This is a genomic window from Acinetobacter sp. SH024, assembly GCF_000163635.1.
Lineage (GTDB): Bacteria > Pseudomonadota > Gammaproteobacteria > Pseudomonadales > Moraxellaceae > Acinetobacter > Acinetobacter pittii.
Genome location: NZ_GG753600.1, coordinates 207740 through 265410 on the forward strand (window position 1 = coordinate 207740; position 57671 = coordinate 265410).

The following is a 57671-nucleotide window of genomic DNA, read 5'->3' on the forward strand; positions in this document are numbered from 1 at the left end:
TCTAGCAAAAGTGTTATCAGAAGCATATCGAGCTTGATAAACGTCATTGATGCTATTTCTTTTAAGCTCACGATAGATCGTACTAGGATGTCTTTTAATAAGTTCAGCAAATTTTCTGGCTGAAAAGCCTTCTTTTCTTGACTCAAGCATTAATGCAGTACGATCTTCAAAGTTAAGATGATGGTATGACAATTTTATATACTCCATAAACCCTTTAAATTAATTAGGTGGTTTATGTCGCACTTCAAGTTTTACTCTGCCAGGTATATAAAATGAAAAATAATATATTTAAACTTCTTGTTTTGATGGTGCTTTCCTCTTACACACTATTTTGTTATGCAAGTAACACAATAATGATAAGAGGAAATATTGTTGAAGATACATGTTCAAGAGAACATAGCGAGATAGAATGTGTTGAGGTAAATAATTTAAATATTAAACTTGATAGTGAATATTTAAATAAAGATAGTCTTTTTAAATTAGCTCAACATACTGAGAAAATGGACACAAGCATTGAGAGCATAAGTTCTAACCACAAAGTCGTGCTTATTAATTACCATTAATATCCAAACTTATTTCTGCAGTAAGTTTGATGAAAGAGTGATTTGTCGAATTCGTCGCATGTTTTGATGAATTGATTGATGAGTCACTCTTTTTTTATAAAAAATGACTATTTGTATATTTTTTCTGTATACATATGCATAATTTATTCTATATAATTGTATTCTATGAATTTAAGCTTATTTTTCACATAATTTGTTTAATTCTTTTTTATTTACATCGTGTTCTTATGTAACTTGCTTCTCTTCATAGCTTTTCTTTTATAAAATAAAAAAACTTTCATAAACAATGATATAGGCCATTGATGGTCGGCCTGAACTTCAAATACGAAATGTGATTTAATTAAAATTATGAAAAAATAATGTGATCTAGTTTGCATTTTGTTTAAGAAGTGTTAAGATTACCGCATTACTTTTCAAGATGTCAAACACTGGAAAAGTAAGGAAATAAACTTTTATCCAGACTTTTGAGAAAACACTATGAAAAAACTTGCTTTGATCGCTGCTCTTTCGGTTGTAGGGATTGCTAATGCTCAAGCTGCTGATGGTACAATTACAATTAATGGTTTAGTTACAGACAAAACTTGTGACATCGTTACCCCTGCTGGTAAAGACTTCACAGTTACTCTTCCAACTGTTTCTAAACAAACTTTAGCTGTTGCTGGGGATGTTGCTGGTCGTACTCCTTTCCAAATCAACTTAGCTAACTGTTCACAAGGTAAAGTAGCTACTTACTTCGAACCAGGTGCAACTGTTGACTTTAATACTGGTCGTTTACTTAACCAAGACGCTACTGGTGCTAAAAACGTTAACGTTCAACTTTTAGGTAGCAATAACAACTTCATCCCAGTACTTGCTGCGGGTGCAAACGGTGCTCAAGCTAACTCTCAATGGGTTGACGTAGCTGATGGCGCAGGTGCTGACCTTAACTACTACGCTGAATACTATGCAACTGGCGCTTCTACTGCTGGTAAAGTAACTACTTCTGTTCAATACACAATTATCTATCAATAATTAATTGATAGCGGGGTTTCTATGTCCACATGGAAACCCTGTTTTGTGTAACGCTTTCCTGAATCTTTCTTGGTTGAGAACTCGAAAATGAAATTGAACAGTTATAATTTTTTGTTAGGTTTAGCATTTGCTTCAGCAGTTATTGCACCTGCTACTCAAGCAGAAATTGTAATTCATGGCACTCGTGTAATTTACCCGTCAGATGCTAGAGAAGTTACGCTACAAGTTAGCAATAACGGTTCAAAGCCAGCACTTGTCCAAGCTTGGATTGACGAAGGTGACCCAAAAAGTACACCGGACCAATCAAAAGTTCCTTTTATGATTGCTCCTCCTATTTCTCGTGTTGAAGCAACGAAAAGTCAGACTCTTCGTATTACAGCTTTACCAAATGCTTCTCAGTTAAATCAGAAGCAAGAAACAGTTCTGTGGTTGAATATTTTAGATATTCCACCAAGACCTACTTCAAAAAGTGAAGATACGACGCCTGATAATTTCTTACAACTTGCAATTCGTTCACGTATTAAATTCTTCTATCGTCCTTCATCGATTAAAGAAGATGCGAATTTAGCATCAGATAAGCTTCAATGGATTAAATCTGGTCAAAGCTTAACGGTAAAGAATCCTACCCCTTTTCATATCACAATGACTTCTGTTTACCAAAAGGCAGGTGATAAAAAAGTAGATTTATTACCTCAGGGGCTAATGATTAAGCCTTTTTCTGAAGCGTCAGTTCAGCTTAAGAATGGCAACCTTCAAGATATGAGTTTTATTAACGTCAATGACTACGGTGGTCGCGTTGAGCACCCGATAAAACTTCAGTAATCAGATTTATCTTTTTAATAAATTTAAGCACCTATATGTGTAGGCGGACTTAGCTATGCCAAAAAAAAGGCAAGAATCTTATAAATTATTAAAACGCCATATTTGTTACTACTTGGCTTCTGGTGTTGTCACAATGACAATGCCTGTATTCGTGCATGCTGAAGAAACAACTACGAGTGCTCCAGTAGAGGCTGAATTTGATTCTGCTTTTTTAATTGGGGATGCTCAAAAAGTTGATATTTCTCGTTTTAAATATGGAAACCCTGTTTTACCAGGCGAATATAACGTTGACGTATATGTAAATGGTCAATGGTTTGGTAAACGTCGTATGGTCTTTAAAGCATTAGACCCTAATAAAAATGCAGTAACCTGTTTTACAGGGATGAACCTTCTTGAGTACGGCGTTAAACAAGACGTTTTGTCTAAACACACTACCCTTCAAAAAGAAAATAATAGTTGTTATAAAATTGAAGAGTGGGTTGAAAATGCATTCTATGAGTTTGATACCTCCCGTTTACGTGTAGATATTTCTATTCCGCAAGTTGCTTTGCAAAAAAATGCGCAAGGTTATGTCGACCCAAGCGTATGGGATCGTGGTATCAATGCTGGTTTTCTGTCTTATAGTGGTAGTGCTTATAAAACATTTAATCAGTCGAATGATCAAAGTGAAACAACAAACGCATTTATGGGCGTTACAGCTGGTTTAAATATTGCTGGTTGGCAATTACGTCATAATGGCCAGTGGCAGTGGCAAGATACCCCTGCTGAAAATCAATCTAAATCAGATTATCAAGAAACAAGTACATACTTACAAAGAGCCTTCCCTAAATACCGTGGTGTTTTAACGCTAGGTGATAGTTTTACAAACGGCGAAGTATTTGACTCTATTGGTTATCGTGGTATCGATTTCTCAAGTGATGACCGAATGCTACCAAATAGTATGTTGGGTTATGCGCCTCGTATTCGTGGTAACGCAAAAACCAATGCAAAAGTTGAAGTTCGTCAACAAGGCCAACTTATCTATCAAACAACGGTTGCACCAGGTAACTTTGAGATTAATGACCTTTACCCTACTGGTTTTGGTGGTGAAATTGAAGTTTCTATTATTGAAGCAAATGGTCAAGTACAAAAATTTTCGGTTCCATATGCTTCAGTTGTACAAATGTTGCGTCCAGGTGTAAACCGTTATTCTTTAACTGTAGGTCAGTTCCGAGATCAAGATATTGACCTTAATCCTTGGGTAGTTCAGGGTAAATACCAACAAGGTATTAACAACTACCTAACAGGTTATACAGGCATACAAGCTACAGAAAATTATGCTGCTGTATTGTTAGGTGCTGCTTTTGCTACACCAATTGGTGCTGTTGCATTAGATGTGACCCACTCTGAAGCTGATTTTGAAAAACAGTCATCACAATCTGGGCAAAGTTTCCGTTTAAGTTATAGTAAGTTAATTTCTCCGACTAACACAAACTTAACCCTTGCTGCATATCGTTACTCGACAGAAAACTTTTATAAATTACGTGATGCTCTACTTATTCGCGATTTAGAAGAAAAAGGCGTAAACACTTATGCGGCTGCGGGCCACCAGCGTAGTGAATTCCAAATTACTTTAAACCAAGGACTTCCTGAAGGTTGGGGTAACTTCTATGTAGTGGGTTCGTGGGTTGACTATTGGAACCGTAGCGAAAGTACTAAACAGTACCAAATTGGTTATAGCAATAACTACCATGGTTTAACTTATGGTTTATCTGCGATTAACCGTAAGGTTGAGTACGGTTCAAATGATGCGACGCATGATACTGAATATTTAATGACGCTTTCATTCCCAATTAACTTTAAAAAGAATTCAGTCAACGTCAACGTTACTGCTTCTGAAGACAGCCGTACTGTTGGCGCAAGTGGGATGGTTGGTGATCGCTTTAGTTATGGTGCCTCTGTTTCACATCAAGACTATGCAAATCCAACATTTAACGCTAATGGACGTTATCGTACGAACTATGCAACTGTTGGCGGCTCTTATAGTATTGCTGATTCTTACCAACAAGCAATGGTTAGCTTAAGTGGTAGTGTAGTTGCACATTCAGATGGTATTTTATTTGGACCTGAGCAAGGTCAAACAATGGTACTTGTACATGCACCTGATGCAGCTGGGGCAAAAGTTAATAATACCGTTGGTTTAAGCGTAAATAAGGCTGGTTATGCGGTTATCCCGTATGTTACACCTTATCGCCTAAACGATATTACGCTTGACCCACAAGAGATGTCGAGCCAAGTAGAGCTTGAAGAAACAAGTCAACGTATCGCACCTTTTGCTGGTGCAATTGCGAAAGTAGATTTTACGACCAAGACAGGTTATGCAGTCTACATTAATAGTAAAACTGCTGATGGCAACAGTTTACCATTTGGAGCTCAAGTCTTTAACCAAAAAGATGAAGCTGTAGGTATTGTTGCACAAGGTAGTATGATTTACTTACGTACCCCACTTGCTCAAGATAGTCTCTATGTGAAATGGGGCGACGAAAGCAATGAGCGTTGTTCGGTTGAGTACAACATCAGTAATCAGTTGCAAAACAAGCAACAAAGCATGGTAATGACTGAGGCTGTCTGCAAATGAAAAGAATATTATTAACAGGTTTTTTATTTACGGCTGGTCTTGGTGTATATGGTGAAGCCAATGCTTACTGTACACTCAGTTCTGGATTCAGCACAGTTGATATATCAATGGCTGTTGGACGAGTTGTTGTTCGACCAAGTGATCCTGTTGGAAAGGTTCTAAGAAAAGCAACTTTTCCAATCAACTCAACTGGACAGGCTTCAACAGCCAAATGCACGTCATATAGTGATAGTATTACAGCGGTATTAACTCAAAGTTACCCTTTAAGCTCACTCGGTAACAGTATTTATTCTACAAATATTCCTGGGATTGGTATTCGCTTATATCGTGAAGCTGAAAATGCAACTAACTTTTCAGGGTATTATCCATATAGTCGTAGTGTGACACCAGGTACGAGTTATTTTCTTGCTTCGGGATATTTTGTTGTCGAAATTGTGAAAACAGCTGAACAGACTGGTTCGGGCACGTTAGTTCCTGGCTTATATAGTCGATACTATGTAAGTGGTTATATGAACCGCCCTTTTTTAACCAGTACTGTTAATGGTAATGCGATTACCATTGCTTCTTCTTCATGTGAAATCCAGGGTAATATTAATAAAGTTGTACAGCTTCCAACCGTTACAAAAGCTGGGTTCAAAGGCGTTGGTTCTACTCAAGGCGAACAAACCTTTGATATGAACATCTTATGTAATGGTGGTATCAACCCTACTGGCTACGAAGAGAAAAACCTCATTAGTTTAACTTATGACTTTACCCAAGACGGAACAAACACTCAGGTACTCGCAAATACTGCTCCGACATCTGAAAAAGCAAACGGCGTAGGTGTACAGTTACTCTGGAACTATCAAAATAAGAATCAAGTCATCAAAAAAGGTGACAAATTAGCCCTAGGTACATTGTCTTCTAACCAGACAATTCAATATAACGTACCGATGACTGCCCGCTACTATCAAACAGCAACAAATGTGACTGCTGGTAAGGTCCGTGCAATGGCTACTGTAACTATTGAATATGATTAATCATATTCAATAGTTTTTAAACCCAATAATTTTAAATATTAATAATAAATTTTACTTTATCACTACTTTCAAAGAATTTAATACTTAACTTAATAGGAATATTTATGAAAAAAATAGGTATAGTTGCTGTTAGTGCAATTACATTATGTTGGGCAATGTATGAGGTATCTTCTGATAATACCAATACAGTAACGCCTAATCAGGCTAGCCAAAAAGTATCATCTAAAAGCATTTCATCGACTACAAAGAATGAAAAATTAGCGTCTCAAACCCTCTTAGCTCAAACTACCTCCCTTAACTCTTCTGCTCCAGTCTGCAAATACAATTTTGACGCGACTCAAGCAGATTTCGATCTATGGAGTAATGAAAATCCTGGATATGTTCCTCTGAAGATATTCCCATCGATAGCAGGCCAAAAATTTAGTCTTAAAGTAGAACCTAGGCCAGAAAGTGAGTATGGCTACATAGATTATGTAGCTAGAAGTAAAGCTAGTCTTAATTCGTCTAATGACATTGGAGATTTCACACTTCCTCATACTGGTATTATCGCATTAGAAATAGAACTTAAAATACCAACAATAAAACTTGTTAATTCAGGATTTGAAAACAATACGTATATGTCTAGTATTTATTTTACGGGCGTGACAAATAATGGTTATACAGTTAGATCAAGCTATGGGTTTGATATGGGAAGTTATGATCCAGATTTTGGTGAAAACCCTCCTATGTTAATTTATTCTGTAAATTATCGTCTTAGCGATAATAGTGGGCCTGATCATTCCTACTACAAAAGCCAGAACATGACAAATAATACACAGGAATATCAACGATTAGGAATATATATTAACCAGAATAATGGGCAGGTCGGTTTTATTGTAAATGGTGTTGATCAAGGTTATAAATCTACTTTACCTGCTCCACTTGAAAATATAAGTTTTAATGTAGTAAGTGGTTTATCAATATATTCTAATCAGTTATTTGGGCAAGAGTTGTCTAGTGAACTCATTACTGACCGTAATGCATTACAGTTTAACTATCCTCAGGGCACAACAGACATGTGTGGTAATGCTATTTAAGATATAAAACTATAAGTGGTAAAAAAGGGCTGAATCACAGCCCTTTTTTTCTTTTATTTAGAAATGAATGACAGTACGAATTGATTTACCTTCGTGCATTAAATCAAAAGCGGTATTAATGTCTTGTAGAGGCATTGTATGCGTTACAAAAGGTTCAAGTTGAATCTCACCTTTCATAGCATCTTCGACCATTTTAGGAAGTTGTGAGCGGCCTTTTACCCCACCAAAAGCAGTACCTAACCATTTACGGCCTGTCACTAGCTGGAATGGACGAGTCGAAATTTCTTGACCTGCACCAGCAACACCAATAATAACGGATTGTCCCCAACCACGATGTGCACACTCTAGAGCCGAACGCATAACCTTGACGTTACCAATACATTCAAATGAATGATCTACGCCCCAACCTGTCATTTCTACAATCACTTGCTGAATAGGTTGGTCATAATCTTTTGGATTTAAGAAATCGGTAGCACCAAACTGTTTAGCAAGTTCAAATTTATCTGGGTTTGTATCTACGACAATAATGCGTCCTGCTTTCGCTTGGCGTGCACCTTGTACAACAGCTAAACCAATACCGCCTAAACCAAATACGGCAACAGAATCACCTTCTTGTACTTTTGCTGTGTTATGCACGGCGCCAATACCAGTTGTCACACCACATCCAAGTAAACAAACTTGTTCGTGATTCGCTTCAGGATTGATTTTAGCCAAAGAGACTTCTGCAACTACCGTATATTCACTAAAGGTTGAACAACCCATGTAATGGTAAATCGGTTCGCCGTTATATGAAAAACGTGTGGTTCCATCCGGCATTACACCTTTACCTTGAGTAGCACGTACCGCAACACATAAGTTGGTTTTTCCAGATTTACAGAATAAACACTCTTTACATTCAGCCGTATAAAGTGGAATCACATGGTCACCAGGTTTAACGCTTGTTACGCCCTCACCCACTTCAACCACAACACCTGCGCCTTCATGACCTAAGATGGCAGGAAAAACACCCTCTGGGTCATCGCCAGATAATGTAAAAGCATCGGTATGACATACCCCTGTATGGGTAATTTTTATTAAAACTTCACCCGCTTGAGGTGGTGCAACATCAACTTCAACAATTTCTAAAGGTTTTCCTGGGGCAAAGGCGACAGCTGCACGAGATTTCATCTTTGGGTTTCCTTTAAATCATTCGGTATTTATAGTCGAGCAAAATAGATTATATATTGATAATACAAGAGCTTAATTTTGCTTAAATTAAAATTGGCTTTCATGACAATCTATCACAGCATAGCCAGTCAAATACATCTAAGCAAGCCTACATTCAAAAAAGTAGAAAACCTCTTACTTGAAGAGGTTTCTTATCAAATCATTATCTTATAAGCAGCTTATTTTTACTTAGAGGTAAATATCTGGTGGATATGGTGTGTTATCACTAATTGGAGAATAAAGCGTATTTTCAACAAAGAAGCCATTTGGAGCTTGAGTGGTATCAATCGTAATTGAATCAAACATAACTTGTGGATATGCCCAGATAAATTGCTTCATTAACCCTAAAGAAACATTGTTTTTCATATCACCAAAAATTCGTTGCCAAATGGGTGTTCGATATGGCTTGGTTTTATCAAAACCATAGATATAAGCAATAGAGGCATCGGGAACAAAACCAGATAAATAAATGACTTTATTGGCAGGATAGCCTAACCCCTGTATAGGTATTTGGGAAACTGCCTGATGTGCCAAGTCTAAGCGAGCTTCTAGCAACCAGTCATAAGCTTCTGTCATCATGTAATCAAAATTAGGATATGAATAATGTTGGCTTGGATAGTTAATATAAGTAGCTAATGTCTGAATTGGGGACTGAATGGAAGGAAAGAAAATAAGAGGACTAACTTTGGCACTGGAATATTTTGCTTTGATCACGGTACGAATATTTTGACAGGTTTGACCTAATTTATTTCTAAGCCATGTTTTAAACTCATCATAAGGCGTTCCTGTTTTATTCATTGCCTCATAAATAGTACCCAAATCTGGTGCATATAAACCTGTATCTGCATTAAAAGCCAATTTTGTTGGGTAGTCATACACACAAGGTAGATTGGTGTCAGTGTTATACCACCACCAAGGTTCACCGATCTGCATATTTACATCGCATCCACCCACTACCATTGCATCAGCAAACTCAATAAAGACTTTATGTAGATATGCCAAAGCATTCTGATGACTTAAACTAAAAAAATAGCTCGGTGGTTGGTAGCCTGTTTTACCTAAATTACTGTTCCAGTCACGCTGTGCCCAATATTCATTGGCCCCCAAGGAATACATTTCAAAACTGACCCCAAAAATGGGTTGTAAACTGGCGTTATGTAAAGCCTGGGCATATTTCTCATGCCATTTACGAGTGCATGAGTTAACGACCGCCTCGCCTGTCACCAACGTATCAGGTATTTGCCATTTATTAATATCGCTTTTCCATGTCATTTCTGGATAATGCGACATTCCACAATAGTGGTTAACAAAACCCTGGTATCCCAAAGCGACCATATTGTTGACTAGGCGCTGCGGGTTTAAGTCATAATGGTCGTCATAGCTGGTGCAGATACCATAATTGTGCTGTGGCACAACTACACGGCTCAAATTTAACTTTGCATTTGTTCCAGTTACAACGGAGTTAGTGAGGCGAATGTAGCCATCTTTTGGTTGACTTAGAGGTATAGCGGTTTGACCATTATAGTCACTGGTAAAGCCCGAAAATGAGATTCGCTGAATATTGGTTACCGGAAAGCTATCTGTAGCAGAGAAGCCTGCTTTTACTGTATCCCAATTAATACGAATATGCGCCGTTCGCGATGAAGGATTATTTGCGTAATTAAATAGAACAATATATGCAATTTTATTTACGCCATTTTCATTATAGTACACCGTTAAAGTGGGCGTTAAACTTGGATTGTTCAGCACTGGCATCGTGGCAGATAGTTCAATATCGAAGTCCCAAACCACCCCTGCATAGCTATATTTGGTTTGATACGCTAAAAATTTATGATCTTTAGTGTCATAAGAATCCCAAGTAATTCCTACCAAATCATTTGTCATACGTGATCTAAAAGATGCTTCAAAACCATTTCCATAGTTCGTAATGGCGAAAGACATCGTTTGCGGGCCGTCTATTCTCCAATAAATAGGGCTAAACCGATCAATAAGTGTATTCTGAGTGATTGGGCGAGGTGATGTATTAGTATTATTTTGTACATTTTGTGAGTTAGTTATCATGTCTACATTCTCTTAATGTATTAAGAAGTTTTATATTAAATAATAATTCCTATTTTATTGTTCAGATAAGTAACAATGACGTTTAAATTATTTACAGTTTATATTTATCATCAAGTTCAAAATAAAATTAAACCTGAAATCTTATTATTCTTCTAAAATATTTTTACACTGAGGAGTTAATAAATGGAAACTTTTATACAGCCTATAAATTTTAAGAGTTTGTTTTTATTTACTCCTCTTGTATTTGCATTATTAGGTTGTACTGAAACTTTATATTCCAACACAACGTCGACCACAAAGATCTCTTCGGAAAGTAACGCTTATCCAGAGATCGACACAGTATTAGGAGAAAAGTTACAGCCTAACGAAGAGTTGCTCGCTCAAAACATAGCTCAAGTCATTGAAAAGTCAATTCGGGAACAGTATACGGCTGGAAATGCTTTACGTGATGCACATCCTAAGGCGCATGGTTGTGTTCGTGCCGATTTTCATGTCTCAAAAAATATACTTAACCAGTTTGCTAAAGGAATGTTTATTCCAGATCGAAGTTATCAAGCATGGATTCGATTTTCTAATGCTTCAAATGATGCCTCTAATGCGGACATTAAAAAAGATGCACGTGGCATAGCAATAAAAATTTTAGGTGTGTCTGGACAGAAAATTTTAGAAAGTGAAAAACAAGCAACCACGCAAGATTTTATTATGATTAATCATCCGGTCTTTTTTGCGAATGATGCTAAACGATATCTTTCTTTTATGAATGATGTGAATAGCCATAATATGATCAGAAAACTTTATATTCCATTTGCATTAGGTGTTAAAGGAACTGTGAATGCACTCGGAGCACGTAACTCACAAATCACAAACCCACTCTATACGCGTTACTGGTCTATGGTTCCCTATCAATTAGGGCTAGGTAATGACCGAAAAGCGGTTAAATATTCAGTCCGTTCTTGTTCAATGCAGCCAAATAATCTACCTAAAAATCCTAGTCATGATTTCTTAAGAGAAGCTTTAAAGAATACTTTGCAAAGTACAGATGCTTGTATGGAATTTCTTATTCAACCACGAACTTCAAATCAAATGTTGGTAGAAGACTCAATGACAGAATGGGATGAAAAAGCAGCTCCTTTTTATCAAGTAGCAACTATTCATATTCCCAAGCAGAACTTTGATACACCAGAACAAAATAAGTTTTGTGAGAATCTGTCTTTTACACCGTGGCATGCCCTACCTGAGCATAAACCATTAGGTGCAGTAAACCGAATGCGTAAAGTCATTTATGAAAACATCAGCAGAGTTCGACATGATATGAATTCAGCTCCTAGACAAGAACCTTAAATACTTTATCCATTGTGGTTTGGTATAAAATTTTTTTACAGATGAGTGTTTGCAATTGCTTCTTTTTAAGGGAGATTTTTGCTTGTATCGATAGTAATTCGGTCAATGAAATCTGCCAACCATAAAATAAAATCATCTTCGCTTTTATGCTTTGGAATCAAACTCATATCTAGCTTAATAGGAAGTTCATTTTTTACACTAATAACAACACCTTCGAAGTTCACAAAGTTATATAAAAACTTTAGTTCAGTGCCTGCAATAGCTTTTTTTATTTCTACAATAAGATTGTTTAAATTTCTAAAATGATTGTTTGAATAAGAACTTTTAATATTTTTATTAATTTTTTCTGCTAATAGTAAATATTTTGGCATTTCTATCTCCTTATTAATTATTTGTAAAATATAAGTATAAGTTGAAAGCTATAAAAATAAGTTTTTAATTTTTATTAAATTGTTTCTGTATTTTTAATTTTAATTGATAATTTATGTGCAATATAACTGTTTTATTGATTTAAAATGTGATTTATTTGGGATTTTATTCTGATTAAATTGGTGGGTATTCTTTAATCTCAGTTAAGGATAATTAATTAAGTTTTATATTAAATAGGCTCAATATTTAAAATGTTGAGCCTATTTAATTTTTAATATTCACTTAAGACTAAAAGTAAAAATTTACATCTTAAGTCAATTTTGGGAAACTCTTGATTTTATGAATTTTCCCACATTTTCTGCATTCTTTAACTTCGTCATGAGTAATATCAAAGTCATATTCCCAGACATGAATACAGAAAACTTGTCTAAGGTTGTGGAGCATAGACACCTCCTTATAAAAAACCAACTCATTAGTAAGTTCTTTATGAATGTAGTTCGCTTATTTTGATGAGTTCTCCTCTTTAGCTTTATCCTCCTTGTGTTTACAGCAGTAACCGAAAACAGCCCCAGCACCAAAGAAAAACATAGCTTTGAACATACTTATCTCCAAACGATAGTTAAGTAAATTTAAAATTAACATTGAAGGTTGTATCTGTTTTTAGGCCAATGAGACAGATTCTGTGCGTTATGCAAACTTTTGTGAAAAGTTATAACAATATATTTTTTATGAATAAGGTGGGTAAAATTAAAAAACCGCCCCAGTAGGCGGTTGCTGAATTTACAGCGAGATATAGAAGTGTAGTGGACGATCACTTCTATATTTTTTATGTACTTATTTTTCTTGGCTTATAATTTTATTAAAGGCATCAGATTTGAAATAATTAATGATCATCTCTCCATCATCTTGTGTAGAAGATGATACTTTGGGTGGTTCCTCATAATTAAACTTAAAGTCTGGAGGAATAAATTTTGAGATCGGAGGAAGCTTTGCCTCACCTCCTGTCGTAATTCTTTCAATAAAACCCGCAAGCCAAAGTATATATTCGTCTTTATTTTTATATTTAGGCATAAGGCTCATGTCTAACTTAATGGCACACTCCTCTAAGGGCTTGGTTAGGCATTCCTCAAAATCTATAAAATTGTATTTAAGTTTAAATTTGGTACCTTTAATTTCATTACGAATTACACCAACTAATTGATTTAAGTTTTCTGCCGAGCTTTCTGAAAATAAATTTTTGTCCTCAATCTTTTTATATACATTCTCAGCGATGATTAAATATTGTGGCATCTCTATTTTCTCCCTTTTATTATTAAGCTACTCACTCAGCTCTTTAAGGAAGTATGATAGATATCATGTTTTCTAATGTAATTGTTGTACTGCCAATTGTAATTAGTGTGTTTTTGTGAAAGCTGCAAGCATAACCATCCGAAAAAATTAAATTTAATGCCAACTAAGTCTCGTTTTTAAAAAATTCTTTAGTCAAACAATATGTTTAGTTCATTCAGAGTTGGAAGTTCATCGTAAGATTCATCTGCATCTACTGTATTTACCCAATTTGACTTTGAAACGATACAAAAATTAAGCTTTTTTAGCACAACAATATCTTTGTCTAATAAACCTAATGGAATCCACATAAAATCAGTAGTGCCTACTAAGTTAGGTACTGGTGATCCACATTGACTGCAAAATGAAGATGTGAAGCCAGTTTCTTTTTTATAGGTGCGGACAAGTTCTAAACCTGATAACCATTCAAATTTATCCTTATTTACTAATGTTGCTGCATTTGCCCCCGTTCCCGTTTGTTTACGGCAGAGACTACAATGGCAATGATAGACCGTGTTTATTTCATTAGTAACTGAAAATTTGACTTGATTACATAGACAAGAACCCACGTGACTCATCTCAAGCATCCTTAAAAAAATAATATTGAATATAGCATTAGGCATAAAAGGGTTAAATTTTACTTTATATTTTTTAATGGATATGTTTTCTAAGAAGTGCCAATAAATATAAGGAATTGCTAGCGTTGAGGCTTGGCAGAATGTATTTATAACGTTTAATATGAATTTTGACATATAAATTGAATATAAAAATGCTGAGATGTGTTTATCTTGGATGCGACTTTAAAAGCTTACATGATTAATCAAATCTATCAGCAGTATAGTAGTATGGCATTAAATGCTTGGGGCTTTACACATACACCTTCGTATAACGGTACATACGACCCTGATGAGAATGATATAGTGACGAATAGCTTTAATTGGTTGAATGATGAGCAAGCTACAAAAAAAACAGAACAAGGACTGACTGCTTTTGTGGCATTAGATGATGCCTTTATTAGTATCGCTTCTCGTATGTATCTGATTAGAAATGCAAAAGAAAAAATCGATTTACAATATTATATTTGGACCAATGATTTTGTTGGAAACTTAATGCTGCACGAGTTACTAACGGCGGCAGATCGTGGCGTAAAAATCCGCTTACTTATTGATGATCAAAATGGAGTAAAGCTGGATGGAGTTCTTAGAAGCCTTCTCCACCACCCCAATTTTGAAATTCGATTATTTAATCCATATAAGTTTAGATATTTAAGAATTTTAGACTATATTTTTCGGTTCAAAAAAGTAAATCATCGCATGCATAATAAGTTAATTATTGCAGATGGCGTGATTGCGGTAACAGGCGGTCGAAATATTAGTAGTGAGTATTTTGATGCAAGTAGTAAATTTCAGTTTACAGATCTAGATATTTTATTTTATGGACATACCGTACAACATGCACAGTCTGTCTTTAATGATTTTTGGGAAAGCGATTTAAGTCAAAATGCTACTGAGCTGGTAGGAACATGTGCTGTCCACCATTTGCAAACACTAAGGCAGCACTACCATGATTTAATTCATGAAAGTGAAAATCATACTCAAACTGAAGATAAGCTTTACGATGCTCAAAGCTATTTAAAAGAACTTTTAGAGCACTATCCAATCCAGTGGTCAAAAGCATATTTTGTTGCTGATTCACCTAAAAAAATCTTAGGACTGGCCGCTAAAGAAGAAATGCTTTATGGGCAAGTCCTAAAGATTATGGGTGAACCAAAGCAGCATATCGAATTAGCTTCTGCTTATTTTGTTCCTACTCAACAAGGCACTTATTATTTAAAACAACTCAAGGTGCAAGGTGTTAAAGTTAGGGTTTTAACCAACTCTTTTGCTGCAAATGATGTAGCAATTGTGCATGCCTTTTATAGTCAATATCGAGTTGAGATGCTTAAAAGTGGTGTAGAACTATTTGAGTTTAAGCCCTTTTTAGAACGCAGACGCAGAACTTGGTATGAAGTGGTGACTGGAAGTGTGATTCCTGCTAAAGGTAAAAATAAATCGAGCTTACATGCCAAGTTTTTTGATGTAGACGGTAAAGTATTTATTGGTTCGTTTAACTTTGATCCTCGTTCGACTTACTTAAATACTGAGGTCGGTCTGGTTATTGAGTCGAGTCAATTACAAGCGCAAATTTCGGTCATGCTCGATCAGCACTTACCTCAAGTTGCTTACCAGCTTAAGTTAAATAGTGAAGGCAAAATTGTTTGGTTAGATTATCAGTCGGATGGAAAGATTGTTGAATATGAAAAAGACCCAGATACGAGCCTTTTCCAACGTACCATGATTAAAGCTGTTTCATATTTACCAGTTGAATGGATGATGTAACAGCATTTCAAGTTTACTTATAAAATGCCTATCTCTTTAAAGAATTTTTGATAAGTCTCTGCTTTCTTCTCTAGCGCTAATGGATATGCTCTAGAAGAAGATGGTAGACGATATAAATTAATATTTCGTCCAGCAAAGTAAGTCGAGGTAGACATTCCTATAAGCGGTTTTTCGGTGTGCTCTGGTAAAACTGAAATTAAAGTATCAGTCGCTTTATCGCCTGTGGTCATAATGGTTTGACATAGAGGAATTTGCTGAAGTAAAACTGCAAGATCTGTTGGTGTTACTATTTCAAGAAATTTATCTGCGGCATTCCCTTTCAACCGCTTAATTTGATAAGCGGTATCAAAGATTGCAATACCAGTTTCAATCAAGAAGTTTCGAATACGTTCTTCATTAAAATTTTTTTGGCTTTCACTTAAAAAGTAAGTTTTGTCTTGGAAAAAGATCAAACCGAAAATACGCCACATATCATTTTGGAAATTGGGATAGTAAAAATCCATCTTCCATTTATTACGTGGTGGTGGAAAACTGCCTAACATTAATAAACGGGCATTCTCAGGTAAAAATGGCTCAAGTGGATGGGTTTCTATCTCAATTATCATAAAAAATCAGTATTTACTTAAAAATTTTATAAACAAATTAACCTATTTTTTAGTTAATCACGAGTCATGAAATGCAATTTCTCTTGCTTAAAGCGTTAAAGGTTGTACAAAAGCGATCATTATTGAGGAATGCTTATTCTAAAAATACTATGTGAATGTTGATTTAAATAATCGACTTGACCTTTATGGGCAATCACAAGGGCTTGTACAACCGAAAGACCTAACCCAGTGCCGCCTAACTCTTTATTTCTTGATTGTTCTAACCTGAAAAAAGGGTTAAATAAATCTTTCCGATGCTCAGCTGAAATGCCAGGTCCTTCATCTTCTATTTCAAGAATCCAGCTAGTTTGTTCTTGTCTCGTTGAAACAATTAACTTTCCCTGATTGGCATAACGTGTAGCGTTATCCAGTAAAGCAATTAAAATCTGTTCAATTCGCCGTTGATCACACTCAACTTTTGGCGCTTCAATATCGAAAATGACTTTAAGCTGAGCTTTTTCTAATTTTTCTTCAAACATGTGCACGACTTTATGAGCAGTTTCATTAAAACAAATCGTTTCGAGGTTAAGTCTAAGCTGTTGGTTTTCAAAAAGACTCAATGTACGTAAATCTTCGACTAGGTTTGAAAGACCTTCTACTTGATTCAGTAAGTTTTTAAATAAAATAGGGTCAGCTTCAAAAACACCATCAATAATCCCCTGCAACCTACCTTGCAAAATGGTGACTGGCGTTCTTAACTCATGTGCAATTGCGGCATTCCAGACATGAGCATTTTCAACTGAGGTCTCTAGTTTTTGAGCCATATCATTAAAATTATCCATGAGCTCACCAATTTCAGAAGAATGATGCATCGGTTTTTCAACTCGTGCGCTTAAATCCCCATGACTAATTTTCTTAGCTGCATCGGCTAATAGATTAATAGGCACAATAAAACGTTGAGCAAGCTTGATGCCTAAAATAATTGATAATGCTGTGCCAAACAAAAGCACGGCGAATAACCATATACCATCTAGATAGTGGAAAAACTCATCACTTTCTTTCAGCTTTTCGAGAGATATAAGCCCTACTTCAATTGCAACATAGTAGGTGCCATAACCTAAAATTAGCGAACTCAGCGTAACACTTAGGCTGGTAAAGCTCAGTGCAATAATCAGTTGCTTACTAATTCCCGTTTTATTTTTCATGTGGATGATCCAACCTGTAGCCTACACCACGAACATTAATGAGCATATTTCGTAAACCCAGATCTTCTATTTTCTTTCGTAGCTTACTGACATGACTATCGACCGTACGTTCTAATGCATCTCGATCTGGTAGACACTGATTCATGAGCTCTGAACGAGTAAAGACTTTATGAGGATGCGGTAACATCAGTAATAAAATTTTGTACTCAGTTAGAGTTAAATTGAGTGTTTGTTTTTGATCGCCCGAATGGATGTAAGCAGTATGAATTTCGGTATTCACCTCAATATTTTTATAAATCAGATTTCGGTTTGGAGTTTGCTGGTTTTGTTGAGTACGTCTTAGTACTGCTTGTACACGTGCGACCACTTCATTTGGGTTAAAGGGTTTTACGACAAAGTCGTCTGCTCCAATCCTTAAAGCCATGACTTTATCGATTTCTTGATCTAAAGCCGTAAGCATAATGACTGGTGTCGCTGCTTTCTGCCGAATTTTATTCAGTACTTCCCACCCGCTCAGTTCCGGCATTTTTATATCGAGAATAACTAGATCAATAGGTTGCGCTGCGTGTATTTCAATTGCCTGCTTACCATTCATGGCCCGTACAACACGCATACCTTCACGCTTAAGATAATGTTCAATAATATCGCCAATATCATATTCATCTTCTACAACAAGAATAAGCTTATCCTGACAATTAAACGTAAAGGTTGACTCGAACATAGCAATAAAACGCGGGAAAAATTTGATTTATCATACGCGTATTTTTTGATAGATCTCCACACTTTTTCCACATATTCGTGATTTTGGTTACACACACATCAAAAATAATGCCAGCATCTAGAAGTCCATTAGGTGTTATAAAAGTGCAAAAGCATTTTTTAGTTCCATTCGTTTTATCTTTCGGTCTTGTATTACATGGCTGTGGCAATGAACAAGTAAGTGATCAAACACAAGTACCTACGGCTAAGGTTACAGTTATTTCAATTCAACCGCAGTCTATTAACTTTAGTGAAAATCTACCAGCGCGTGTTCAAGCTTTCAGAACTGCTGAAATTCGTCCTCAAGTTGGCGGTATTATCGAAAAAGTTTTATTCGCTCAAGGTAGTGAAGTTAAAGCTGGACAACCTCTATATAAAATAAACTCAGAAACATTTGAGGCTGATGTAAATAGTAATCGAGCTGGTTTAAATAAAGCTGAAGCAGAAGTAAACCGCTTAAAAATACAACTTGAGCGCTACCAGCAACTTTTACCAAGTAATGCGATTAGCAAGCAAGAAGTAAGTAATGTCGAAGCGCAATATCGACAAGCGATTGCAGATGTTGCTCAAATGAAAGCGTTATTGGCTCGTCAAAATCTTAATTTACAGTATGCGACAGTGCGAGCACCGATTTCCGGACGTATTGGTAAATCATTCGTAACGGAAGGCGCTTTGGTTAGTCAGGCTGATAGCAACACTATGGCGACTATTCAACAAATTGACCGCGTTTATGTCGATGTAAAGCAGTCTATTGGAGAATATGAGCGCCTACAGGCGGCTCTACAAAGTGGTGAGTTATCAGCCAACAATCAAAAAGCTGTACAGATTTTGAATAGTTTGGGACAGCCCTATAACGTTACAGCAAAAATGCTGTTTGAAGATATAAATGTGGACCCTGAAACTGGGGATGTCACCATCCGTATTGAAGTGAACAATCCTGAAAGAAAATTACTGCCGGGTATGTATGTCCGCGTTAATATTGAGCGTGCTTCGGTTCCTCAGGCCTTACTCGTGCCAGAACAAGCTATTCAGCGCAATATGAATGGCGATCCTCAAGTTTATGTAGTGAATGCCAAAGGTGGCGCAGATGTTCGCTCAGTAGAGTTAGGGCAACAATATGAGCAGTTTTATCTCATCAATAAAGGGCTGAAAGCAGGCGACAAAGTTGTTGTTGAAGGCATAGAGCGTATCCAACCCAACCAAAAACTGGCAATTTCAGCATGGAAAGCAGCCTCAACAAAAAATACGGTGAAGCAAGGAGATGCTAAATGATGTCTCAATTCTTTATTCGCCGTCCTGTTTTTGCATGGGTAATTGCAATTTTTATTATTCTATTTGGTGTACTGAGTATTCCAAAGTTACCCATTGCACGCTTTCCGAGTGTTGCACCACCCGAAGTGAACATTACAGCAAGTTATCCTGGCGCTACTCCCAAAACGATTAATGATAGTGTAATTACCCTTATTGAACGGGAAATGTCAGGAGTAAAAAACTTACTCTACTATAGTGCTACAACAGATTCGTCAGGAACCGCTGAAATTACCGCGACGTTTAAACCCGGTACTAATGTGGATATGGCACAAGTCGACGTACAAAACAAAATTAAAGCGGTTGAAGCACGCTTACCCCAAGTCGTCCGCCAACAAGGCTTAGCTGTAGAGGCATCGTCTTCAGGCTTTTTAATGCTTGTCGGTTTAAACTCACCTAACCATCGTTATTCAGAAGTCGATTTAAGCGATTATCTGGTTCGTAATGTGGTCGAAGAGCTTAAACGTGTTGACGGTGTCGGAAAAATTCAGTCCTTTGGTGCCGAAAAAGCGATGCGAATTTGGGTAGACCCAAATAAATTAGTTTCTTATGGTCTATCGATTAGTGATGTAAATAATGCAATTCGTAACAATAATATCGATATTGCACCAGGACGACTTGGTGACCGTCCTCTCGTTAATGGTCAATTAATTACTATACCTTTATCCGCTCAAGGACAGCTTGAAAATGTAGAGCAGTTCAAAAATATTAGTCTAAAGAGCAATATTAGTGGTGCCAATATTAAGTTGTCGGATGTAGCCGACGTAGAAATGGGAGCTCAGTCATATAATTTTGCGATTTTAGAAAATGGTAAACCTGCAACAGCTGCGGCCATTCAGTTGAGCCCTGGTGCAAATGCAGTAAAAACAGCAGATGCGGTAAAACAGAAACTCGAAGAACTAAAAGTAAATTTACCTGAAGGCATGCAATTTAGCGTTCCTTACGATACTGCACCTTTTGTTAAAATTTCGATAGAAAAAGTAGTTCATACATTAATTGAAGCCATGGTTTTGGTCTTCATTGTGATGTATCTATTTCTTCATAATGTTCGCTATACCTTAATTCCTGCGATTGTCGCTCCAATTGCCCTGCTTGGTACGTTTACCATCATGCTTTTAACAGGTTACTCAATTAATGTGTTAACCATGTTCGGTATGGTGCTTGCGATCGGGATTATCGTCGATGACGCGATTGTAGTCGTTGAGAATGTAGAACGAATTATGGCAACCGAAGGTCTATCGCCTAAAGAAGCGACTTCAAAAGCCATGACAGAGATTACCAGCCCGATTATTGGTATTACTTTGGTACTGGCAGCCGTATTTTTACCAATGGCCTTAGCAAGTGGTTCAGTCGGTATTATTTACCGCCAATTTACCATTACGATGTCAGTCTCAATTTTATTCTCGGCATTTTTAGCTTTAACACTCACCCCTGCACTTTGTGCAACCTTATTAAAACCAGTTGATGCAAATCATCAAAAGAAAGGTTTTTATGCATGGTTTGATCGTAGCTTTGATAAAGTCACAAAAAAATATGAAGCGATTTTACTTAAAGTCGTTAAACATACTATTCCGACTTTAATTATTTTTGTGGTGATTACAGGTTTAACTTTTGCAGGCATGAAATATTGGCCAACTGCTTTTATGCCAGAGGAAGATCAAGGCTGGTTTTTAACTTCGTTCCAACTACCTTCAGATGCGACTGCTGAACGTACAACAAAAATTGTGAAAGATTTTGAAGGCCATTTAAATGAGCAGTCGGATGTTAAAAGCAATATTTCAATTATGGGTTGGGGATTTAGTGGCGCTGGCCAAAACGTTGCACTCGCTTTTACAACCTTAAAAGATTTTGGTGAGCGTGATAAATCTACTACTGACTATACCAACTTCATAAATGCTGAAATGGCAAACAGTAAAGAAGGTACAACTATGTCTGTACTTCCTCCAGCAATTGATGAATTGGGTACATCTTCAGGCTTTAGTTTGCGTTTACAAGACAAAGCAAATTTAGGAATGCCTGCTTTAATTTCAGCCCAAGAAAAGCTTATGGAAATGGCGGCCCAAAACAAAAAGTTTTATATGGTTTACCCAGAAGGTTTACCTCAAGGTGACAATATTAGCTTGAAAATCGACCGCGAGAAATTAAACACTCTAGGAGTAAGCTTTGCTTCTGTTTCAGATATTATTTCGACCTCAATGGGATCGATGTATATCAATGATTTTCCAAATCAAGGCAGAATGCAGCAAGTTATTGTTCAAGCCAATGCAAAATCACGAATGCATTTAAAAGATATCATAAGTTTGAAGGTTGCAGGCGCAAACGGACAACTGGTGTCTTTATCCGAAGTCGTGATTCCTCAGTGGAATAAGTTGCCGCAGCAATATAACCGCTACAATGGCCGACCATCATTAAGTATCGCTGGCGTGCCTAACATAGGGGTATCTTCAGGTGATGCGATGCGAGAAATGGAAAAGCTGATTGCCAAACTTCCTCAAGGTATTGGTTATGAGTGGACAGGTATTTCACTGCAAGAAAAGCAATCTGAATCTCAAATGATATTCCTTATTGCTTTATCAATGTTAGTCGTGTTTTTAGTTTTAGCTGCACTTTATGAAAGTTGGTCAATTCCATTATCTGTCATGCTTGTTGTTCCCTTAGGAATCTTTGGTGCAGTATTAGCCATTATGTTAAGAGGAATGCCAAACGATATTTTCTTCAAAATTGGTCTCATCACTATTATTGGTTTATCTGCCAAAAATGCGATTTTAATTGTTGAGTTCGCAAAGATGCTCAAAGAAGAAGGCATGACTTTAATTGAAGCAGCCGTTGCAGCAGCAAAGTTACGCCTACGCCCAATTTTGATGACTTCCCTTGCCTTTACTTGTGGTGTTATCCCATTGGTCATTGCAACCGGAGCAAGTTCGGAAACTCAGCATGCATTAGGTACAGGGGTATTTGGAGGTATGATATCTGCCACCATCTTGGCCATCTTTTTTGTTCCCGTGTTCTTTATTTTTGTGTTGGGAGCTGCAGAGAAACTATTTTCCAAAAAGAAAATTAATTCTTAGTTAAATGGATTGAGGCGAAACGTATCTATGTTTCGCCTCAATGACTTAGAAATATGAAAAATGTACTTACAGAAAAACGATTAAGAATTAAGGACTTTAAAGACTTTACCTGTTCTAGGATGAGCAAAGCTATTATCTGGATCTAAATTGATGACTTTATCCGAAATCACAATTTTAGAAAGTGGTAACCAGCTCTGTTCCATTTCAATGTCTACAAAGTTTTTTTCATTGATATTTTCATAAATTTGTTCGACAACGATTTCCATACCACACATACTTTTAGCATTCACTTCTTTTAAGATATGGCGTTTTGACATACTAGTCTCCATTTTTTTATTATCCGCATCGACAATAATAAAGATTGCACTGATACAATATGTAAATTTTAATAATGAAAGTGTTTTCTTTGTTTTAATCATATTTTTGTAATAATTAAATGAATAGTTGAGTGATTATTTAATTTAAATATTATTTTTAAGTTAATCTATTCAATGTAAATATTACTTATTAAAAAATTTATTTTTAATCAAAATTAAAGGGTTCATTAACTGAACCCTTTTTATTTAATTCTAAACTTGTACTGCGTTATCCAGCGAACCATCATCTTTATTTTTAGCAGTGTCTTTACTAATCAATGAGTCTGTATCACTATCTGTGGTAAAGCTTTTGCTATTTTTTTGCTTTTTCTTGTACATACACATCCCAATCGCGATACCTGTTCCCAATACTATAATTGACTTTAACATTTTGCACCTCTTCGATTAACGGAGTAACTTTTGAGAAATTAGCTTAAATTAATAGCATAAAATTTGTTATTTAACGGCTTTGATTTGCTCCGCTTTTGTAAGGTGTTTATTTTTTATGTTAATTGAAGAGTAAAATAATCCCGAAAAATAAATTTTGATACAAAGCAAAAAGCCTATTCTAAAAAAGAATAGGCTTTTCACTGTATTTCAGGATTAAGCAGTATTATGAATCGCTTTATGCAATCTTATTTCTTTAAAAATACATTACAAATGTATTTAATGCTGAACTTTTAGTCAAGATGGGATTGAGGGTTTTTACCAATAATTAGCGATTATTGTGATGACTGTCACGTTTATATAATTAGGATAAGAAAAAACCCATTTCTACTTCTCATAAAGAAATGGGTGATGTGAAAACCACAAAAGACCTGAAATACCAAATGTTCTTACATTCAGTAAGGTTGAGTGTAGTGAATATACCGAATGGTTGACAATTAAACTATTTGTATTTTTTTTAGTCATTTCGGCCAATAAAAAAATAGTTATGATTCTGTAGATTAACTCTGTTTAGTCATTCATTATTGACCAAAAATTCTATAAAGCACCCTCACCCAATTATTAAGACATATATTTTCAATCAGTGTTTTTGAATAACCACGCTGTTGCATACGTTCAATTAAGCGATGTAGGCCTGTTACATCTTCAAGTTCAGTACCTATAAGTGCACCATCAAAGTCCGAACCAAAGCCCACATGTTCTTCGCCCAAATGATCCATTAAATATTCTAAATGTTCCAAAATTACATCAATCGATGTATCTGCATTTCGTTGTCCATCTGACCGTAAAAAAGCGACATCGAAATTTACCCCCACCATCCCTTTACTTTCGCGTATTGCTTTAAGCTGTGGGTCAGTTAAGTTGCGAGCTTGAGGGCATAAAGCATGTGAATTAGAGTGTGTTGCTACAATTGGCTGCTGCAATATATCTACAGTATTCCAAAAAGCTTTCTCATTCATATGTGAAACATCAATCACCATCTTTTTATTGGCACAGCGTTTTATAAAATCTTTGCCATCACTCGTGAGACCTGCTCCAGTGTCAGGTGAGTGCGGAAACTTAGCATTTAAACCATGTCCAAAACGGCTAGGTCTATTCCAGAGTGGGCCAATACTACGCAAGCCTCTTTCATAAAATACATCGAGTAAATCAGGATTTTGTTGTAAAGCTTCTGCACCTTCCATATGCAATACAATTGCTAGCTTTTTCTCTGCTCTGCAATCTTGAATATCTTGAACCGAGGTGCAAATTTTAATATTTTTAGAATACTGAGCAAGTTGGTGAGCTAAATCGAGTTGTTCCAAGCAAATTTGTTCAATTTGCTGTTGCGTAAAATCAGAAGCATTCTGATCAAATAATTTATTGGAATGATGCTGTTGCACATAGCTATATGGTGGTAAAAAAATCGCAAACATTCCACCAATAAACCCAGCTTCTTGACAGCGTTTTAAATCAAGATGGCCTACTAAACGTTCATGAATAAAAGCATGTACAGGATCTGGATGGTCACTTAGCCATAAACGTGTTAATGCGTCATTATGTCCATCAAAAACTGGAATATGGCGGGGCTTCATGAGTATTCCTGTTAATTGCTATATATCTGTAATCGTGTGGACTGGAATATTTTGGGTGGCGCTTAAAGATTTAGAGTTTCTACTATTACGGAAGACTAAATTTTGTAGAGGTGCAACCAACTGACTTTCTGCCCGTGCTTGTTCAATCATTTGATGATACGGCGATTTCCCACATACAGGATCGGCATTAGCCGCATCTCCAGTCAACATATAGGCCTGACAACGACATCCGCCAAAGTCACGATCTTTATCGGGACAGCTACGGCACCCTTCTGGCATCCACGCATCGCCACGGAAATGATTAAATCCAGTTGATTTGTACCAAATATCTGACAATTTATGTTCGCGGACATTCGGAAACGAAATGGGCAGTTGTCGTGCTGCATGGCAAGGTAGCGCCATACCATCTGGAGCAACCGTAAAGAAGATTTTACCCCAGCCATTCATACAGGCTTTTGGTCGTTCCTCATAATAATCGGGCACAACAAAAATGAGTTTGCAAGGGTGATTTTGCGCTTTTAATTTTTCTCGATATTCATTGGTAATCCGTTCAGCTCGTGTCAGTTGCTCTTGTGTGGGTAATAAACCTTGGCGGTTTAAAAAAGCCCAGCCATAAAACTGACAAATTGCCAACTCGACTGTGTCTGCGTTGAGCTCAAGGCAAAGTTCAATAATTTGTTCAATCTGGTCAATGTTATGTCGATGAATAACAAAGTTAAGCACCATTGGATAATCGTATTTCTTAACCAATCGGCACATTTCATATTTTTGTTCAAAAGCATGTTTTGAACCTGCTAAGGCATCATTCACCACAGGATCGCTAGCTTGGAAGCTCACTTGAATGTGGTCTAAACCCGCTTGTTTTAGATCAGCAATACGTTGTTCGGTAAGACCCATGCCTGAGGTAATGAGGTTGGTATAAAACCCTTGTTGATGAGCATGTGCAACGAGTTGTTCTAAATCTTGACGTACCAGTGGTTCACCGCCAGAAAAGCCGAGTTGAACAGCACCCATTTGACGTGCCTGATCAAAAACGTCAAACCACTCTTGAGTGGTTAGTTCATTTTTATGCTGAGCATAGTCCAAGGGGTTTGAGCAATATGGGCATTGTAGCGGACAACGATAAGTTAACTCCGCTAATAACCATAAAGGCAGGCCAACACCTTCTGTCATACTAAATCAATCCAGTGTTGCTGTTTTGCAACCAGCATATAATCCACTACATCTTGATCAATCTCAGAAATATCACCAAATTTTTGCTTTAACTGAGCAATAATTGCAGAAACATTTTGCTGCCCATCAATATATTGCCCGATTGCCCCTGCACTCTCATTTAACTTAATCATGCCTTCAGGATATAAAATCACAAAACCATTTTGAGCTGGCTCGAACTGAAAACGGTAACCTTGTCGCCATGTTGGCACAAGGTTTAAATCAAACTGCTCTTTATTCATTTAAATAGTCCTTTGTGCCAAACTCGTTTGCTTGTCACGCTGTGATATGGTGCTTCATTGTGAACATATGCCAAAGTTAAAGCATCTAAAATGCTCCATAAAATATCCAGTTTAAACTGCAATATTTCAAGCATTCGTTCTTGTTGCTCAAAAGTTGTAAATGAATCAAGCGTAATCGTTAGACCATGTTCAACGTCACGGCGTGCCTGACTCAAACGAGAACGAAAATACTCATAGCCTTTATCATCAATCCATGGGTAATGTTGTGGCCATGAATCAAGTCTTGATTGATGAATTTGTGGAGCAAAAAGTTCAGTTAAAGAGCTGCTTGCTGCTTCACGCCATGAAGCACGGCGTGCAAAGTTTACATAGGCATCTACCGCGAAGCGAACGCCCGGTAAAACTAACTCTTCAGAAATAACTTGTTCGCGACTCAAGCCCACAGCTTCAGCTAAGCGTAGCCATGCTTCTCGACCACCGCCATCTGGATATTCACCATCTTGATCGATCATGCGTTGAATCCATTCTTGACGGACTCGCTGATCAGGGCAATTTGCCATAATCGCCGCATCTTTAAGCGGAATATTAATTTGATAGTAATATCGGTTTGCAACCCAAGCCTGAATTTGTTGCTGGGTGGCTTTACCTTCATACATCATCACATGAAATGGATGATAGATATGATAATACTGGCCTTTATCGATAATGGCTTGTTTGAATTGTTCAGTCGTTAAAGCTTCAGGTGTTTGAGTCATGTTTCACCTTAGAGTTCAATCTGCATGCCGTCATAGGCAACTTCTACGCCATTTGCTTTAAGCTCAGCAAACTGACTAGAGTTTTCATTTAAAATTGGATTGGTATTGTTAATATGAATCAGCACTTTTTTAGGTGTACTCAGCTTGTTTAAATAAGACAGTGAACCACCTTCGCCACTAATATATAAATGCCCCATTTCGCGGCCAGTTTTAGTTCCAACCCCTGTTTGTTGCATTTCATCGTCTGTCCAAAGCGTACCATCAATCATGACACAGTCTGAACTCTGCATAATCTGCATGATTTGATCGTCAATTTTTCCAAGACCCGGCGCATAGAACAACTGTTTTTGTGTCTTATGATCTTTGATAATTAAAGCAATATTATCGCCATCATGTGGGTTATTTCGATGCGGTGAATATGGTGGAGCTGCACTTTTAATAATTAAGGGTAAAAATTCTAAATTTTCAAAACCATCAATTTTAAAAGCTTGTTTAGGGTTAATCTCATGATATTGAAGACCACCATTCCAGTGTTTGAGCATATTAAATACTGGAAAGCCGTTCGTTAAATCTTGGTGGACCATTTCTGTACACCATACATTCATTGGACAACCTTCACGTAAGGTTAAAAGCCCAGTGGTATGGTCTAACTGACTGTCCATTAAAATAACGCTTATTATTCCTGTATCACGCAATTTACGCGCTGGTTGCGCTGCTTTAAATTCGAAGAGTTGCTGACGGATGTCAGGTGACGCGTTTAATAAAACCCAGTCTGTTCCATTTTCAGAAACAGCAATCGATGATTGAGTACGGGCTTTGGCTTGGATTGTACCTGTGCGCACACCATGACAATTCGGGCAATTACAATTCCACTGCGGAAACCCGCCTCCAGCAGCTGAACCTAAAACATAAATATACATAAAATTAATATCTTATTAGAAAGAGATAAGCCCTAGAACAAGACTAGGGCTTATGACATATTTGATGAAACTGATTAACGTGCTTCAAAGTACATTGTAACTTCAAAACCAATGCGTAAATCAGTAAAAGCTGGTTTAGTCCATTGCATAAATTATCTCCGGTTCATATTAATCTTATGAAATGAATCACTTGATTAAGATTTATAAGGCAATTAAAAATTTATTCTAAATAAAAAAATTGGGTTTGTAGACCACCCCTAGCTAAGATATTGTTCGATAATTGTGTTTTTTGTCCAAATTTTAATATTTCGAACATATTTGCTTATTGGGTGTTTCATCAAACATTCACACTAAAAGCGTATTTTTTATGCGTCTTAATTGATCAAATGATAAAAAATGAAAAATTTAACAATACTTTTTAAAGTAACAACACTTTCTCTGGCTGTAGCATTATTGGTGGGATGTAATGACGATGATGATAATGACACAGCACCACCTGCTCAAAGAAGCAATCAAACCGTAAATATTTTAGCTTTTAATGACTTTCACGGAAATCTTGAGCCACCTAAGCGTTATGTCGAGGCACCAAATCCAAATGATGCTGCTCAATCTGTTCGTATTCCTGTAGGAGGAGTGAGTTACTTCGCCGATGCGATTAAAAAACTTAAAGCAGAGAATCCAAATAATGCTGTGGTTTCGGCAGGCGATTTAATTAGCGCTTCTCCTCTCACCTCTTCTTTATTTTTAGATGAACCAACCATTGAAGTCATGAATGATATTCAAATTGACTTTAATGCTGTAGGTAACCATGAATTTGACCGTGGTACAGACGAATTACGCCGTTTAAAAAATGGTGGATGTCAGCAATATACCAGCACTGTACCTTGTCAAATTAATAAAAACTTTAGTGGTGCAAAATTTGATTTCCTCGCTGCTAACGTAGCAATGAAAAACGACACCAGTAAAACAATCTTCCCTGCTTATAAAGTCAAAACTTATGGTGGAATTCCAGTTGCATTTATTGGTTTAACCCTTAAAGCGACGCCAAGTATTGTTTCTGCGGCGGGTATTAAAGACGTTGAGTTCCGTGATGAAGCAGATACGGTAAATGCCTTGATTCCTGAATTAAAAAAACAAGGAATTGAAGCCATTGTAGTCGTTGTCCATGAAGGTGCGGCGCCAAGTACCAAGCTCAATCAAAAAACATGTGATGGCTTAAGCGGTCCAATTTTGGGTATTTTGGATAAACTTAATCCAGCAGTTGATATTGTTGTTTCAGGTCACACACATCAATCTTATATTTGTGACTATGCGACAAAAAATCCAGCTAAACCATTCTTACTTACTTCAGCTGGACAATATGGCACGCTTATTACTGACATCAAGATTGAATTAGATGGTAAAACTGGTGATGTCATTAAAAAAGATGCGAAACAGGTTCCTGTACAAAGTGAAGCCTATACATCCGGTACAACCACGGTAAATCTTACAGACCTCTATCAAAAATTTAGTAAAACTCCAAGCATTGAAGCAATCTTAGATAAATACCGCCAAGCTGTGACTACCATTTCAAGTCGTGTGGTTGGAACTGCAACAGCGGTGATAAGTCGTACTCAAGTCGAAAGTGGTGAAAGTCCGCTAGGTATTATGATTGCCGATGCTCAGCAAGCGGCTGCCTTAAAAGCAAGTAATCAAGGCTCAGATTTTACGCTAATGAATCCAGGCGGTGTGCGTGCGGATCTACTGATTAATAGTAGTAACCAGATTACCTTTGGTGATGTTTTTGCGGTTCAACCTTTCGGTAACTCTATTGTGACGTTGAGCTTAACCGGTAAACAGATTAGAGATGTGCTTGAACAGCAATGGTCTGGTGCAAATGCAAATTCACCTAGAATTTTACAGCCGTCTAAAGAGTTGAGTTACCAATATGCAGCAAATACATCTGTTTCACCACGAGCAACTAACATTATGATTGCAGGTTCACCGTTGGTTGACACTAAAGTGTATCGCGTGACGGTAAATAGCTTCTTGGCAGATGGTGGTGACAACTTTACGGTATTAAAAGAAGGCCAAAACCGTGTCGGTGGTGGTCAAGATATTGATGCGCTTGAAAACTATGTTGCTGAAAACTCTAAAGATTCACCTTTAACTATTCCAGCTACGACTCGAATTAAAGTTATCAAGTAACTGATTTAATGAGAATAAAGGACAGTATGATGCTGTCCTTTATTTTCTATGGCAGTTTAAAAGATTTTTATTCGGTATATAGATTGAGCTCAACACTACTGATATCGACTCCAGTATTTGCAAAAATAATATCCGTAACCTCATGAAGTAATTCTTTAACTTTGTCATTTTCAAAGTTCAATGCTTCAGAGGTTTTGAGCGAAATAAGGTTACAACTCATCTTGTCTTTTCTAAGCTTATAAATACTTTTGCTTTTCCCTAGGAATACTCTTTTGATGAGTTTACGGTTTTCAAATTCTGACAAGATTCGATAAATCGTTCCTAGCGTTATTTTATGTTCATTTTTAATTTGCGTATAAATACTCACAGCACTTAAGCCTTGTGGATTTTGATTTAAAATTTCAAAAACCTGTATTCTTGATTTTTTTATGGGTAGTCCATTTAATAATGATTTTGAAGTTGCTGTCATGATTAATTAACCTTAATGTTGAAAAAATATAGAAATTTTTTAAATTATTTTGTCTATACTTACTTGAAAATTATGGAAATGATTTGATGTATAAATCAGAGCTTATTACCCTATAAATAAGCTTTGAGCTGATTATAAGATTCTGAATAATTTAATATTATTCCTAATTCACTATCTACATGTACGCACTTGGCGAATAAAAGAATTCTTGAGCTGAACCATATTGCGACCCTCTTCATTAAGTCATTTTTCGACCTTATTCTATATAATGATTAACACATGATAAATATTATCATTTATGTTTAGCGGTGTATCATATACATATAAGTTTTAATATTCAATATTAAGTAATTATCAAATACATAATGATAACCATTATATATTACTGATTAAATGATGATGAGTTGCATCAATTCTCTATTATAAGTATTCATTTCCACCCATATAAAAAGCAGATCGATGATCTGCTTTTTATATTTTAAATAGAATAAGTTAAATGACTATTATGCTAAGGATGGTACATCTTGTTCTTGCATCCATGCATGAATCACTTGTTGTGTTGTCATGACTTGAGCGCATCGTGTACTAGCATATTTTAACGCCATATCGTGCTCTTCTCGGCTAAAGTCAGCTAATGCATCACCACATAAGAATGGTTGGATGTTTAGCATAAAAGCTTCAGCAGCACTCATAAGACAACCAATATGTGCATATACCCCACAGATAATTAGTTGATCGCGACCAGATTCCCGCATGAGTTGTTCGAGAGGTGAAAATTTAAAAACACTATATCTCCACTTGGTAAGAACCGTATCATTTTTTTGAGGTGAAATTTTTGGCAAAATCTGCGTAAAGCTCGGCTCGTTCTTTAAACCAGGTCCCCAAAAATCAGTTAATAACTGTCGATGTTCAGGTGATTGATTACCCGGTTGTGCTGTATAAACAACGGGAATATTAGATTGATGAGCGGCGTCAATTAATGCTTTGGTATTTTTAATGAGTTCTGGAATAGGTTCCTGAGTCAAGTCATAGAAATCTAAAAAATATTGCTGCATATCATGAACCAATAAAACAGCTCGATTCGTATGCAATGGCCAATTTGTTTTGTTGGGAGTAAATTCATGGGCTTGGGGCATACTGTAACTTGCAATCTTTGGAATACTCATTAGTATTTTCCTTTTCTATTTTTCAAAATATTTTTTAATTTCAGATGGTTGTTGTGCTGAAGTAATCTTTAAACCCCAAGTGTCGCTCCCCCATCTACCACTATTTCTTGCATCGTAATTTGGGCAGCTTGGTCCGAAAGTAAAAAGATCACGGTATTGGCAATATCATCTGGTTGCGCGAGTTTTCTTAAGGGAATACCTGTTCGGTACTGACTCAAATCACCATCAATTACTGCAGGTGGAGGTGTATTATCAGTCCAGAGTTGTTGCTGCATTTGAGTGAGAGTAGATCCAGGTGAAACAATATTTAGCCTGACTTGATAAGGTGCAATTTCAAGTGCCAGATTGCGACAAAAATGACTCAGTGCGGCCTTAGTGGTGGCGTACATACCAAGTTGCATACGCGGCATGCGTGCACTATTTGAACTAATAGTGACAATACTGCCCTGCCTTTTTGCACAAAAATGTTTAGCAACTTGTTGGCTAATCGCAATAGGTGCCATGACATTGACCGCAAAAAGTGTTTCCCAATCTTCCGTTTTGGCTTCAAGCATGGAGCGCATAATTAATACTCCTGCTGCATTTACTAACCCCGTAATTTCGTATCTTTCTAAAAGCTCTGAAATTAAAGTTTGTGTTTCTTGTTGATGGGTAATGTCTTGTGAGATGCCTTGCCATTGTGAAGTTTGATCTGGCGTTATTGTTTTGCTGATATCCCATTGTTTAGGATTTTCTTGTCGGTCAATACCAATAACGTGATAGCCCTGATCTAGTAGTTGCTTGGCAATAGCCGCTCCTATCCCTCTTGCAGCACCTGTGACCACGATGGTAGAGCGCATGTGGATACTCCAATTTATATTATAAAGAAATCTATAAATATAATTGCAAATAATTATCATTCTTATCAAGAGTAAATTAAAATAAAAGATTAATTTATGATCTTAGGCAAATGAGCTTTAGCTTAAAATTTTAAATTAAATTGTTGTTTTATATTATTTTTATTAAATTAGAAGGTCAGAAATATTTTATTGTTAATAATCATTTTCAATAAGGCAGGTTTTGATTTATTCGGCTAAAATCTGATTTATGGTTTATCAAACCTAGTAACTTTTAGGGTTCAATCTCCAGCAGGCTAAGAATGAGTTCTCGATAATCCTGAATCTTGTAAGTTTGGAAATGCGTATAAAAAATGAAAAATTATAGAATCCACATTGTTTCGGTCAGTTGTTTAATCTCTTGAATATCATGACTCACATAAATCATTGGAATTTTTATTTCCTCTTTTACTTTCTGAAAAAAAGGAATAATTTCAGCTTTATGATTCGCATCTAATGCTGATAAAGGCTCATCTAGAAGTAACAGTTTAGGTGAATATAACAATGCTCGACCTAGTGCCACGCGCTGTTTTTCCCCTCCTGAGAGTTTAATGGGCATACGTTGTAATAAGTGCCCTAACTTTAATAACTCAATAATATAATCTGCTTCAAAGTGACGTTCTTGTTGGGAAAGATGCTTAAGACCAAATAATAAGTTTTGCTTTACCGTTTTATGCGGAAAAAGCTGAGCATCTTGAAAAACCAATCCAACATGTCGCTTTTGGGTGCTCAAATTAATGTTTTGATCTGAATCAAACCATGTTTGATCCTGTATTTTAATGAGTCCATTACGCGGAGTATTCAGGCCTGCAATGGCATGTAAAATCGATGTTTTACCTGAACCCGATGCGCCGAATAAGCCAATAACAGCAGCATCTGACTGGAAACTAGGTTCAATATGAAATTGGCCCATTTGTAGCTCAAAACGGCAATCAATCAACATAATTTTACCGCCCTAAGCGCTTCTTTTGATAACGATGAAACCACTGTGCAAACCATAGCGCTAAAAAAGCCACACTCAACGATAAAACAATAAGCCGTTGAATAGCGGCCTCGGTATCGGGTTGTTGCATTAAGCTATACATGGCTAGAGGCAAAGTCCGTGTTTCATTTGCAATATTACCTACAAAGGTAATGGTGGCCCCAAACTCACCTAAACTACGGCAAAAACATAAAATAGCACCAACTAAAATGCCACTGCTGGCAAGAGGCAAAGTGACATGAAAAAATGCCCCCAAAGATGAAGCTCCTAATGTCTTTGCTGCCATTTCTAAACGCTGATCGACCAGTTCAATCGCTAGTCGAATAGATTGCACCAATAGCGGAAAACCCATTACTGCCGAAGCAAGAACGGCACCTTTCCAGTTAAATGCAAAATCAATTCCGATCGGTGCCAAATATTGCCCAATAATGCCTCGGCTACCAAATACCTGTAATAACAAATAACCAGGAACCACTGGCGGCAGCACCAAAGGTAAAAACACTAAAGTTTCAATGAATGACTTACCCCAGAACTCTTTACGCGCCAAAAACCATCCCACACAAATTGCAGGAATAATACTGACGACAAGACAACTTGCTGCAACCTTACAAGAAAGTTGCAGCACGCTGAGTTCTTCTGGGGTTAAAGAAAACATCATGGTTTTACTGGAGCCAACACGCTAAAGCCATATTTTTTAAAAACAGCTTTGGCTTGATTGCTTTGTAAAAATTGATAGAACTTTGCTGAGTTTGAATTCTTTTTAACTATCCCTACAGGATAAATAATTGGTGAATGCGTATTTTCCGGAAATACACCAGCTACATTCACATCTTTACTAATTGCAGCGTCGGTTGCATAAACAATCCCAACCTGACATTCACCACGTGCAACAAAGTTTAATGTAGCTCGAACATCTTCTGTTTCGACTAGTTTTGGCTCAATACGACTCCACCAACCTAAATTAGTAAAAGCTTGTTTAGCATATTTTCCTACAGGCACACTTTTGGTATCCCCTGTACAAACCTTTCCTGTAAACACTTTATTTGGATCAGTCGTTTTATCTAGTTTTATGTTTAATGACTGCCCTTTTGGGGTAATTAACACCAAACGATTACCTAATAAATTTATACGGTCATTTGCTGCAACTCGTTTTTTATTTTGTAGATAATCCATCCACTGGGTATCTGCTGAAATAAAAATATCAGCTGGTGCTCCAGCTTCAATTTGTTTAGCTAAGTTTGATGATCCTGCATACGAAGTTTTAACTTCTACTTTATTCTGTTTTTCGTAAGTTTTTTCTAAATCGTTAATTGCATTCGTTAAACTTGCTGCTGCATAAACGGTAACCGATTCAGCCTTGGCTGAGACATTAAAGACCAATCCGATGCTGAGGACTGAACAGGCTAAAGCCAATTTTTTTATCTTCGTATCACTTACCATTATTTTTACCTTTTGTCGTTTTTGCAGCGATATATACCCAAGAATATAGCGCTACATGAAGATTATGAAAAGCATAATTCATTAACTATAGATGTCTGGAATGCAGCAGTGCTTTTTCAGCACGTAATTTGAATTAAGCAAAAGCTATACCAAATTAAAAGATTTCATGCCTAAACAATCTTTTATCTTAACCTTTTAAATAGCTACTCATGATTTGATAATCATGTTCTAAGGCTTGTCGAGCATTGATTTCCATTTGGCGGTAATGCTGTAAGACTTTCTGGCCCAAAGCTGTAACGGCTGCCCCACCACCATGTGTTCCACCTGTTTGTGTTTCCACTAACGCTGTTTCAAAGCACTGATTCATGGTGTCGACTAACTGCCATGCACGGCGGTAGCTCATATTCATAGATTTTGCAGCTTGTGAGATCGATCCCGTTCTCTCAATTGCTTCAAGTAAGTCTGCCTTACCCGGACCAAATGCGATGTTTTGCTCTAAAAGAATTCTAATTTGTAATTTTAAGTTTTGTTCTTTCATAGACTTAGTTCACAAAGTTTCATTTTTATGCTGCTTAACATTATAGGAAACTTTAATAGCTTAAAACACATACAAATTTAAATCTCTACTCTTTCTTAAAAAGAGTTCATTTAAAAAATCAAAACTGCACAAAGTGGATAAAGATCTGGAAAAAACGGATAGAGGCTCAGGCCTAATCGCGGTTCAATCAGTTAAAAGCTGATTGATTGGAGGATTGAGCAATGACCTCATCTAATTTAAAACAATGGAATGATTTTGTAGATGGATGTATCGACTTCCGTCCTAACGATGGCGTGTTTCGTATTGCACGTAATATGTTTACCGAGCCTGAACTATTTGACTTGGAAATGGAACTTATTTTTGAAAAGGTTTGGATTTATGCATGTCATGAAAGTGAGATTCCAAACAATCATGATTTCCTAACCGTTCAAATTGGCCGCCAACCGATCATTGTAAGCCGTGATGGTAAAGGCGAACTACATGCCATGGTTAATGCTTGTGAGCATCGTGGAGCGACCTTAACACGCGTTGCTAAAGGCAACCAGTCAACCTTTACATGTCCGTTCCATGCTTGGTGTTATAAGTCAGATGGCCGCTTGGTGAAAGTCAAAGCACCTAGTGAATATTGCGAAGATTTTGATAAATCAAGCCGTGGCTTAAAACAAGGCCGTATTGCCAGCTACCGTGGTTTCGTATTTGTAAGCCTCGATACTCAAGCAATAGATTCTCTAGAAGACTTTTTAGGTGATGCAAAACTGTTTCTTGATTTAATGGTTAACCAGTCCCCAACCGGTGAACTCGAAGTACTTCAAGGCAAGTCATCTTATACTTTTGCAGGTAACTGGAAGCTACAAAATGAAAATGGCTTAGATGGTTACCATGTCAGTACCGTTCACTATAACTACGTCTCTACAGTCCAACATCGCCAACAAGTCAATGCATCAAAAGGTGAAGAACTCGATACGCTTGACTATAGCAAGTTAGGTGCCGGTGACTCAGAAACTGACGATGGCTGGTTTAGCTTCAAAAATGGCCATAGCGTATTGTTTAGTGACATGCCGAACCCAACTGTTCGTCCGGGTTACAGTACAGTTATGCCATATATGGTCGAAAAATATGGCGACAAATATGCTGAGTGGGCAATGCACCGTTTAAGAAACTTGAACTTGTACCCTAGCCTATTTTTTATGGATCAAATTAGCTCTCAGCTTCGTATTGTTCGCCCTGTGGCATGGAATAAAACTGAAGTCATCAGCCAATGTATTGGGGTTAAAGGTGAATCTGCTGAAGCACGCCGTAACCGTATTCGTCAGTTTGAAGATTTCTTTAATGTGTCGGGCCTTGGTACACCAGACGATTTAGTTGAATTCCGTGAACAGCAAAAAGGTTTCCAAGCACGTCTTGAACGTTGGAGCGATATTTCGCGTGGTTGTCAGTCTTGGGAATATGGCGCGACCAAAAACTCGCAAGACTTAGGCATTCAACCCGTCATTACTGGCCGTGAATTTACCCATGAAGGACTCTATGTAAACCAGCATGGACATTGGCAACGTCTCATGCTTGATGGCTTAAATAAGAAAGCATTGAAAATGCAAGATATTACTTTTGAAAACAATGCCGTAATGGATGAGGTGTAACCATGTCACAAGAACTACATTTTGCTGTATCTCAGTTTTTGTACAAAAAAGCAGAGCTTTGTGATGCTTATGACTGGGATGCCTATCTAGAGCTTTACGATGAAGATAGTGAATATCATATTCCACAGTGGATTGATGACCATAACTATGTTCAAGATCCAAATCAGGGTTTGTCTTATATTTATTATGCAGACCGTACAGGACTTGAAGACCGTGTATTCCGTATTCGTACAGGTAAAGCAGCATCTGCTACTCCGTTACCACGTACTTTGCATAGCATGAATAACATTCGAGTTAAAACATTGGATGATGGATTAATTGAAGCAAAAGTTGCATGGCAAACGCTCTATAACCGTCAAGGTTTAGAAGGCTGTTTTTACGGACACGCTACTTATCTTTTACGCCAAACAGCAGATGGTTTCCGCATTCGTCGTCAGCATAGCATTTTGCTGAATGACAAAATTGATTCCGTTTTAGACTTCTATCACGTTTAAGGGGAATGAAAATGGGACATTCAGTTGCACTTAATTTTGCCGATGGCAAAACCTTTTTCATTTCGGTAAATAACGACGAATTGCTGCTTGATGCAGCAGTTCGCCAAGGAATTAACCTCCCGCTAGACTGCCGTGAAGGTGTTTGTGGTACCTGTCAGGGACAGTGTGAAACCGGTATTTATGAACAAGAATATGTTGATGAAGATGCATTAAGTGAACGTGATTTGGCTGAGCGTAAAATGTTAGCTTGCCAGACGCTTGTAAAATCCGATGCAGCTTTTTATTTCGATCATGATTCTGCTATCTGTAACGCTGGTGATACTTTAAAAATTGAAACCAAAGTGACGGCGGTTGAGCTGGTTTCTGAAACAACAGCAATCTTACATCTTGATGCAAGCAGTCATACTGAACAACTTCAGTTTTTACCGGGTCAATATGCTCGTTTGCAAATTCCAGATACTGAAGATTGGCGTTCTTATTCTTTTGCAAATAGACCAAATGCAACCAATCAATTGCAATTTTTAATTCGTCTATTGCCAGATGGTGTTATGAGTAATTACTTGCGTGATCGCTGTAAAGTTGGACAGACCCTACTCATCGAAGCGCCACTTGGTAGTTTCTACTTACGTGAAGTAGAACGACCACTGGTTTTTGTGGCGGGTGGAACAGGTTTATCAGCTTTCTTGGGAATGCTAGATAACTTGGTGGATCAACCGAACTCACCTGCCGTTCAGTTGTATTACGGCGTAAATAATGAAACCGACTTGTGTGAACAACAACGTTTACATGCCTATGCTGAACAGCTACCCAACTTTAGTTATCACCCGATTGTGACTAAGGCAACGGAAGCTTGGCAAGGTAAAGCAGGCTATATTCACGAGCACTTAAATAAAGATCAACTGGCTGAGCAGGCTTTTGATATGTATTTATGTGGCCCACCACCAATGATTGAAGCCGTTAAAAATTGGTTAGATGAGCAAGCTCTGCAAAACTACCGTATTTACAGCGAGAAGTTTTTACAGAGCAATACATCACGTTGAAGTATAAAATAATTTAAAAACCACTAAACCTGAAATCATTCAATATACTCTTATAAGGGGTATATTGAATTTTTGCATTTAAATTAAAAGTTTTTATATATCAATAACATAAAATAATTAATTCCGACAAAATAAATTGACCAGCTCACTCGGATTTGCTATAAATTTTGATAGATCTTAAGGAATAAGGTCATGATGAGATTAACTTATAGCACCTTTTATATCCCCCTATTCTATTTCTCGAATTTACTAAATTGATGGACAAAATCCGATGTAAAAATTTGAGAAAATCACATTAATTAGCGGCTAAATTGGTCTGTATTTTGCTTATATCTCATTGTAATTTGCGAGTAACTTAATTTTTTAAGTGCCGTATTTACTTGCTGTGCAGCGAAGTTTTAAAGCTTTTACAACACAAGTAAGTACAGGAGTGAGCCAAAAGGGATAAATATGAACCAAGCCAACTCCCCAGAACTCAGTGGGCGTCATTTTCAAAATGAGTCTATCTTTACCAATCATAATCTGGTGTTTGATCACCACGATTTAAGCGAAACTTGCCGAAATGTCGGGCAAATTTTTAAACCACATGATCTTAAAATCTCTCAGCAGAAGCGAGATTTCAGTGCAACCATGCACCATGTTAAAACAGGCGCATTGTCTATTAGTCGCTTGGAATATGGTGCGGATGTCATTATTGAACCAGATCATCTGGATAGCTTTTACCTAATTCAAATTCCAACTCAAGGCTACGCAGAAATCGAATTTGGTTCACAAAAGTTTATTTCTTATTCTCAAGTTGCTTCTCTTATTTCTCCTCAGCAATCTTTACGTATGCGCTGGCATGCAAACTCACCACAGCTCATTCTAAAAGTTTCAAAAGATGATTTTACTTACCATTGCCGTCAACACATTGCCGATTCAGAAAATAACTTACTCATTTTTGACCCTAAATTAGACTTTTCTACACAAAGTGGAGCCTATTTTTTACAGCTCGTTAGAACATTGATGGATGCTTTAGCATGTGATCAGCACCCGCTTCATCATCCTTTAGCCTTTAAACAATTTGAGTCAAATTTGTTTAATGCACTCATTTATGGTCAACCCAATAATGCATTGCATAAGCTTGAACAATATAAAGAAAAAACCGTCTCTCCTTATTTTGTGAAGCGTACAGAAGCCTACATAAAAGAACATTTACATGAGCCGCTTAACGTCGAAATTCTGGCTGAACATGCAGGCGTGAGTGTGAGAACCCTATTTACCGGTTTTAAAAATTATTTGGGGACAACCCCAATGTCTTATCTAAAGGAATTACGCTTTGAACAAGCTCATTTAGAACTCATGCATAATGAAAATCTATCGATCACAGACGTTGCATTTAAATGGGGATTTACTCACTTAGGCCGTTTTTCTCAAGAATATAAACGCCGCTATGGGGAATTACCTTCGTCTACTCGTCGATCTGGTCACAGTGAAGGTTCAGGCTTAATTACTTCAATTTTTTCTTAAACTAAAATAGACGAAAGCCTTTTATATTGATTGATATAAAAGGCTTTTTTTATAATTTAAAAATGATGGACATAACGAACTTGTAGTCGTGTTCCCTCTGGGCGGTTTTCAGCATCTTGCTCAAAATAAACATTTGCAACCAAGTGATCATTTTTAGAAAAACTATACATCGCACCCGGACCAATTGCCCAAACTTGTTCACGTCGACCTTTGACTTTTTCACCATCGACTTCGGTATCAGTGGCTTGTTTTAGCCAATAACCATTCAGTCCTAAGCGAAACTGTTCAGTAATAGCATAGTCCGTTGCAAAGTTTGCATGAATTGCTTGCCCAGCTTGCATATCATTTGCTCCAGCAAAAGCATAGCTTGGGTCATCATTTTTAAAGTTATAGAGATAATGGATGCGTGTTGAAGCTGTCCACTTTGGATTGAACCAATATGTTGCTGCCCAATAGGGATCAAACGAAACAGCGTTATTACTCGGGTTAATATCTTTTTGCTGGTCGTATTCCCCAGTAGGTAAATTCACCTGAAACTCAAAACGATGTACAAACTTAGGCCCTTGTGCACCCATGACTGGATCGAACTGAATAAAAGGTCCGATCATAATGTCTCCAAAGCCGCTTTGGGCTTTAATAGCAGCATTATTCAAGCCATCATCCATGACCATTTTACTGACAAAAGGAATTAAAAAATTCATGCCTAGACTGGCTTTATCTTTTACTCGGACATTCGATAAATAACTAATCTGTTCAACCAGTACTTGATAATTTAAATCTGTTTTAGGTAAACCTAATTTTTGTCCATTGGCATCGACCAGTTTATTACTATCGTAATTTTGAAAGTAAGTTTGAGCATACCAGCCAGGCCCTGCGGGTAAACCGCCATCGAGAAAGCTGGTCATACCTAAATTTACGGTCGGTAAATCATAGGCATGAGAAACTAATGGCAAACCCAACAATGTCCCAGCTAAAAAGCCATGTTTAATTAAAGTGCTTTTCATCTTCTTATTTCCTATAAAAAAATCACGACCGGATTGATCGTGATTGTGGTGAATTAATGTGTTAATTCTGGATGCTCAGCGGCAATCCGATACTTTCCTGCGTGGAATACCAATGGTTCACCTTGGCGTTGTTGGTATTGTTCAATCTGACCAATAAAAATCAGGTGATCTCCACCCTCATACTGATTTACATTACGGCAAACCAAGGTTGCGAGTGCATCGGATAAAATTGGAACGCCTGCATTGCATTGTTGATGGGCAATGCCTGCAAATTTGTCTTCAGCACCTCGAGCAAAATGTCCAGAAAGCTGATGATGTTCTTGTGCCAACATGTGAATGGCAAAATATTCAGCTTCTACAAAATCAGACAAACTTGGCGCTGTTTTTGAAAGACTCCACAAAATTAATGGTGGGTCTAAAGACAGCGACGAAAATGAATTGGCTGTCATGCCTATTTTCCGACCATCTTTACCACGAGTTGTAATCACGGTAACCCCAGTTGCAAACTGCCCAAGCAAGTTACGAATTTCTCTTGGGTTTTCAGCATTAATCGCTTGTAAAACTAAAGTTTCAATTGTGTCCATTTTTCATATCTCCTTTTGACTATGGCCTAGGCTACTTTTGCTGCGGTTTTTGAAGCCAAGAATGCTTGAGCTTGATCTGCGTCAAACCACCAAGGGGCAAAAGAGCGCGGGTCATCAAAGTTATTGGCCATAATTGAAGCAATGCTTTGGTTTTGGCTTGCGGCTGCTAATAGTTCAACCACATGCGGTTGCGGCGGTACTAACAGGCTATTGGTCCAAGCCACCACTTTTTCTGCATAAGCCCAATAACGTTCAAAAGTTTGAACCATCCATTGTTCGCTAAAGCTTTGATTATCATTGGCTAAAATGGCATCGAAATAGATCTTGCTACACTTAGCAGCGTTGTTTGAGCCTTGACCAGTAATCGGGTCATTGACCACTAAAGCATCTGCCATACCAAAAATTTTCTTGCCAGACGGTAAGGTTAAAACGGGTTTACGTACTGTCGGCGGGAAACGCCCTGCCAAGTATCCGCCTGCATCGGTCAACTCAACATTTGTGCAGCGTTCATATTCCCAAGGCACAAATTTTTTGAGTAAGTCCAAACTGCACTGCAAATGCTGTTCAGGTGTTTTGACATCTTGCCAGCAGTCCATTGGCCCATTGGGAATTCCTTCAAACACCATAATGTCGCAAGGACCATTGATGGTCAGTGCCGGAAAAGAAAAGTACTCACCGACTTCGGGAATAATGTTAAAAGTCACGCGAGAGTATGGTGAAATTGGCTTCATATTTTTGACATAGGTCAATGCCAAAGCACGTCGAGGCTTATCAAAAACACTACGTGCATCATCACGCTCAAACTGTTTAACAACCTCACCTTTACCAGCAGCGAGTAATACAAGCTCATAGTCGTTTGCAAGTTGTTCTAACTCTTCTATTCCCACATCCTGAATCACCAATTGACCGCCACGGCGTTCAAACTCTTCCATCCAATATGGCATTTTAACGCGTTGATCGACCGATTGAGCGTAGCGCTCAAGACGAGCACTCCATTCAAATGCTTTACCACCATTTTCAGGGTTAACTAAAGCCAGCCCAATGCCTTCTACCGCTGGACATTGTTCTTCCCAGAAATTTAGTCCTAAGTCACGTTCAGTTTGTAAAGCGGTATGAAACATACACTGGCTTGACATGACTTTACCTTGACGGATTTCATCGGCAGTTCGGTTGGTGATCATGGTTACGTCGTAACCTGTATCTAATAACCCCAAACCAAGCTGTAAACCAGACTGTCCTGCTCCAACAATTGCAATACGGCGCATAATATTCTCCATAATTTTCTAAATGTGCTTTTAAAACGCTGTGCTATTCGGCTAAACGCGGAATAGCAGGCTGTGATCCTTCAGGGCCCATCACTGAATAGCCACCGTCGACCGCATAATCAGCTCCGGTGACAAAACTCGCAGCGGGTGACAATAAAAACAAAACCACGTTGGCGACTTCTTCGGGATGTCCCAATCGGCCTAGCAAGTGATAATCGGCTGCCACGCTATCGGCTTTTTCACGGCTATTACCGCTGACTTCTGCAATGACACGAGACCATGTCCAACCCGGAGAAACCGAATTGACGCGAATACCATCGGCAGCAAAATCCATTGCCATGCTTTGTGTGAGTTGACGTATTGCAGCTTTAGAGACTGGATATAACCAGCGTCCTGTTTGTGCCACTTTGGCTGAAATGGAAGTAAAGTTAACAATTGAACCTTGCTGCTTTTTTAGGTCATGGTATAAAGCACGGCTCAGCTCAACTGTAGAGACCAAATTAAGATCTAGTGCTTGTAACCAGTCCTGACGTGAAGATTTAAAACCATCATCTAAGTAGGTACATGCCAAATTCACCAAGTAATTCACTTCACCTAAATGTTGGTGAATATTTGCAACAGCTTGTTGAATAGCCGCATCGCTGGTTAAATCGGTTTGAATAAACATCACATCATGGTTAAAGCTTTCTGCAATCGCCTTGCCTTTGGCATCAATATCTAAAATAGCAACATGAGCACCCGCACTCACCAAAGCTTGTACAACAGCTTTACCAATGAGTGTTGCTCCGCCGCTCACCACAGCGACTTTTCCTTTTAAATCTATATTCATTGTAGATACTCCTTAATTTATTGGCTTGCCTTCGCTACTTGACCAAGATGGCATCAACGTATTGGAAGGAAGATCTTCATCAAGAAGTTTTCGTGCTGTCTCGACACCTGCAACTGGTAAGCCTGTTGGATCTAATAAACCAATTTGAACAAGTACAGATGCTTGGTCCCAGTAAATATGCTCATGGCACAACTTTGCCCCTCTAAACTGGATCACACCTAACATTGGAATCTCGACGTATTTACCGGTTGGTTTTACACCGGGTAATAACCAGTCAATTTCAGCGTCGTGGGTAAAGCTCATAATGAACTCGTCTACTACTTGCGTTGAGCCAACCGTACGAGAGATCGAGGTGATCTTCATATCTTTCGGGTTTTGGTGAACAAAATGATATTGATAAAAACGAGCAAGCTGGCTTTGGCCTACACCACCAGTTAACGTTGGAATATGGTTGACATAAGGTTCTGCAACCATTGTTGCCATGGTTGCTGGCACATCACGCGTATCAAACTCATGACGAATATGCTCTTCCCATAAGGCAACTAGGTCGTATTTCGGTCCAATCGTGTCATGTAGAGCTGTTACTGTACGCTCGTGGGCAAAACGTGCTGAAGGTTTGTGATAATGATTGCTTTTTTGGCGTGCAAAAGCATGATCAACACCTTCATAAACATAAGCTTGTACATTTGAATATTGGTTAGCTGCATCAACAATCGCTTGTCTCGCATCTGGCGGTGTAAATTGGTCCAGTTCTGCAATATGTAAAACCAAACGTCCTTTTATGTTGGCTAACTCATCTAACGATTTTTCAATGCCTACACCGTAATAACCTACAGCACATGCCACATCAGGAAGTCGGCAGCCTGCCAGATAAGCAAGCTTTCCACCCAAACAGTACCCCACCACACCGAGGCCTGTAGAGGTGTCACATTCTGGTCGAGTCTTTAAAAAAGCTAAGCTGTCCTGAATATCTTCAACCCCAAGATTTTCATCATATTGCTGATAAAGCTCGAAAGCCTTTTGAAAATCTTCTGGTGTATAACCCAGTTCTATATTAGGTGCTACACGCCAAAATAAATCAGGAACTAAAACGGTATAGCCTTCTTCTGCAAGAAATTCTGCTTTTTCTCGCATGGCCGCATTAACCCCAAAGATTTCCTGACAAAGCACCACTCCAGGTCCTTTTTCTGTTTCTGGTGTCGCTAGATATGCACTGAACTGCTTTCCAGATGCTGTTTTAATTTGAACGGTTTGACCAGCCATAGTGTCAACTCCTGACATTGTTATGGCTTTATCTTCTATCCGAATATTTTTTTAGACTGTCCAAAAGCTGCAAGCACTATCCAATCTCTGCGCAATTATCAAAATCAATCAAACTGGATAAAACCCTAAGAATAAGAAAACCAATAAATTTCATAGCTTTAAATAAAAAAATTAAATTAATGCTTTTTATCTAATTTGGAAAAAATGGATGAAGATTAGGACTTATTGGATAGTGACGATTGGCTAAAAATAGTTCAATCAAGTCATGTAATTCGTTTGATTACATAAAAAAAGCCCAGTCATTTTCTAAATTAAGGCGTTTATTTATGCATCGACCATGGCCAATTTACGGACAACAAAAAACATTAATGCTCATCAATATTTTATGTTGTAGTGCATTTTCTACTCAGGCTTATTCAGCGGATGAAGAATGGAAATTTACATTAAAAAATGCATATATAGACAGAAACTATGACAATCCAGATGTAAAAGACACAGGTAGCTGGTCGCAATCAGTTTCTCTATTTTACAACTCAAATATGCATTATACGCCGTTAGAAATTGGTGGAACCCGGATTCAAATTGGCGCAAATGCTTCAGCACAGTATGCGGTTCGTTTAAGCCAAGATAAACATGTTGCAGATACGGTATTACCTTTTGATAAAGCCACGCAGTCACAAGCACCTGATTATCTAAAATATGGCGCGACCTTAAAGTTAGGCTATAACAAGACACTACTCAGCATTGGTGAACTATGGCTGGATTTACCCGTAACCACAGTAGATGCAAGTCGGCAACTCCTGACGTCTTATTGGGGAGCTAATCTTAAGAGCCAGCTAAACGATAAGCTTTTCGCAGAAATTGGCCGTATTGAAAAAGTATCACCGCGAAATGAAGAAGACTTTCATCGATTTTCTTTTACTTCAAAAGGTGTGACTGGTTACTCCGACGGCCTTAACTATATAGATTTTCGCTATCAATTTACGCCTACGCTGAAGGGTGAATATTACTTTGGAAATATGGAGGATTTATATAACAAACATTATGTCGGCGTTGACCACCTATGGAAAAATTCTAATTTTTCAGTTAATTCAAAATTCAAATATTTCAATGCTAAAGATAATGGAAATCTATTTGACATCGACGCACAAAATATAGGGTTACTAGAAACGCTTAAAGTAAAAAATCACAGCTTTGGTGTGGGTTATCAGCAAATTATTGGTGAGTCTGCTTATCCGTTACCAGATGGTTTCTTGCCTGAAACTTATTTCATTAACTGGAACACGACTGGTTTCTTCAAACAAGATGAAAAGTCTTATCACTTCATTTATGGCTATGACTTTAAAGATCATGTGCCGGGCCTAAATACCACTTTGAAGTATGTATACGGCGATCACTTCAAAACAGCAGATGGCTTAAAAAACAAAGAAAGTGAAGCAAACGTTATTGTCAATTATGCCCTTCAACAGCCTTTTCTCAAAGGTTTAGCTCTTCAGTACATCTTCATCAATTACGACGTTAAGCATGGAAATGATTTCTCCGAAAACCGTTTCTTCGTCAATTACAGCAAAAAATTTTAATGAATAAGGAATACGTATGAAAACGATAGATGCAAACACGATTATCAATCGCGAAAAACTGTCTCCATTACAATGGATGGTTTTTATCCTAGGCTTTTTTGTCTTCTTTTGTGACGGCCTAGACACAGGAGTTATTGGTTTTATCGCCCCCGCATTACTCGATGATTGGGGAATTACCAAGCCTCAACTTGCCCCAGTTTTAAGTGCTGCTTTAGTCGGCATGTCGATTGGTGCAATTATTTCAGGACCCTTAGCCGATAAGTTTGGCCGTAAAGGCGTTATTGTTTTTACAAGCCTTTTGTTCTCAATATTTACGATTTTGTGTGGCTTTGCCAATTCAACCCAAGACTTAATGATTTATCGTTTTATTACAGGTATTGGTTTAGGCGCAGCCATGCCAAACATCAGTACGATTGTCTCTGAATATATGCCTGTAAAACGCAAAGCATTCCTTACAGGTCTTGCTGGCTGTGGGTTTATGCTGGGTATTTCCTGTGGTGGTGTGCTGTCAGCTTATCTATTAGAAAGCTATGGCTGGGCTAAGGTTATTATTATTGGCGGAAGTATTCCGCTCATTTTAGTGGTTGCTCTATTGCTTAAATTGCCTGAATCAACTCAATACTTAATTACACGTCATCAACAAGACAAAGCTCAACGTATTTTAGAAAATATTCAAGGTCATTCTTTTCAAGAACCTGTAAAACTTGTTTTAACTCAAGCAGAAAATGTCTCAGATGAAAATCCAGTTAAAGTGGTTCTAGGAAAATATCTATGGGGTTCAAGCATGCTTTGGCTCTGCTGCTTTACTAGTCTATTGGTGTTCTATCTTTTAACCAGCTGGATGCCAACAATTTTAAAAACAGCAGGTTTCAGTACCCAACAGTTTAGTTTAATTGCCGCGATTTTCCCTTTTGGTGGAGTGATTGGTGCAACCATTATGGGATGGTACATGGATAAACTAAACCCAACTACAGTGATTAAATATTCATATCTGATTGCTTTCGCCCTATTTATTGTGGCAGGTCTAGTAAGCTCAAATATTTTCTTGTTAGGTCTTACTATCTTCTTAATTGGTGCTTTACTCGCTGGTGCACAGTCTTCATTACTGCCGCTTGCAGCTATATTCTATCCAGCGGTCTGTCGTGCGGTTGGCGTTTCATGGATGCATGGTATTGGTCGTATCGGTGCAATTTTAGGCGCTTTCTTTGGATCGCTCATTTTCACTTTTAACCTAAGCTTAAGCGGTATTTTCTTTATTCTAGCAATACCAACCTTCATCTCATTTATTGCACTTAGTCTCAAAGTGATTTATGAGAAATCTAAAAACAAACAAGTGTTAAAGCTTGAAGAAAGTCTATAAATATTAATCTATAAATAAAAAACTGATTTAGTTGCCTAAATCAGTTTCTTATTTCGAAAGTTAAATATCAGAAAATTTTACCTTTGGTCTCACTTGGATTTTCACCAAATTCTTCACGATATTCTTGAGAAAAACGACTTAAATGGTTAAAGCCCCAGTCATAGGCAAGCTTTGAAATAGAAACCTTTCTATCTGCTCCTGTAGTGCTCAAAATCTTATAAATTTGTTGAAGACGATATTTTTTCAAATATGACATTGGACTGGTACCGTAGTACTGTTGAAATTCGTCATACAATTTTGATTTTGAAACCCCAGCCAGACGCTGCAAGTCTTCTGCACAGATTTCTTCATGAGCATGTTCAATAATAAAATTACGAACCTTACGGATATAAGCTGGCTCATCTTGATGTGAGAGTGACTTTAAGGCTTCAGAGTAGTTGTTTTCTTGAGATAATAGTAAGGCTTTAATTACAAAATTTTCATAGTCTTCAGATAACATCTGCAAACCATAAAAATTACTATATTGCGATTTTAGCTGTAAAAAATTCTGAATATTCTTCCACCATGCACCAATCAGTTGCTCCGAGTCCAGATGCATTTCAGGGTTAAAAATGATAGGCGTTTCTATAGGTTTATTCAGTAGATCGGCAAGAACAATCTGCATACTTCGTTCAGGAATAACCACCTGAAATTTTCTGCAATCTTTATCAATAATCAAATCTTGTTGATCATTATTTGAAACAATTAGGCCTCTGTTTTCATCAGATTGATAATGTGCACCACGAATGTTGAGAGCTTGTCGCCCCTGTATAGGTAAACTAATGCTATAAGCTTTTAAATTTGAGATGTTAATGGCAACGTTTGCACCATAACTGATTGTGCCGATTGCCATTTTTTTATTGGGCAAACGCATTCCGTCATAGTGAAAATCGAGAGTATCTTTGTAAATTGTATCTAGACGGTGTTCCCCACAAATTGTGGACATCAAATTCTGCGCAAATTCAGCTTTGCGTGAATAATGATTGAGTTCCATCTGTTGGCTGAGTGATATCATATCCTTTTCACCTAGCTAAATAACTTATTGCTAAAAAAGCAACTTGTATGCCAATTAATATCCTTTAATTGACGAGTTTTCCTGAAAAGTATCGAATCAAGAAAGAGAGTAAAGATTACTTTCTCATACTCTATTAAATTTTAAAAATGGAAATAAGTTAAATACCTTAAAAGTATAATTTCATACCTTAACAAACTTATTTTATTAGATTTTTATCAAAAATATCTTAGGGATAAATCATAATCTTGAACAGTAGACTATGATAAATTTTAACGAATAAAAAAACCGCCTATTTAAAATAAGCGGCTTTGTAAAATACTTAACTTATTGGGCGGTATAACCACCATCCATAACCACAGCTTGACCTGTTACTCCACCCGCTTTACTACTTGCAAGGAAAATTGCATAGTCAGCAATTTCTTCAACAGATAACAAACGTTTTTGAGGAACCATTGCCAAAATCACATCTTCAAGTGCGCTATCTAAACTTACATTACGGGTTTTAGCCAAATCTGCAATTTGCCCACGAACCAATGGTGTATCTACATAACCCGGGCATAGAGCATTTACCGTAATACCGTCACGTGCACATTCTAATGCTGCAACTTTTGTTAGGCCAATTACGCCATGTTTAGCGCTGTTATAACCTGCCTTTCCAGCGAATCCAATCAAGCCATTAATTGAGGCCATATTAATAATACGACCATATTTTTGAGCTTTCATGATTGGAAAAACATGTTTAATACCAATAAACGCCCCAGTTAACATGACTTGAACTAACTTTTGAAAAACTGCCGTTGGAAACTCTTCAATAGATGAAACGTGTTGGAAACCAGCATTATTAATTAAGATATCAACCGTACCAAAGGTCTTTTGAGTCAGCTCAATTGCTTGTTTATAAGCATCTTCATCAGTTACATCACATGGTGCCGATAATGCATCAAAACCTTGTTCTTTAAGTGAGTTCGCCGTTTCTTGACACTTTTCAGCATTCATATCAGAAATGACAACTTTGGCACCTTCTTGAGCAAATTTCTTAGCAATCTCTAGACCGATACCACTTGCAGAACCTGTAATAAAAGCGACCTTACCGTCTAAAAGTTTTGTCATTTATTTACTCCTTAATACTTATAACGTGCTGATTTAAACAATACCCGTTACGGTAAAGACCGTAATGACCACAAATACCGCTAACGTTTTAATTACCGTGACTGCAAAAATATCTTTATACGATTGTTTATGGGTTAAACCTGTAACAGCAAGTAAAGTAATAACAGCACCATTATGCGGAAGTGTATCCATACCACCCGATGCCATCGCAACCACACGGTGCATGACTTCTGGTGGAATACCCGCAGCTAAAATCGCGGCGTTATATTGTTCAGCCATCGCACTTAAAGCTATACTCATACCACCAGAAGCCGAACCGGTAATACCTGCTAAAACGGTTGTGGTCACAGCCCCATTGACTAATGGATTTGTGAAGGTACTACTCATTGCATGGCTAATCAGAGCAAAGCCCGGTAATGACGCAATAATTGCACCGAAACCATACTCAGAAGCCGTATTCATCACTGCTAAAAGTGAGCCGCCAATACTGGCATTAATGCCCTCTTTGAAGTTCGTCACTACACGTTGATAATCAAATAAAATTGCAGAAATAATCCCGACAATCAGCGCAAGACCTACCGCCCAGATCGCACCGGTTTTTGCAACATCTACGGTGTAATCCGCTAGACCAACTGAGGCAAAATCAAAACCATTTGGATACCACTCTTTGATTGCTTTAGACAAATATTTGTTCATTACAGCAACAAGAATAAGAGGTACAAATGCTAAGAACTGACGTGCCGTACTTCCATTATTTTGCAAGTTCATATCGGCTTCAATTTCTTGAGACGGCGTATGGTCTACACCAAAACCAGAATACCCTTCGCCTGCTTTTGCAGCAGCTCGGCGACGCCATTCTAAGTAAGCCAAACCCATGCATAGAACAAAGATAGCACCGATAATTCCTAGAAATGGTGCAGCATAAATATTGGTGCCAAAGAATGTAGTTGGAATTACGTTTTGAATTTGTGGCGTACCTGGTAATGCATCCATGGTAAATGTAAATGCACCGAGCGCGATGGTTCCCGGAATTAAACGTTTTGGAATATTCGCTTGTCTAAAAAGCTGGTTTGCAAAAGGATAAATGGCAAATACAGCAACAAATAAACTTACACCGCTATATGTTAAAATTGCACCTAACAATACAACGGTTAAAATTGCTTTTTTTGCTCCAATCCATCTCACAATAGTTCGTGCAATAGACTCAGCAATTCCTGACATCTCAACGACTTTACCGAAAATTGCCCCGAGTAAAAATACAAGAAAGTAATCTTTAATAAAGTTCACCATTTTGGGCATAAATACACCCGAATAAAACGGTAAGACATTGGCAGGGTTAATGAGAAGAACAGCAAGTAAGGCACAAATTGGTGCCATTAGAATGACAGAAAAGCCCTTGTAAGCTGTATACATTAACAGCCCAAGTGAAAGTAGAATTACAAATAATTCCCACATATATTCCTTCTCCCTAAAGAATAGATATTAGGTTCAATAAAATTACCAAAAGATATTTAGGTTATCCCAAACCTATAATGATAAAAATCACAATATCCATGTGTGGTAATAGGTAAATGAGCTTAAAAATAAAATATCACTAAAATATTTAAAAACAATGCAATTTATTTAAATTTTAAAATACCAATAAAATACAATAACTTACTTTATTTAGGTGGTAAAATACCATCATTTAAAAGCCTTTATTTTTTAATAAAACTTATTAATTCTTGAGTAAATTAAATTAATATCTCTATATTATTTAATAAAGACAATTAAATAATATATTTTTTAAATTAATTTGATAAATATAATTCATCTTATTCTTTTGAAATATTGCGCAGATAATTTTTTATCTTTATTTGAATAAAGCAATTTGAAGCTTAATCATCAAAAGATTAGAACAGGAATATAGAGTCGTGTTTTTAATATTCTCATCTTTACTCGAAAACGGCGCTTGTTTATTAAAGATAACTTCTACTTCTGTCACTAGAGTTAGACAATGTAATGAATACTATTACATGTCTACTGATAGAATTTATAATTTAGACTTTTCACTAGTATATAAGTTATGAATAAAAGAAATATTTTGTTCACTCTTCAAACTGGATTGATCATCCTACTTAATGGATGTACCGATACTTCTCTGGCTCAAAATAAGGTTATTGTTCCAAAAATTGGTTACTCTGGTAATGCTGATAATGAAAGCTATAGTGAGGCACAAATCAAGATTGAAGGCTCTTGTGTTTATTTAATGAATACAAATGATCGAGTGATTCCTATTTTTGCAACTAAAGATGCTCATTGGAATAGCAATAAGTATCTTTTAATTGTTGACTCAAAAGAATATAAAGATGGTGACACGATTGCTTATGGCAGCGGAGAAGCTTATCCCGTTAATTTGAACAACTACAAATGGATAATTAAACCTGATACTACATGTGATTTAAGTAAAGGCGTTATTATCAATCAATTTATAGAACCTCTTACTAAAAACTAAAGAAAAAAGCCCCTATATGAAAATTCAAATCTTAGCCTCTTTAACTGCTTTTAGCCTAACATCTTGCATGGTAAAGCCTACTATAACTAACCATGAAGAGGTTTCTATTCAACCGATACTTATTACAAGCAATACGAAAAGTAATATTTCAATGATGGCTTCAGCACATGGAAAGCTTATAGCAGATAAAAATGGATGTATCAGACTGGGCGATGAAAAAGGTCCGTTGATTATTTGGCCTTATGGCAGCAAATTTATAAAGTGGTATCTATATTTCTTTAACACATTTTAGTGAAGCTGCCTTTAAGTCGTTATCAGCTTTATAAATCATATTTGAAGTAGAGGCACTTAAAATTGTTCTAGCTTCGAGTATATCTTTGTTAAGAAACTTAACTTCTAAAACCATACCATTTTGAAGATAAATTATATTATTAAAATACTTAACTTTATTGAATACTACATGTCCACTAGTATCGTCGCAAAGTATTCCATTACCATCTGCGTCAAGTTTTATGGTTGATATGCTTGGGCCGATTGAAATCGTCCATACCCCTGACACTAAAGGTATAGAAGGCTGTATTTCGCTAAATTTATTATTAGTCATTTGGGTAGTTGGGCTTACACATCCACTTAATGAAAAAATTAAGCTTAATGAAATTATCTTTTTCATGAAATTACTCCTTTTAATTATGACTAAAACTTAACAGTTCAGAAAATAAAAAACTATCAGTTCATATAGCGCCCTACCCCATACACACTAGACCTGATTGAACCAATATGAGATGTTTGATATGCATCAATACCTACAATAGAGACCACAAAAGATTTCACGACCCTCATAGTGATTTTCTTTACCTTATCTTCTACTTATTTAGCCACACCAAGACTAGAACTAATCGGCTTATCCTTTTCAAGCCCATATACATCTCTGCAAACTTTAATATTTAATTGATATCCATATTCCGGAAACAAAACTAAAAATTAGATAAATAAATGCAGCAATAATTATGGAAAAAAGGACTATGATGACTCCGTTAGTGATATGGTCTCCATTGGTACCATTCTCAGTGTTTTCCTTGGGATTAATTATCATTGGGGTATTTAAAGATTTTTTTGCCTCATAGAATCCCCAGCCTATACCCAGCAAAACAATTAGTACCACAAAACCAACTCCAATATCATAAATAACTTCCTCAGCAGCATATTTATCATTTGAAGCTGAAACACACTTTTCAAAGTATTTTTTTTCAATTTCAGACAGTGTGGAGATTGATTTTTGATCTTTAAACATATCTTTAAAACGGATATTGCATGTCTCAATAAATTCTTCTTTATCGTCAGTTCCATCTCCCTCGTAATTACTTGGACGTGAAATATATATTGAACTATGTGTAGTTGTAGCCATCTAATTACAGTAATTTATATACAAAATGATAGTTTAATTGATAGTAAAAAATATTCAATTTAGGCCTTACTCAAATGAATCAAAAACCAATGACAATGACATGTTCAAACCTTTCATATGATTTTTATAAAGCCTTATCTCAAAATAGTAAAAATTAATATATTCTTTTGGATACTTACTAACTAAATTATAAAAGTGCCGTTCACTCATTAAGGATGCGCATTTAATTTTTTGACGTCTAATTTTTAGCTTTATTCATCTTTTTATCTTTATGGGGGTGGACAAATTTATACTCTTTTTTTTTAAAAATAGCATTTATTTAATTTAAATTATTCAATAGAATAACAATATAAAATCTTGATAAGAAAACAAAATATGATATGTATTAAATTTATAATATACCCTTTGGGGATGTTTGTACTGTGGCAAATTATTTTCATAATTACGCAACTCTCTTTAACATACCTAAATACGCCACAAGTCATTGTAGCTATACTTTCATTGATCATAAATTGCGGTATGCAAATTTTGATTGGTTATAAAATCCCTCAATTAGCACCAAAATATAAATTTGTAGCGAGTGCTACATACATTATTCTCTTCACCTTTTTGTTAGCAATCTATTCAACAACTATTTTATTAGAAGGCTTAAAAGTTGCTCCTCAAGCAATTTGGCTAGGTTATTTGTTTTTCCATGTAGTTGGAATGGCTCTATACTTTGCTAATAACACAGATGAGTTTTGTTGGGAAAATTTACTGAAGTAGCTCAGCCTATTGTCCCCTGCTTTATTTTTATTTTTTTGTCAAAAAAACATCATATTAGACAAATTTTCGTATAAATTACCCTTCTAGATGAGTTGGGCAATCTAAAGGATAGAAATGACGCTTAAACAATTAAAAGCTTTTTTAGCCCTTGCGCGTACACTCAACTATGCTAATGCATCATTAGAGCTACATCTCAGCCAGTCTGCTTTAAGTCTTACTATCAAAAGCTTAGAAGAAGAATTAGGCGGAAAACTATTTAACCGTAATACTCGCCGTGTTGAGCTTACCCAAGAAGGTAAATCCCTTATTCCCTACGCTAAAAAATTACTCGCCAATTGGGATGAAATGGAAAACGATGTTAAACAACGTTTTAAGCTCAATCGTGGAACTTTAAGTATCGCTTCAATGCCCTTCGTGACTCATGCGATTCTGCCTGAAGTAATTCATCAATTTTTAGAACTTCATCCCAACTTGAACTTTTCAATTCAAGATATTCCAAATGAGACCATTATAGAAAAAGTACAAGACGGTATTTTTGAGCTTGGTATCTGCTTTGAACCTGATCTCACCGAAGGCCTAGAGTTCAAACCACTATTTGAAGAAGATTTCTTAGCTCTATTACCAAAGACTCACCCACTTGCTCAATCATCTTCTATTACATGGCAAGAGCTTTGTTCAAATCCATTCGTGACATTGCAAAAACCTTCAATTGTTCGATATTTGGTTGAGCAGAATTGTTTGCGAAATAATATAACGCTCGATTTGAAAGTTGAATGTCATCAAATTTCATCACTCTCAAGCTTTGTGGCTTATGGAATTGGGGTGAGTGCAATTCCAAGGCATTTTGCTAAACACATTGATAAAGAACATAACGTACTCATTGAGTTAAAGGATGAATCTATTCATAAGACTGTAGGAATTGTTTATAAAAAGAACTTTGAAATTTCAAATATTTCGACTCAATTTATTGAAGCTTTGATTCAATATAAATTTTAAAAAATTAAAGACTGCTTTTTAGGATGAGCTAAGCATACGCTTAAGCTAAAATTATTAATTATTATAATTTTCAATGATATGAGGTGATTTTTTAAAGTATTTTTCTTTATGTTCGTCTGATCTTTTGTAGACGATTTGAAACCATTCATTGATTATACTTATTAATCATTTAAAAAAATTAACTTCTATAACGCAAAATGTGATGCTAAAACTAAGATTACTAAGGGATATAGGATAACAATAGAATGAATAAAGTTTATGCCAATGCAGAGGCAGCACTAAAAGACGTTATTGCAGATAATCAAACACTTGCCGTAGGTGGTTTTGGTTTATGTGGAATTCCGGAAAAACTGATTGTTGCAGTTAAGCAAAGTGGTGTGACTGGTCTCACATGTATTTCAAATAACGCAGGTGTAGATGATTTCGGCTTAGGTATATTGCTTCAAACCAAACAGATCAAAAAAATGATCTCTTCTTATGTTGGTGAAAACAAAGAATTTGAGCGCCAATATTTAAATGGTGAACTTGATGTAGAACTTACTCCACAAGGTACTTTAGCTGAAAAGTTACGTGCTGGCGGTGCTGGAATTCCGGCGTTTTATACACAAACCGGCGTTGGTACACTCATTGCAGAAGGTAAAGAAGAACGTACCTTTAATGGCAAAAACTACATTTTAGAGGAATCTTTAACAGCAGACGTGGCTCTTGTTAAGGCCTATAAGGCAGACAAGGCTGGTAACTTAGTGTTCCGTAAAACTGCTCAGAATTTTAACCCTGAATGTGCAATGGCTGGAAAAATTACAATCGCCGAAGTTGAACAGGTTGTTGAAATTGGTGAATTAGATCCGGATGAGATCCATTTAGCGGGTATCTATGTAAACCGCATTGTACTTAATGCGTCACCTGAAAAACGTATTGAGCATAAAACTTTAAGCACGGAGGCAGTATAAAATGGCTTGGTCGCGTAATGAAATGGCACAACGTGCTGCAAAAGAACTTGAAGACGGTTTTTATGTCAATTTAGGTATTGGCTTACCTACTCTAGTTGCTAATTATATTCCTGAAAATATTAATGTTTGGCTTCAGTCTGAAAATGGCCTATTAGGTATTGGTGAGTTTCCAACCGAAGAAACTGTCGATGCAGATTTAATTAATGCTGGGAAACAAACGGTTACTGCTCGCCCTGGTGCTGCTTTTTTCTCAAGCTCAGAATCTTTTGCCATGATCCGCGGTGGCCATGTCAACATTGCAATTTTAGGTGCAATGGAAGTTTCTGAAAATGGTGACTTGGCGAACTGGATGATTCCTGGCAAGAAAGTCAAAGGTATGGGTGGTGCAATGGACTTGGTTGTTGGTGTCCAAAAAGTTGTAGTGCTTATGGAACACTGTGCAAAAGATGGTACGCC

58 protein-coding genes (1 of these 58 cut by a window edge) are annotated in these 57671 nt (G+C 37.0%); 22 read left to right on the forward strand and 36 right to left on the reverse strand.

What is annotated here, in order from left to right; translation table 11 throughout:
- Positions 1-150 (reverse strand): helix-turn-helix domain-containing protein (locus HMPREF0013_RS06915; RefSeq protein WP_240490963.1); only part of this gene is annotated, 150 nt, incomplete at its 3' end.
- Positions 151-272: 122 nt separating this feature from the next.
- Between HMPREF0013_RS06915 and HMPREF0013_RS06920 the strand changes: the two genes are divergently transcribed.
- From HMPREF0013_RS06920 to HMPREF0013_RS06945, 6 genes are all read left to right on the forward strand, one after another.
- Positions 273-563, forward strand: coding sequence for a hypothetical protein (locus HMPREF0013_RS06920; protein ID WP_005802202.1), 291 nt, complete (start codon positions 273-275; stop codon positions 561-563).
- A 477-nt stretch (positions 564-1040) separates the two neighbouring features.
- Positions 1041-1574 (forward strand): fimbrial protein, encoded by a 534-nt coding sequence (locus HMPREF0013_RS06925; RefSeq protein WP_002113678.1) that lies wholly within the window; start codon positions 1041-1043, stop codon positions 1572-1574.
- Positions 1575-1661: 87 nt separating this feature from the next.
- Positions 1662-2396 (forward strand): molecular chaperone, encoded by a 735-nt coding sequence (locus HMPREF0013_RS06930; protein ID WP_002113601.1) that lies wholly within the window; start codon positions 1662-1664, stop codon positions 2394-2396.
- A 55-nt stretch (positions 2397-2451) separates the two neighbouring features.
- Entirely contained in the window at positions 2452-5013 is a 2562-nt protein-coding gene (locus HMPREF0013_RS06935; protein ID WP_002113628.1) for a fimbria/pilus outer membrane usher protein, read from the forward strand.
- Positions 5010-6032: a fimbrial protein gene (locus HMPREF0013_RS06940; protein ID WP_002113594.1), complete on the forward strand. Its 1023-nt coding sequence runs from the start codon at positions 5010-5012 to the stop codon at positions 6030-6032. Before HMPREF0013_RS06935 ends, HMPREF0013_RS06940 begins: the two co-directional genes overlap by 4 nt.
- A gap of 104 nt (positions 6033-6136) precedes the next feature.
- Entirely contained in the window at positions 6137-7108 is a 972-nt protein-coding gene (locus tag HMPREF0013_RS06945; protein WP_002113831.1) for a DUF4882 family protein, read from the forward strand.
- A 57-nt stretch (positions 7109-7165) separates the two neighbouring features.
- Here the strand turns inward: HMPREF0013_RS06945 and HMPREF0013_RS06950 are convergent, their stop codons facing one another.
- Together HMPREF0013_RS06950 and HMPREF0013_RS06955 are read right to left on the reverse strand one after the other, a co-directional pair.
- Positions 7166-8275 carry an S-(hydroxymethyl)glutathione dehydrogenase/class III alcohol dehydrogenase gene (locus HMPREF0013_RS06950; RefSeq protein ID WP_002113559.1) on the reverse strand — a complete coding sequence of 370 codons (1110 nt, stop codon included), beginning with the start codon at positions 8273-8275 and terminating at the stop codon, positions 7166-7168.
- Positions 8276-8503: 228 nt separating this feature from the next.
- Positions 8504-10375: a hypothetical protein gene (locus HMPREF0013_RS06955; RefSeq protein ID WP_005802207.1), complete on the reverse strand. Its 1872-nt coding sequence runs from the start codon at positions 10373-10375 to the stop codon at positions 8504-8506.
- A 183-nt stretch (positions 10376-10558) separates the two neighbouring features.
- Here HMPREF0013_RS06955 and HMPREF0013_RS06960 point away from each other — a divergent pair, with 183 nt between their 5' ends.
- On the forward strand, positions 10559-11716 hold the full coding sequence (locus HMPREF0013_RS06960) for a catalase family protein (RefSeq protein ID WP_002113758.1): 1158 nt from the start codon (positions 10559-10561) through the stop codon (positions 11714-11716).
- Positions 11717-11781: 65 nt separating this feature from the next.
- Here HMPREF0013_RS06960 and HMPREF0013_RS06965 read toward each other — a convergent pair whose 3' ends face one another.
- From HMPREF0013_RS06965 to HMPREF0013_RS06975, 3 genes are all read right to left on the reverse strand, one after another.
- Complete coding sequence (locus HMPREF0013_RS06965; protein ID WP_002113703.1) at positions 11782-12087, reverse strand: hypothetical protein; 306 nt, start codon at positions 12085-12087, stop codon at positions 11782-11784.
- A gap of 832 nt (positions 12088-12919) precedes the next feature.
- The gene (locus HMPREF0013_RS06970; protein ID WP_002113876.1) at positions 12920-13375 is read right to left on the reverse strand and encodes a hypothetical protein; all 456 of its coding nucleotides are present in this window, start codon (positions 13373-13375) and stop codon (positions 12920-12922) included.
- A gap of 188 nt (positions 13376-13563) precedes the next feature.
- Positions 13564-13998 carry a GFA family protein gene (locus tag HMPREF0013_RS06975; protein WP_014206733.1) on the reverse strand — a complete coding sequence of 145 codons (435 nt, stop codon included), beginning with the start codon at positions 13996-13998 and terminating at the stop codon, positions 13564-13566.
- Positions 13999-14199: 201 nt separating this feature from the next.
- On the opposite strand from HMPREF0013_RS06975, the gene HMPREF0013_RS06980 reads away from it, so the two are divergent.
- Positions 14200-15789, forward strand: a complete 1590-nt coding sequence (locus HMPREF0013_RS06980) for a phospholipase D family protein (protein WP_019767813.1) — start codon at positions 14200-14202, stop codon at positions 15787-15789.
- Between the two features lie 17 nt (positions 15790-15806).
- On the opposite strand, the gene HMPREF0013_RS06985 is transcribed toward HMPREF0013_RS06980, so the two are convergent.
- The 3 genes from HMPREF0013_RS06985 to adeR all read right to left on the reverse strand — a co-directional run bounded on the left by HMPREF0013_RS06985 (position 15807) and on the right by adeR (position 18299).
- Positions 15807-16394, reverse strand: a complete 588-nt coding sequence (locus HMPREF0013_RS06985; protein WP_002113666.1) for a DNA glycosylase — start codon at positions 16392-16394, stop codon at positions 15807-15809.
- A gap of 119 nt (positions 16395-16513) precedes the next feature.
- Positions 16514-17578: a two-component sensor histidine kinase AdeS gene (gene adeS / locus HMPREF0013_RS06990; protein WP_005802214.1), complete on the reverse strand. Its 1065-nt coding sequence runs from the start codon at positions 17576-17578 to the stop codon at positions 16514-16516.
- Entirely contained in the window at positions 17568-18299 is a 732-nt protein-coding gene (adeR, locus tag HMPREF0013_RS06995) for an efflux system response regulator transcription factor AdeR (RefSeq protein ID WP_002113657.1), read from the reverse strand. Before adeR ends, adeS begins: the two co-directional genes overlap by 11 nt.
- A gap of 143 nt (positions 18300-18442) precedes the next feature.
- Between adeR and HMPREF0013_RS07000 the strand changes: the two genes are divergently transcribed.
- Both HMPREF0013_RS07000 and HMPREF0013_RS07005 read left to right on the forward strand, forming a co-directional pair.
- Entirely contained in the window at positions 18443-19609 is a 1167-nt protein-coding gene (locus HMPREF0013_RS07000; protein ID WP_002113853.1) for an efflux RND transporter periplasmic adaptor subunit, read from the forward strand.
- A complete protein-coding gene (locus tag HMPREF0013_RS07005; protein ID WP_002113644.1) occupies positions 19606-22713 on the forward strand; it encodes an efflux RND transporter permease subunit in 3108 nt (1035 codons plus the stop codon). Before HMPREF0013_RS07000 ends, HMPREF0013_RS07005 begins: the two co-directional genes overlap by 4 nt.
- A gap of 80 nt (positions 22714-22793) precedes the next feature.
- Here the strand turns inward: HMPREF0013_RS07005 and HMPREF0013_RS0105070 are convergent, their stop codons facing one another.
- The 8 genes from HMPREF0013_RS0105070 to pqqA all read right to left on the reverse strand — a co-directional run bounded on the left by HMPREF0013_RS0105070 (position 22794) and on the right by pqqA (position 28368).
- Complete coding sequence (locus HMPREF0013_RS0105070; protein ID WP_002113743.1) at positions 22794-23030, reverse strand: hypothetical protein; 237 nt, start codon at positions 23028-23030, stop codon at positions 22794-22796.
- 252 nt (positions 23031-23282) lie between these two features.
- Positions 23283-23459, reverse strand: a complete 177-nt coding sequence (locus HMPREF0013_RS07010) for a hypothetical protein (RefSeq protein WP_002113575.1) — start codon at positions 23457-23459, stop codon at positions 23283-23285.
- A 578-nt stretch (positions 23460-24037) separates the two neighbouring features.
- Positions 24038-25090: a dipeptidase gene (locus HMPREF0013_RS07015; protein ID WP_002113795.1), complete on the reverse strand. Its 1053-nt coding sequence runs from the start codon at positions 25088-25090 to the stop codon at positions 24038-24040.
- Positions 25091-25108: 18 nt separating this feature from the next.
- Positions 25109-26263, reverse strand: a complete 1155-nt coding sequence (gene pqqE, locus HMPREF0013_RS07020; RefSeq protein ID WP_002113586.1) for a pyrroloquinoline quinone biosynthesis protein PqqE — start codon at positions 26261-26263, stop codon at positions 25109-25111.
- Positions 26260-26544, reverse strand: a complete 285-nt coding sequence (gene pqqD / locus HMPREF0013_RS07025) for a pyrroloquinoline quinone biosynthesis peptide chaperone PqqD (RefSeq protein WP_002113640.1) — start codon at positions 26542-26544, stop codon at positions 26260-26262. The genes pqqE and pqqD overlap by 4 nt, the downstream gene beginning before the upstream one ends.
- Positions 26541-27299 carry a pyrroloquinoline-quinone synthase PqqC gene (gene pqqC / locus HMPREF0013_RS07030; RefSeq protein ID WP_002113690.1) on the reverse strand — a complete coding sequence of 253 codons (759 nt, stop codon included), beginning with the start codon at positions 27297-27299 and terminating at the stop codon, positions 26541-26543. Before pqqC ends, pqqD begins: the two co-directional genes overlap by 4 nt.
- 8 nt (positions 27300-27307) lie before the next feature.
- On the reverse strand, positions 27308-28219 hold the full coding sequence (gene pqqB / locus HMPREF0013_RS07035) for a pyrroloquinoline quinone biosynthesis protein PqqB (protein WP_002113742.1): 912 nt from the start codon (positions 28217-28219) through the stop codon (positions 27308-27310).
- 74 nt (positions 28220-28293) lie between these two features.
- Positions 28294-28368, reverse strand: coding sequence for a pyrroloquinoline quinone precursor peptide PqqA (pqqA, locus tag HMPREF0013_RS24280; RefSeq protein ID WP_001982218.1), 75 nt, complete (start codon positions 28366-28368; stop codon positions 28294-28296).
- 247 nt (positions 28369-28615) lie between these two features.
- Here pqqA and HMPREF0013_RS07040 point away from each other — a divergent pair, with 247 nt between their 5' ends.
- Positions 28616-30406, forward strand: coding sequence for a bifunctional metallophosphatase/5'-nucleotidase (locus HMPREF0013_RS07040; RefSeq protein ID WP_002113913.1), 1791 nt, complete (start codon positions 28616-28618; stop codon positions 30404-30406).
- Positions 30407-30473: 67 nt separating this feature from the next.
- On the opposite strand, the gene HMPREF0013_RS07045 is transcribed toward HMPREF0013_RS07040, so the two are convergent.
- From HMPREF0013_RS07045 to HMPREF0013_RS07075, 7 genes are all read right to left on the reverse strand, one after another.
- Positions 30474-30875, reverse strand: coding sequence for a transcriptional repressor (locus HMPREF0013_RS07045; protein WP_005076029.1), 402 nt, complete (start codon positions 30873-30875; stop codon positions 30474-30476).
- 503 nt (positions 30876-31378) lie between these two features.
- Complete coding sequence (locus HMPREF0013_RS07050) at positions 31379-32041, reverse strand: isochorismatase family protein (protein ID WP_002113807.1); 663 nt, start codon at positions 32039-32041, stop codon at positions 31379-31381.
- A 68-nt stretch (positions 32042-32109) separates the two neighbouring features.
- Positions 32110-32880 (reverse strand): SDR family oxidoreductase, encoded by a 771-nt coding sequence (locus tag HMPREF0013_RS07055; protein WP_002113769.1) that lies wholly within the window; start codon positions 32878-32880, stop codon positions 32110-32112.
- Between the two features lie 358 nt (positions 32881-33238).
- Complete coding sequence (locus tag HMPREF0013_RS07060; protein ID WP_002113565.1) at positions 33239-33859, reverse strand: ATP-binding cassette domain-containing protein; 621 nt, start codon at positions 33857-33859, stop codon at positions 33239-33241.
- A 4-nt stretch (positions 33860-33863) separates the two neighbouring features.
- The gene (gene modB / locus HMPREF0013_RS07065) at positions 33864-34556 is read right to left on the reverse strand and encodes a molybdate ABC transporter permease subunit (RefSeq protein WP_002113786.1); all 693 of its coding nucleotides are present in this window, start codon (positions 34554-34556) and stop codon (positions 33864-33866) included.
- Entirely contained in the window at positions 34553-35338 is a 786-nt protein-coding gene (gene modA / locus HMPREF0013_RS07070; RefSeq protein ID WP_002113540.1) for a molybdate ABC transporter substrate-binding protein, read from the reverse strand. Before modA ends, modB begins: the two co-directional genes overlap by 4 nt.
- 187 nt (positions 35339-35525) lie before the next feature.
- Positions 35526-35876, reverse strand: a complete 351-nt coding sequence (locus tag HMPREF0013_RS07075) for a winged helix-turn-helix domain-containing protein (protein WP_000664122.1) — start codon at positions 35874-35876, stop codon at positions 35526-35528.
- Positions 35877-36097: 221 nt separating this feature from the next.
- On the opposite strand from HMPREF0013_RS07075, the gene antA reads away from it, so the two are divergent.
- The 4 genes from antA to HMPREF0013_RS07095 all read left to right on the forward strand — a co-directional run bounded on the left by antA (position 36098) and on the right by HMPREF0013_RS07095 (position 40556).
- On the forward strand, positions 36098-37513 hold the full coding sequence (antA, locus tag HMPREF0013_RS07080) for an anthranilate 1,2-dioxygenase large subunit (RefSeq protein WP_002113705.1): 1416 nt from the start codon (positions 36098-36100) through the stop codon (positions 37511-37513).
- 2 nt (positions 37514-37515) lie between these two features.
- Complete coding sequence (gene antB / locus HMPREF0013_RS07085; protein WP_002113729.1) at positions 37516-38007, forward strand: anthranilate 1,2-dioxygenase small subunit; 492 nt, start codon at positions 37516-37518, stop codon at positions 38005-38007.
- Positions 38008-38012: 5 nt separating this feature from the next.
- A complete protein-coding gene (gene antC / locus HMPREF0013_RS07090) occupies positions 38013-39047 on the forward strand; it encodes an anthranilate 1,2-dioxygenase electron transfer component AntC (protein WP_005802222.1) in 1035 nt (344 codons plus the stop codon).
- Between the two features lie 450 nt (positions 39048-39497).
- Positions 39498-40556, forward strand: a complete 1059-nt coding sequence (locus HMPREF0013_RS07095; protein WP_005802223.1) for an AraC family transcriptional regulator — start codon at positions 39498-39500, stop codon at positions 40554-40556.
- A gap of 56 nt (positions 40557-40612) precedes the next feature.
- Here HMPREF0013_RS07095 and HMPREF0013_RS07100 read toward each other — a convergent pair whose 3' ends face one another.
- From HMPREF0013_RS07100 to HMPREF0013_RS07120, 5 genes are read right to left on the reverse strand one after another with little or no spacing between them, the layout of a single operon-like run.
- Positions 40613-41560 carry a SphA family protein gene (locus HMPREF0013_RS07100; protein ID WP_002113568.1) on the reverse strand — a complete coding sequence of 316 codons (948 nt, stop codon included), beginning with the start codon at positions 41558-41560 and terminating at the stop codon, positions 40613-40615.
- Between the two features lie 53 nt (positions 41561-41613).
- Positions 41614-42144, reverse strand: a complete 531-nt coding sequence (locus tag HMPREF0013_RS07105; protein ID WP_002113783.1) for a flavin reductase family protein — start codon at positions 42142-42144, stop codon at positions 41614-41616.
- A gap of 26 nt (positions 42145-42170) precedes the next feature.
- On the reverse strand, positions 42171-43409 hold the full coding sequence (locus HMPREF0013_RS07110) for a styrene monooxygenase/indole monooxygenase family protein (RefSeq protein WP_002113528.1): 1239 nt from the start codon (positions 43407-43409) through the stop codon (positions 42171-42173).
- Positions 43410-43452: 43 nt separating this feature from the next.
- Positions 43453-44238, reverse strand: coding sequence for an SDR family oxidoreductase (locus HMPREF0013_RS07115; RefSeq protein ID WP_002113827.1), 786 nt, complete (start codon positions 44236-44238; stop codon positions 43453-43455).
- A gap of 12 nt (positions 44239-44250) precedes the next feature.
- The gene (locus tag HMPREF0013_RS07120; protein ID WP_002113702.1) at positions 44251-45501 is read right to left on the reverse strand and encodes a dienelactone hydrolase family protein; all 1251 of its coding nucleotides are present in this window, start codon (positions 45499-45501) and stop codon (positions 44251-44253) included.
- Positions 45502-45869: 368 nt separating this feature from the next.
- Here HMPREF0013_RS07120 and HMPREF0013_RS07125 point away from each other — a divergent pair, with 368 nt between their 5' ends.
- Positions 45870-47081 (forward strand): OprD family outer membrane porin, encoded by a 1212-nt coding sequence (locus tag HMPREF0013_RS07125; protein ID WP_151292289.1) that lies wholly within the window; start codon positions 45870-45872, stop codon positions 47079-47081.
- 16 nt (positions 47082-47097) lie between these two features.
- Positions 47098-48441 (forward strand): MFS transporter, encoded by a 1344-nt coding sequence (locus HMPREF0013_RS07130; RefSeq protein ID WP_002113844.1) that lies wholly within the window; start codon positions 47098-47100, stop codon positions 48439-48441.
- A 67-nt stretch (positions 48442-48508) separates the two neighbouring features.
- On the opposite strand, the gene HMPREF0013_RS07135 is transcribed toward HMPREF0013_RS07130, so the two are convergent.
- From HMPREF0013_RS07135 to HMPREF0013_RS24285, 4 genes are all read right to left on the reverse strand, one after another.
- Positions 48509-49495: an AraC family transcriptional regulator gene (locus HMPREF0013_RS07135; protein ID WP_005076090.1), complete on the reverse strand. Its 987-nt coding sequence runs from the start codon at positions 49493-49495 to the stop codon at positions 48509-48511.
- A 324-nt stretch (positions 49496-49819) separates the two neighbouring features.
- Positions 49820-50605 carry a 3-hydroxybutyrate dehydrogenase gene (locus HMPREF0013_RS07140; protein ID WP_002113866.1) on the reverse strand — a complete coding sequence of 262 codons (786 nt, stop codon included), beginning with the start codon at positions 50603-50605 and terminating at the stop codon, positions 49820-49822.
- A 33-nt stretch (positions 50606-50638) separates the two neighbouring features.
- On the reverse strand, positions 50639-52060 hold the full coding sequence (locus tag HMPREF0013_RS07145) for a GntP family permease (protein WP_005076093.1): 1422 nt from the start codon (positions 52058-52060) through the stop codon (positions 50639-50641).
- 397 nt (positions 52061-52457) lie between these two features.
- Complete coding sequence (locus HMPREF0013_RS24285) at positions 52458-52589, reverse strand: hypothetical protein (protein ID WP_002113882.1); 132 nt, start codon at positions 52587-52589, stop codon at positions 52458-52460.
- A gap of 81 nt (positions 52590-52670) precedes the next feature.
- On the opposite strand from HMPREF0013_RS24285, the gene HMPREF0013_RS07150 reads away from it, so the two are divergent.
- Positions 52671-53099: a hypothetical protein gene (locus tag HMPREF0013_RS07150; protein WP_002113545.1), complete on the forward strand. Its 429-nt coding sequence runs from the start codon at positions 52671-52673 to the stop codon at positions 53097-53099.
- Positions 53100-53367: 268 nt separating this feature from the next.
- Here HMPREF0013_RS07150 and HMPREF0013_RS25465 read toward each other — a convergent pair whose 3' ends face one another.
- The 3 genes from HMPREF0013_RS25465 to HMPREF0013_RS07165 form a co-directional block, all read right to left on the reverse strand.
- Entirely contained in the window at positions 53368-53769 is a 402-nt protein-coding gene (locus tag HMPREF0013_RS25465) for a J517_1871 family lipoprotein (protein ID WP_005069291.1), read from the reverse strand.
- Between the two features lie 56 nt (positions 53770-53825).
- Entirely contained in the window at positions 53826-53939 is a 114-nt protein-coding gene (locus HMPREF0013_RS24925; RefSeq protein WP_103254438.1) for a hypothetical protein, read from the reverse strand.
- Positions 53940-54036: 97 nt separating this feature from the next.
- The gene (locus HMPREF0013_RS07165) at positions 54037-54390 is read right to left on the reverse strand and encodes a hypothetical protein (protein ID WP_078210417.1); all 354 of its coding nucleotides are present in this window, start codon (positions 54388-54390) and stop codon (positions 54037-54039) included.
- A 489-nt stretch (positions 54391-54879) separates the two neighbouring features.
- Here HMPREF0013_RS07165 and HMPREF0013_RS25155 point away from each other — a divergent pair, with 489 nt between their 5' ends.
- From HMPREF0013_RS25155 to HMPREF0013_RS0105085, 4 genes are all read left to right on the forward strand, one after another.
- Complete coding sequence (locus HMPREF0013_RS25155; protein ID WP_025467473.1) at positions 54880-55269, forward strand: hypothetical protein; 390 nt, start codon at positions 54880-54882, stop codon at positions 55267-55269.
- 114 nt (positions 55270-55383) lie between these two features.
- Positions 55384-56265 carry a LysR family transcriptional regulator gene (locus HMPREF0013_RS07175; RefSeq protein WP_002113536.1) on the forward strand — a complete coding sequence of 294 codons (882 nt, stop codon included), beginning with the start codon at positions 55384-55386 and terminating at the stop codon, positions 56263-56265.
- Positions 56266-56510: 245 nt separating this feature from the next.
- On the forward strand, positions 56511-57215 hold the full coding sequence (locus HMPREF0013_RS0105080; RefSeq protein ID WP_002113873.1) for a CoA transferase subunit A: 705 nt from the start codon (positions 56511-56513) through the stop codon (positions 57213-57215).
- A 1-nt stretch (position 57216) separates the two neighbouring features.
- On the forward strand, positions 57217-57671 hold the 5' portion of the coding sequence (locus HMPREF0013_RS0105085; protein ID WP_002113731.1) for a 3-oxoacid CoA-transferase subunit B. 187 nt of this gene lie beyond the right edge of the window; 455 of the gene's 642 nt are visible here — the first part of the coding sequence; the start codon lies at positions 57217-57219; the stop codon falls past the right edge of the window.

What these genes read in the sequence shown, in the direction of transcription:
- HMPREF0013_RS06920 (WP_005802202.1), top strand. Translation starts at nt 273, where the DNA reads ATGAAAAATAATATATTTAAACTTCTTGTTTTGATGGTGCTTTCCTCT.
- HMPREF0013_RS06925 (WP_002113678.1), top strand. Translation starts at nt 1,041, where the DNA reads ATGAAAAAACTTGCTTTGATCGCTGCTCTTTCGGTTGTAGGGATTGCT.
- HMPREF0013_RS06930 (WP_002113601.1), top strand. Translation starts at nt 1,662, where the DNA reads ATGAAATTGAACAGTTATAATTTTTTGTTAGGTTTAGCATTTGCTTCA.
- HMPREF0013_RS06935 (WP_002113628.1), top strand. Translation starts at nt 2,452, where the DNA reads ATGCCAAAAAAAAGGCAAGAATCTTATAAATTATTAAAACGCCATATT.
- HMPREF0013_RS06940 (WP_002113594.1), top strand. Translation starts at nt 5,010, where the DNA reads ATGAAAAGAATATTATTAACAGGTTTTTTATTTACGGCTGGTCTTGGT.
- HMPREF0013_RS06945 (WP_002113831.1), top strand. Translation starts at nt 6,137, where the DNA reads ATGAAAAAAATAGGTATAGTTGCTGTTAGTGCAATTACATTATGTTGG.
- HMPREF0013_RS06950 (WP_002113559.1), bottom strand. Translation starts at nt 8,275, where the DNA reads ATGAAATCTCGTGCAGCTGTCGCCTTTGCCCCAGGAAAACCTTTAGAA.
- HMPREF0013_RS06955 (WP_005802207.1), bottom strand. Translation starts at nt 10,375, where the DNA reads ATGATAACTAACTCACAAAATGTACAAAATAATACTAATACATCACCT.
- HMPREF0013_RS06960 (WP_002113758.1), top strand. Translation starts at nt 10,559, where the DNA reads ATGGAAACTTTTATACAGCCTATAAATTTTAAGAGTTTGTTTTTATTT.
- HMPREF0013_RS06965 (WP_002113703.1), bottom strand. Translation starts at nt 12,087, where the DNA reads ATGCCAAAATATTTACTATTAGCAGAAAAAATTAATAAAAATATTAAA.
- HMPREF0013_RS06970 (WP_002113876.1), bottom strand. Translation starts at nt 13,375, where the DNA reads ATGCCACAATATTTAATCATCGCTGAGAATGTATATAAAAAGATTGAG.
- HMPREF0013_RS06975 (WP_014206733.1), bottom strand. Translation starts at nt 13,998, where the DNA reads ATGCTTGAGATGAGTCACGTGGGTTCTTGTCTATGTAATCAAGTCAAA.
- HMPREF0013_RS06985 (WP_002113666.1), bottom strand. Translation starts at nt 16,394, where the DNA reads ATGATAATTGAGATAGAAACCCATCCACTTGAGCCATTTTTACCTGAG.
- adeS (WP_005802214.1), bottom strand. Translation starts at nt 17,578, where the DNA reads ATGAAAAATAAAACGGGAATTAGTAAGCAACTGATTATTGCACTGAGC.
- adeR (WP_002113657.1), bottom strand. Translation starts at nt 18,299, where the DNA reads ATGTTCGAGTCAACCTTTACGTTTAATTGTCAGGATAAGCTTATTCTT.
- HMPREF0013_RS07005 (WP_002113644.1), top strand. Translation starts at nt 19,606, where the DNA reads ATGATGTCTCAATTCTTTATTCGCCGTCCTGTTTTTGCATGGGTAATT.
- HMPREF0013_RS0105070 (WP_002113743.1), bottom strand. Translation starts at nt 23,030, where the DNA reads ATGTCAAAACGCCATATCTTAAAAGAAGTGAATGCTAAAAGTATGTGT.
- HMPREF0013_RS07010 (WP_002113575.1), bottom strand. Translation starts at nt 23,459, where the DNA reads ATGTTAAAGTCAATTATAGTATTGGGAACAGGTATCGCGATTGGGATG.
- HMPREF0013_RS07015 (WP_002113795.1), bottom strand. Translation starts at nt 25,090, where the DNA reads ATGAAGCCCCGCCATATTCCAGTTTTTGATGGACATAATGACGCATTA.
- pqqE (WP_002113586.1), bottom strand. Translation starts at nt 26,263, where the DNA reads ATGACAGAAGGTGTTGGCCTGCCTTTATGGTTATTAGCGGAGTTAACT.
- pqqD (WP_002113640.1), bottom strand. Translation starts at nt 26,544, where the DNA reads ATGAATAAAGAGCAGTTTGATTTAAACCTTGTGCCAACATGGCGACAA.
- pqqC (WP_002113690.1), bottom strand. Translation starts at nt 27,299, where the DNA reads ATGACTCAAACACCTGAAGCTTTAACGACTGAACAATTCAAACAAGCC.
- pqqB (WP_002113742.1), bottom strand. Translation starts at nt 28,219, where the DNA reads ATGTATATTTATGTTTTAGGTTCAGCTGCTGGAGGCGGGTTTCCGCAG.
- HMPREF0013_RS07040 (WP_002113913.1), top strand. Translation starts at nt 28,616, where the DNA reads ATGAAAAATTTAACAATACTTTTTAAAGTAACAACACTTTCTCTGGCT.
- HMPREF0013_RS07045 (WP_005076029.1), bottom strand. Translation starts at nt 30,875, where the DNA reads ATGACAGCAACTTCAAAATCATTATTAAATGGACTACCCATAAAAAAA.
- HMPREF0013_RS07050 (WP_002113807.1), bottom strand. Translation starts at nt 32,041, where the DNA reads ATGAGTATTCCAAAGATTGCAAGTTACAGTATGCCCCAAGCCCATGAA.
- HMPREF0013_RS07055 (WP_002113769.1), bottom strand. Translation starts at nt 32,880, where the DNA reads ATGCGCTCTACCATCGTGGTCACAGGTGCTGCAAGAGGGATAGGAGCG.
- HMPREF0013_RS07060 (WP_002113565.1), bottom strand. Translation starts at nt 33,859, where the DNA reads ATGTTGATTGATTGCCGTTTTGAGCTACAAATGGGCCAATTTCATATT.
- modB (WP_002113786.1), bottom strand. Translation starts at nt 34,556, where the DNA reads ATGATGTTTTCTTTAACCCCAGAAGAACTCAGCGTGCTGCAACTTTCT.
- modA (WP_002113540.1), bottom strand. Translation starts at nt 35,338, where the DNA reads ATGGTAAGTGATACGAAGATAAAAAAATTGGCTTTAGCCTGTTCAGTC.
- HMPREF0013_RS07075 (WP_000664122.1), bottom strand. Translation starts at nt 35,876, where the DNA reads ATGAAAGAACAAAACTTAAAATTACAAATTAGAATTCTTTTAGAGCAA.
- antA (WP_002113705.1), top strand. Translation starts at nt 36,098, where the DNA reads ATGACCTCATCTAATTTAAAACAATGGAATGATTTTGTAGATGGATGT.
- antB (WP_002113729.1), top strand. Translation starts at nt 37,516, where the DNA reads ATGTCACAAGAACTACATTTTGCTGTATCTCAGTTTTTGTACAAAAAA.
- antC (WP_005802222.1), top strand. Translation starts at nt 38,013, where the DNA reads ATGAAAATGGGACATTCAGTTGCACTTAATTTTGCCGATGGCAAAACC.
- HMPREF0013_RS07095 (WP_005802223.1), top strand. Translation starts at nt 39,498, where the DNA reads ATGAACCAAGCCAACTCCCCAGAACTCAGTGGGCGTCATTTTCAAAAT.
- HMPREF0013_RS07100 (WP_002113568.1), bottom strand. Translation starts at nt 41,560, where the DNA reads ATGAAAAGCACTTTAATTAAACATGGCTTTTTAGCTGGGACATTGTTG.
- HMPREF0013_RS07105 (WP_002113783.1), bottom strand. Translation starts at nt 42,144, where the DNA reads ATGGACACAATTGAAACTTTAGTTTTACAAGCGATTAATGCTGAAAAC.
- HMPREF0013_RS07110 (WP_002113528.1), bottom strand. Translation starts at nt 43,409, where the DNA reads ATGCGCCGTATTGCAATTGTTGGAGCAGGACAGTCTGGTTTACAGCTT.
- HMPREF0013_RS07115 (WP_002113827.1), bottom strand. Translation starts at nt 44,238, where the DNA reads ATGAATATAGATTTAAAAGGAAAAGTCGCTGTGGTGAGCGGCGGAGCA.
- HMPREF0013_RS07120 (WP_002113702.1), bottom strand. Translation starts at nt 45,501, where the DNA reads ATGGCTGGTCAAACCGTTCAAATTAAAACAGCATCTGGAAAGCAGTTC.
- HMPREF0013_RS07125 (WP_151292289.1), top strand. Translation starts at nt 45,870, where the DNA reads ATGCTCATCAATATTTTATGTTGTAGTGCATTTTCTACTCAGGCTTAT.
- HMPREF0013_RS07130 (WP_002113844.1), top strand. Translation starts at nt 47,098, where the DNA reads ATGAAAACGATAGATGCAAACACGATTATCAATCGCGAAAAACTGTCT.
- HMPREF0013_RS07135 (WP_005076090.1), bottom strand. Translation starts at nt 49,495, where the DNA reads ATGATATCACTCAGCCAACAGATGGAACTCAATCATTATTCACGCAAA.
- HMPREF0013_RS07140 (WP_002113866.1), bottom strand. Translation starts at nt 50,605, where the DNA reads ATGACAAAACTTTTAGACGGTAAGGTCGCTTTTATTACAGGTTCTGCA.
- HMPREF0013_RS07145 (WP_005076093.1), bottom strand. Translation starts at nt 52,060, where the DNA reads ATGTGGGAATTATTTGTAATTCTACTTTCACTTGGGCTGTTAATGTAT.
- HMPREF0013_RS07150 (WP_002113545.1), top strand. Translation starts at nt 52,671, where the DNA reads ATGAATAAAAGAAATATTTTGTTCACTCTTCAAACTGGATTGATCATC.
- HMPREF0013_RS25465 (WP_005069291.1), bottom strand. Translation starts at nt 53,769, where the DNA reads ATGAAAAAGATAATTTCATTAAGCTTAATTTTTTCATTAAGTGGATGT.
- HMPREF0013_RS24925 (WP_103254438.1), bottom strand. Translation starts at nt 53,939, where the DNA reads ATGAGGGTCGTGAAATCTTTTGTGGTCTCTATTGTAGGTATTGATGCA.
- HMPREF0013_RS07165 (WP_078210417.1), bottom strand. Translation starts at nt 54,390, where the DNA reads ATGTTTAAAGATCAAAAATCAATCTCCACACTGTCTGAAATTGAAAAA.
- HMPREF0013_RS25155 (WP_025467473.1), top strand. Translation starts at nt 54,880, where the DNA reads ATGATATGTATTAAATTTATAATATACCCTTTGGGGATGTTTGTACTG.
- HMPREF0013_RS07175 (WP_002113536.1), top strand. Translation starts at nt 55,384, where the DNA reads ATGACGCTTAAACAATTAAAAGCTTTTTTAGCCCTTGCGCGTACACTC.
- HMPREF0013_RS0105080 (WP_002113873.1), top strand. Translation starts at nt 56,511, where the DNA reads ATGAATAAAGTTTATGCCAATGCAGAGGCAGCACTAAAAGACGTTATT.